Origin of the sequence: Shewanella sp. SM95 (assembly GCF_025653595.1) — a bacterium.
Classification (GTDB): domain Bacteria; phylum Pseudomonadota; class Gammaproteobacteria; order Enterobacterales; family Shewanellaceae; genus Shewanella; species Shewanella oncorhynchi.
Genome location: NZ_JAKKSE010000003.1, coordinates 115,343 through 173,013 on the forward strand (window position 1 = coordinate 115,343; position 57,671 = coordinate 173,013).

Genomic DNA, 57,671 nt, shown 5'->3' on the forward strand with positions numbered 1-57,671 from the left:
TAGTGCACTGCAAACTTAGGTGTGAGCTGATGGAAACCAGCAACTTGGAAAATATCCGCAAGGGGTACGTCTAAGCTGTCAAAGCTTGTCGCTAGTGCTGTTTTTGAACCTAAACCAACGGCAGATAGATCTTTAGTGCTGATCGTGTTGATATCACCTTTAACATTCACTGTTGGGCTGAAACGGTAGCTGATACCGAAACGATTGTCTTTATCTAACTCAATTGTGGCACCCACAATACCACCAAACGCCCAACCGTCAGCGTCGACGTCAACCAGAGGTGTCGCGCCCATGTTACGGGTTAAACGACCTTCACCGTAAATGGCATCAATACCAGCACCGATACTGAACATGTCATTAATACGGTATGAAAGGCTGGTGTTAAAGTTAACCGTTGTTACTTCTGTTTCGCCAAGCAGATCATAAGGTGCTTGTGAGCCTGCTGGTAAACTCTTTGAAAGTGAGCTGGCATCGGTACCGGTACCAAAGTTAGAGAAAGCGGCAAAACCTACGGCGAACTTATCGTCGATTGGGTGAATGTAGAAAATATTAGGGATAATTTTAGAGCTACCCGCGTCATCGATGCTGCCTAAGTCTACGCCACCGGCCTTAAAGTTAACGTCTTTAACATCAACAGTAATATCGGCATAAGTTAAGCCGAAGGAGATCGCATCTTTATCGAATAATGCCATAGCAGCAGGGTTACGTGATAACACAGAAGCGTTATCGGCAATAACCGCATCACCCGCAAATGCACGGCCCATACCAGTTGCTGATTGGCTGTTTAGTTGAAAACCTGAAGCTAAGGTTTGTGTGCTTGCTAATGCAACAGAAACGGCAATGAGTGTCTTGTTGAATGTTTTCATTATTATTCTCTCTATTTTTTATAAGTATTGGATTTTTATTCGGTCCTAGTCCGCCGAAAGTATTTAAATCCATTTATTAGTCTCCGGCATCTTATGGATTCAATGTACCCTCAACAAGTCCGACCAGAAGTGAAATATGTTAACTTTCAGTTAATTAAAAGTCTTTAAAACAAGAGTGATACTTTAGTATGCTTGAATGGTCTGGCCAGATGCTTGATATGAAGGGCTTTGGGTGCCGCTATGGGTTTCAATTGAAGTTAATGGTTTGTAATGGTGTGTAGGGTATTTAAAAGGATACAAAATGTAAAAAGCGCACACTTGTGCGCTTTTAAACATATGGAAGCATATCTAGATTAGAGTGCAGACTTAAATTGTTCGAACTCTGTCGTTACTTTTTCACTTGGAGCAGAGAATTTACTGACTAAAATACCCGCAATAGTCGCGAATATAAACCCAGGAAGGATTTCGTATACTTCAAAAATGCCACCAGTGAGTTGCTTCCAAATCACCACGGTTAATGCACCGACAATAATAGTGGCGATAGCGCCATTACGGCTATATTGCTTCCAAAACAGGGATAACAAGACTACGGGACCAAAGGCCGCACCAAAGCCTGCCCAAGCATAACTCACTAGGCTGAGCACGCTACTTTCAGGATTGAGTGCTATCACACCTGCAATCACAGCGATAGCGAGTACACCTAAACGACCTACCATCATTAGCTCGCGATCATCGGCCTTTGGGCGCAACCATTTACGGTAGAAATCCTCGGTGATGACACTTGAGCAGACTAAGAGTTGCGAGTCGATAGTACTCATGATTGCCGATAAAATAGCGGCGATTAATAGCCCACCAATCCATGGGTTAAACGCTGCTTGAGCTAAATGGATAAACACTGTTTCAGAATTGGCTAATGGCTCTTTGGCGAAATAGAGCGAGCCTGCGATACCTGTGGCTAACGCGCCAATGAGAGATAACACCATCCAGCTCATGGCTATACGGCGTGACAAGGGCAGGGCATCGGCACTGCCTATCGCCATAAAACGCGACAAAATATGTGGCTGACCAAAATAACCTAGGCCCCATGCGAGCAAAGATAACATGCCGATGGCAGTGGTTTTGTCATTGACCAATGCCAACATCGCGGGATCGATCGTTTCAATACCTGCATGGCTTTCGGGGTGAGCGAAAACGGCGAAAGGGACAATCAATAGGGCGATGAGCATTAAACTGCCTTGGAAAAAGTCAGTCCAACACACGGCAAAGAAACCGCCAATAAAGGTGTAACCGACTATGATGGCCGAGCCAATCACGAGGGCTGCGGTGTAATCAAGCCCAAAGACTTTCTCAAACAAAATCGCGCCACCGACCATGCCAGAGGAGGCATAGAAAGTAAAAAATACCAGAATAGTGATTGCGGAAACAAGTTTGAGATAGCCTTGGGTATCGTGGAAACGTTTCTCGAAAAAATCCGGTAAAGTGAGGGCGTTATCGGCGAGTTGGGTATAAATGCGCAGTCGTTTGGCAACAAATAACCAGTTTAGCCAAGCACCAATAATTAATCCTACGCCAATCCAGGCTGCACCTAAGCCGCTTAAGTAAACTGCGCCGGGTAATCCCAGTAACAGCCAACCTGACATGTCAGATGCTCCCACGCTGAGTGCGGTCACTGCGGGGCCCATTTTGCGGCCACCTAAAATATAATCATCAACAGTATCGGTAGCACGGTAAGCCCAAAAACCTATGCCCATCATCAATACTAAGTAACCAACAAATGTGATTAAAATCGGGGTTTCAATCGTCATCTTGCCTTTTCCCATCTTTTTATTATTAAAAGTGGCAAGCATGCTACCAGATGTTTGAACGTGCGCCCATTAGCAGATGTAAGTGTGATTGAAATCTAACCTCCGATAACATGAAAATATCGGAGATTGATTTTTAAATGCAATTTATAACAATAGCTTAAATAAATATATTCTTGATTTCGTCTTTTATATAGCTAAGGTCAGCTTGATCCTCACCTATGAGCAAAATAAATGCATCGGGCGTTTCAAAGCCCATTCCTTGATATTTACCGTCGGCGAAGGTTTTATCCAACACCATACGTTTCTCGAGTGGCACGATAAAAAGCGTCACCTTACTTTGTTCGCCCTGAAGTACTAAGTGCAGGCTTTTTACCCCTTGAAAATCGCAATAAGAGGTGTAATACACTTTGCCCGGTTGTTGGGTAAATTTGGCATTGCCAAAGTCTTTTATCGACGCAAGCTGGGCATTGACTTGACTAAAATTGACATTTTGATCGACATGCAAGGCAATATCTTCATGGTAGACATGGGCCAGTGCATGTTCAGCTAAATCAATAGGCCCTAAGCGTAATAGGCTGAAGCTGATCCCTACCACAAACGCGACCGAGGCTGCCATGGCCACTAAAAAAAACGTTTGCCGGCGCTGTTTATGGTGCTGTTGTAACTGCTGACGCAAAATGAGTTTGTCGGCGAGATCCTCAGCCACATCCACTTTCAATGCGTTGCTCAGTTTGGCATCAAGGTTTTTAAGCTCATTGATTAGGGCTTGGTTTTCTGGCTTGGCATTGATCTGCGCCAGAAAGTCAGCATCTTGATTATGAGGATCTTCATAAGCTTGACGTCTAAATTTAAGCTCATCCATTGGATTGACCTCTCACATCATTCTTCTCAAGTAATTCTTTCAATTGGCTCCTCGCCCGAAATAAACGCGTCATTACGGTGTTGCGATTGAGCTCCATCAGCTCGGCGATTTCATCGCCGCTAAAGCCACCAATGAGCTGGAGTAAGAGTGGTTCACGGTATTCGATATCCAGCTTGCCAATTTGTCGACGGATCAGATATTGCTCGGTCTGCTCTTCACTGCTATTGGAGATATTGTCCTCTAAGGTATCTTGCTCAACGTCGGAATAATCGAACTGTTTACGCTCGAAACGCCGCGCATTTTCACGCCTAAGAATCGTGATCAGCCAAGCTTTCGCCGCTTTATCATCCTTGAGGGAATCCAAAGAGCGCCACGCCCGCAAGAAGGTTTCTTGGGTAATGTCTTCAGCCACGTGCTTATCGCCGCATAACCAATAGGCGTAGCGGAAAATGTCTGCATGTAGCGCCTTGACTAGGCTGTTGTATCGTCGTTGTTTGCTTAGCATGTCAGAAGAGACCGCAGGCTCGACGGATTTCTTGCGCCAGTTAGCAAACATTTTTTATCTTTAGGCTTTTTGGCGGAATATTTAGCATGGTAGCACTCGCTTCTTTGTCATTAACCCCATCATTTATTTAGGATTCAGTGGGCTTAATGGCGCTGATTTTGGGGTTGAATGTTTATGCTCACAGGCCTTAATCGCGTTAAGTAAGGCGGTACATTCGGCGCTTAAGTGGCTATTTGTATTGTTAGAATTCGCACTGCTCGTATTAGCACTGTCGGTATGGTGGCTCTTATCGGCCTTTGCACTGTAGGCTTTGATTTGCAGTTGCTGTATCGCTGCTGCCAGTTGTGGTGACTGCTCAGCAATCTTATCTAATGTCATAGGCGTTTGCTGTAACTCACTGAAATATCGCTGCAATTGCAACATAATTCGGCTTACATCGCCACTGGCGCAGGCTTGCTCTAATCCTTTCAAGCCGGAGGCAGTCACTGATTGTGCTGAACTGATTGAAGAGTTTACTGAAATTGGGGCGGCCGTTTGATTTTTTAAGGCGCGGCGCCAAGCGACTAAGGTGATAATCCAAGCGACTAGAGTGACCAGCCATAGCGCAGCAAAAACAGTGGTTAGCCAAGACCAGCCCTTATCGGCCGCGGAGTTGGTTTCCCATGTTGGTTGAGCTGGCGTATCACTGACAGCACCACCTTCAACGATTATGGTACGTGCGGGCAGCGTTGCAGTTTCTTGACGTTTAAGGCGCGGATTCCACCAAGGCACTTTGATTTCGGGCAAGGTAAAGGTGCCCGCTTTGCTGGGTACGATTGCCGAAGTAATACTGTACTGCGAAACAATTTGTGCATCGCGCACAAAGGTCTGCCGCTGGGGTTTTTCTGGGTATGACTTGAGTTCATCGGGCAGAGTTTGCACTATATCAGGCAGACTATTTTCATCGGCATTGGAAGCCAACAGCGTAATAGTGCGGGTGATAGGGCTACCGACGGTAAACTTTTTAATATCCTCAGGGAAGTTTTCTTTTAGCGCTACTAAATCGGCAACCAGCCATTGGCCTTGGAAGCTTGCTGGTGCGGGATTCACTTGAACTGTCAGTGAGGGTGCGCCTGCTTGCATTGGGCGGCTTTCATTAAAACCAAACATGCCGCCGCGGCGTTGGGCTTCTACCAGCACATCGCCAGCAAAGGTTGCACCTTTGATATTCACTTGGCCGGGCAAATCGGGAATGATGCCATAGGTGCGTTCAATCACGCGGTAACGGCGGCCATCGACTATCTCTGAACCATCCCTATCTTCACCGATTTGTTTGATCTGTGCGCCTTCGATCACAGGTGCACTCAATACGCCCCTTTGTAATTCTACCGCCAGATAGAGTTTCACCTTGTAGGTAATGAGCTGCCCAACATAGGCTTCGTCGGTCGAGACTTTGGCGTCAATGAACAGATTGTTCATTTGCGCGGGCTGGCTACCGGTTTCAACCACTTTGAGAGGAATAGGCGATGAGCTGACGCCGTCAATACTAAAGGCTGGAATGGTTAACTGACCTTGTTGTTTTGGCGCGAGCAGCACTTGCCAGCGGGTTTCTTTGACTGCATCGAAGTTCATGATTTGCGTGCTGCGACTCACGCTAGTACGGCCGACAATAAAATCTTTCAGTAGGGCGGATGTGTCTAGCTTACCGGTATCGACTTCGTCATCGACACTGATGTTGAGCACAAAGTATTCGCCCTCCATCACAGGGTTGCGATCGACCGAGGCCTCAATTTTGCTAAGTGCAAAGGCGGGATGAGCCACTCCGATGGCAAGGAGTAGCAGGATAAAAAATTGTCTCGTCACCACTGTTCGTTATCCTTTGATATTTGGCCATTTTGACGGCGTTTTTGATATTCCAACTGCATCTTGTTGCGCAGTAATACTTGCGGGTCTTCACTCACGCCCCTCAGTGCTCGCTGCATTTCTGCGGGCAGTGGCTCGCTATTGGTTGGCGGTGCCTCTACCGATTCACTCATAGCTGCCTCTTGTTTATCTTGCGCATTTTGCTCAGGAGCTTCTTTGGCGGCAACGCTTTGCTTTTCTTGCTCAGCTGACTTTTGCTCTTCAGCATCGGCTTTAGCCTGCGCTTGCATCTTAGCTTCATTTTCTACAGGTGAATTGTCTACCGGCTCATTTTCCTGCTGAGCTTCGTCCTGCTTGTCCTGAGCATTGCCATTTTGCTTATCTTGCTTAGACTGTTGCTCATCCGCTTTTTGCTGCTCAGGGCTTTGATCCGCGTTGGCATTGTCCTGTCGATCCTGAGACTCTTGTCCCGTTTGATCTTGCTTATCTTTTTGAGCGCTATCTTGGTCAGATTGCTGTTTATCCTGCGACTGTTGATTACCGGATTGTTGGTCGCCAGACTGTTGGTCACCTGAATTGGAATCACCGGACTGCTGATCGCCTTGTTGATCTTGGTTTTTATCCTGTTGATCGTTTTTACCTTGCTGCTTTTGCTGCTCTTTCAATTGCTTTTCAGCCAGTTCAAGGTTGGCCTTTGCCGCAGGAAAATCGGCTTGTTTTTCAAGTGCAGCTTGATAGCGCTCCTTTGCCTTATCGGGTTTACCGAGTTGCATTAGCGCATTGCCTTGATTGTAGAGGCCTTGGGCTGAGCTATCTTGCTCGAAGGTTTTCAGCGCTTGCTCATAATCACCGGCCTTATATTGGGCGCTGCCACGCCACTGGGGTGACTCAAACTGCTTAGCGGCGTTGGCATAATCTTGGGATTGATAGGCCTGCATCGCTTGCTGATCTGGCGTTTTCCACACATTGTCCCAGGCATTGTCCCACACACTGGCATGGGCAGACTGAGGCGCGGCCGCGAGCAGTAAGCCGCCAATGAGAGTGGCAAATCCAACGCTTGCCACGATTCCTTGCCTAAAGCTGAAAAGGGCGGGCAGCAGTAATAGCAGGGCGAGATAAGGGCCGAGATCCTGCCAGGTTTCACCGTCAAGATCTGTGGCTTTGGCATCGCCCGTATCACTTAACCAATCTTGTAATTGGGCCAGATCATTGCCGTCGGTGCGATTTTGGATTAACACGCCTTTGTTATCCGCTGCCAGTTTTTGCAGCAGGCCAAAGTCAGTGCTGGCCACAACGACCTCGTTGCTGCTGTCGCGCTGCAATTGTCCATCGGGTAGACGAATTGGCGCGCCTTGGCTGGTACCAAAAGTGACGACGGCAAGGCGATATTGCGTGCCACTTAATGCCGAGTTAGCGTCATCAAATTGGGCTGCGGTGATGCCATCTGTCATCAGGATAATATCACCGCGAATATGCCCACCCTGAGCCAGTAGCGTTTTAGCTTGGGTTAAACCTGCCGCTAAGTTTGAGCCACGAACGGGCATGATTTCAGGGCTTAAGGTCGGCAATAAATTGAGTAATGTGCCGGTATCACGGGTTAATGGGCTGATAGTAAAGGCATCGCCGGCAAAGGCGACTAAACCTGTTTCACCTTCTTTAAGATTACGCAGCAGATCCGTTGCCCTAAATTTAGCTTGGGTTAACCGATTCGGCGCAAGATCGGTGGCGAACATAGATACGGACATGTCCATCACAAGTACGCGGCCTTGCTCGGCGGCAAACACAGGTAAGGACTGTTTATTCACGGCAGGCCCGGCGAGCGCAAAAGTCGCCATCAGCCAAGTGAAAGCTAATAAATGCAACGGACGGCGAGATTTCTTATTGCCTTGGGTGACCAATATCTTGGCTAAGTGCGGCGCAATATAACGGTTCCACGCGCTGTGGCTCTCGTGTTGTCGCCATAAACTCAACAAGGCTAAGGCTAGCGGCACTAGGGCGAGTAGCCATTCGGGACGAATAAAGTGTAGGTTCATTATTTGATGTTCCCCTGTGAAGTGGTTGCGACAGAGGGTTTAACGCGGCGCGCTGCAAACAGTGGCAATTGACCTAAGGCAATCCACAGACTCGTCAGTAATGCCAGTGCCAGCGGCCAATAGAACAGATCTGCCTGCGGACGATAGCTTAATTGATCGCGACTCACGGGTTCGAGTTTATCGATTTCTTGGTAAATCTGGTCTAGCTCTTGGCTGTTACGGGCGCGAAAATAACGGCCGTGGGTGACGTCGGCGATATGCTTAAGTTGGTTTTCATCCAGATCCATCGAAGGATTAACCCGCTCACGGCCAAAGAGTGTGCGGCGCTCCATCACATCTGCGCCCACACCAACCGTATAAATGGTAACTTTACGATTAGCGGCAATTTGCGCCGCCTGCTCTGGCTCAATATTGCCCGCGTTGTTAGAACCGTCGGTCAATAAAATCAACACTCTGTTACTCTCGTCCATTTTATCGAAACGTTTTACCGCCAGCCCTATGGCTTCACCTATGGCGGTTTGCTTACCGACTAAGCCAATTTGTGCTTCTTTTAAAAATTGCGCCACTGAACGTCTATCTTGGGTGAGCGGCGCCTGTAAATAGGCGTGATCGGCAAAGAGGATCAAGCCGATACGATCACCCTTGCGGCGCTCGATAAAGTCACTGACGACGTGCTGAATTAAAGTGAAACGATCGACGGTTTTGCCATTCACCACCATGTCTTCAATCTGCATACTGCCGGATAAATCCACCGCCATCATCAAATCACGGCCTTGGCTTGGCAGTTCGATAGGTTCACCAAGCCATTGAGGACGAGCAATAGCGAGCACTAACAGGCACCACATCAGCCAGTAGCGTTTGCGGCTCTGACGCGTATTGGCCGCTAAGCTTTGTTTACCCGTTTGGCTTATTCCGGGTAATTGCAGCCGGCCACCATCCACTTGTACTGTGTGTTGGCGCCAAAAAATCAAAGGTAAAGGCAATAATATCAATAGCCAAGGCCATGCAATTGTTAACATTGTGCCTCCGCTTGTTGAGTGTCAGCGGGTTGGGTTAGCACTTTGCTCTTAGCTTGATCAAGAGTCGACTCAGGCGCACTCAGTTTTGCTTTCGATGCCAACCAAGCCTGTGCGAGTTGATGTAACTCATTGGCTTCAGCTAAGGTCAATGGCGTTGCCTGATGGCGTTTGGCTAATAAGGGGCCGATACGTTGGCGTTTATGCTCGGGTAAATAGCTGTCTAACCAAGCCGCCCAAGCTTCACCATCTAAGGAGGCTATCGCTTCTCTGCTGAGGTAACTCATGGCGGTGCGCTTTAATAGGCTGTTGACGTCAGAGGCATAGGAAGTCGCTTGTTTATCGAGCTGATTGAGTAACTGCTTCGCGGCTTTTTTCGGCGCTAAGTCACGGGCGCGTTTTCTTAGCCAGATAACTAAGAGTGTGATGAGGGCAATCACAAGTGCTAAAACCAGCCAATAACCGATTGCCCAAGGCCAAGCGCCGATCGGTTCGGGATGAATAATATCCTGCAGTTGTGCAAGGGCTGGATTTGGCGCCGTAGAAGGCATAGGTACTGTTGCCTGTGGATTTGCTATTTCTGAATTCACTGTTGCTGGATCCATAGTTAACGCAATAATTCCAATTGATGGGCTAGGGGAGCACCCGCATCGATAAGTTGGGTGCGAACGCGCAGTTGCTGCATCATGGCAATAAAGTCCTTTTGCTGACGCAACTGAATGTCGAGCCAAGCCTGATAACTGTGGCGGGTAAGCACTAAGTCCTCATCCCCATCCCGTACCGGCAAATTAAAGTGGTGTGGTAACGGCAGTGTACCTTGACGCAGAGGATCGGTAATAAGATAGGCACCCACATCGCAATGACGCTTAAGCTCGGTGAGAGGCGCGATACATTGGGGACTAAAATGGCTGCCATCTGTCACTATCCAAACTAAGGAGCCGGGTTTGGCGATACGTTGTAATCGCTGACAGGCACGCAGGATATGGTCAGGATCGCGCTGGCCAGTGCCAACATGATTGAGCTGATTTTCGTGCACACGGCGCAGGCCTGAGATCAATTGCAATATGCCCTGACGACGGCTGCAGGGTTTGAGCTCTAAATGCTCAGACTCGCAGGCGATCAAGGCGCCGAGCCGATCGCCATGGTTAATCGCATTCCAACCTAAGGTGGTCGCAAGGTGTCCTGCTTGCACCGATTGCAGCAATAAACTCGAACCAAAATAGAGGCTTTGGCTCAAGTCGATTAACAATAAAATAGGGCGCTCACGTTCTTCGACAAATAACTTAGTGTGAGTTGTGCCTGTACGAGCGGTAACGCGCCAATCAATGGTGCGCACATCGTCGCCCTGTTGGTAGTGGCGCACCTCGGCAAACTCCATACCGCGGCCTTTGATTAAGCTGCTGCGATGGCCCGCTAAATTAGCGCGGGCACGGCTATAACGCTCAGGCATAGCACGGGCGATATTTTGGCACGCCAGCAGCTCTTGCTCGGTTAAATGCAAGCCATCGGCAAAAAGCGGCAAGCCATCGACTGAGGCTGAGAGTCGCGCTGTGTCACTCATCTTATTTCACCTTTATCTTTACCGTTAAGGTACTGCAACTTGACTTAAGATGTGGTTGATCACGTGATCGCGGCTGACACCTTCGGCCTGTGCTTGATAGCTGAGTAGCAATCTGTGTCTTAACACGTTTGGTGCAACGGCTTGAATGTCTTCCGGTGAAACAAAGTCTCGCTCGTGCAGCCACGCACGGGCGCGGGCACAGCGTTCTAATGAAATAGTTGCGCGCGGGCTGACGCCGTACTCAAGCCACTTAGCTAAGTCTTCGCTGTAACGTAAAGGCTCACGGGTCGCCATCACGATTTCGACTATGTACTTTTCGAGCGGCTCGGCAAGATAGATTTCCATGGCTTCGTCACGGGCGGCAAACACATCTGCTTGTGCAATCGGCTCAGTGGTTGGCAATTCGTGGGTCAGCGCTTCTTTGCGGGATTGACGCAGAATTTCGATTTCAGTCTCACCGCTTGGGTAATCAAGGTTTAAGTGCATCAGAAAACGGTCAAGCTGTGCTTCGGGCAGCGGATACGTGCCTTCGTTCTCTAATGGATTTTGGGTGGCCATCACTAAAAACAGCGGCGGTAGCTTATAGCTGTGCTTACCAACTGTGACTTGGCCTTCGGCCATGGCTTCTAATAAGGCTGACTGAACTTTGGCTGGGGCACGGTTAATTTCGTCCGCCAAGATTAAATTGTGGAAAATCGGTCCGGCTTCAAATTCGAAGGTGCCAGTTTGCGAGCGATAGATATCTGTACCGGTTAAGTCGGCGGGCAGTAGATCTGGGGTAAATTGAATGCGGTGGAAATCGCCCTCAACCCCGTCACATAAGGCTTTCACTGCACGGGTCTTGGCCAGCCCCGGTGGTCCTTCAACTAATAAGTGGCCATTGGCAATTAAGGCAATGAGCAGATTTTCGGTCAATACTGGCTGCCCTAAAACAACCTTATTTAGGTAAGTGCGTAATGCGTGGAAGCGACTCAAAGGCATGATGCTACTCGTTTTATTATGTTGAAAATACGTGTGTGGGCTATAGACAACAGCTATGGTAAAGAATTCCCTTAGGGTTTGGCTAGTGTTAAAAAAACAAACAGGTGTTTAAAACTTGCTGACAAGAAGTTAGAATCAGATCACACTTTAATGGTCAGACCTGTTATTGGGCGTTTTTCGCCGTAAAACAATGGGTCAAACACGGAAATCGATAGCGCCGCCTGAAATCTCTCAGCGATTGCGCACATAAAGAGGGTGACAAATGAGTGATAGACAACAGGTTACGAACGCCAAGGGTGAACGTATCGCCATTGTAGCGGGTTTAAGAACGCCCTTTGCAAAACAAGCCACGGCATTTCACGGTGTATCGGCGCTCGATATGGGCAAAATGGTGGTCAATGAATTATTGGCGCGCTCAGAACTCGATCCTAAGCTGATTGAGCAATTAGTATATGGACAAGTGGTGCAAATGCCCGCTGCACCTAACATTGCCCGTGAAATCGTACTCGGTACTGGCATGAATGTGTCGACCGATGCCTATAGTGTCACTCGCGCCTGTGCAACTAGCTTCCAATCTGCCGTCAACGTGGCCGAATCTATCATGACAGGCAATATCGAAATCGGTATTGCGGGCGGCGCCGACTCTTCTTCTGTCTTGCCTATCGGCGTGTCGAAAAAATTAGCCCATGCGTTAGTCGATCTGAATAAAGCCCGTAGCTTTGGGCAAAAATTACAAATTTTCCGCCGTTTAGGTTTAAAGGATTTATTACCTGTGCCGCCTGCGGTGGCTGAGTACTCAACGGGCTTGTCTATGGGACAAACCGCCGAGCAGATGGCAAAAACCTACAATATTAGCCGTGCCGATCAAGATGCCTTAGCACATCGCTCACATACCTTAGCGAGTGAAACTTGGGCTTCGGGCCATTTGCGTGACGAAGTTATGGTCGCGCATATACCGCCGTATAAGCAGTTTATCGATCGTGATAACAATATCCGCGAAAACTCGGTACTGGAGTCATATGCTAAGTTGCGCCCTGCATTCGACAAACAACACGGTACTGTGACGGCGGCCAATAGTACGCCACTGACGGACGGTGCCTCAGCGATTATCCTGATGAGTGAAGGTCGAGCCAAAGCCTTAGGTTATCAACCGATTGGTTACATTAAGAGTTACGCCTTTAGTGCCATTGATGTGTGGCAAGATATGCTGATGGGGCCATCCTACGCGACGCCACTGGCGTTAAAACGTGCTGGAATGGAATTAGAAGATCTTACTCTGATTGAAATGCACGAAGCCTTTGCTGCGCAGACATTAGCGAACATGCAGATGTTTGCTTCGAAAAAATTTGCCGAAGAAAAACTCGGCCGCAACCGCGCGATTGGCGAAATCGACATGAGCAAGTTTAACGTGCTCGGTGGCTCGCTCGCTTATGGTCATCCTTTTGCGGCAACGGGAACCCGTTTAATCACCCAAGTGTGTCGTGAGCTTAAGCGCCGTGGTGGTGGAACTGGCTTAACGACGGCCTGTGCGGCCGGTGGTTTGGGTGTGGCTATGATAGTGGAAGTGGAGTAATCGGCATGGAAAAGACCTTTAATTTAACCCGCCGCGACGACGGCATTGCCATTTTGACTATGGATGTTCCTGGCGAAACCATGAACACCCTAAAAGCACAGTTTGGCCCTGAAATCAGTGAGATTCTGGCTGAGATTAAAAGCGATCCTCATATTCGTGGGCTCGTGCTGATCTCTGGCAAAAAAGATTCTTTCGTTGCGGGCGCAGATATTTCCATGCTCGATGCCTGTAAAACGGCGGCCGATGCCAAAGCCTTATCCCAGCAAGGGCATGTGGTTTTTAATGAGTTAGAAGCCTTAAAAATTCCTGTAGTGGCGGCAATCCATGGTGCCTGTTTAGGTGGTGGTTTAGAGTTAGCCTTAGCCTGTCATCAAAGGGTATGTAGCGACGATGGTAAAACCATGCTCGGCGTACCGGAAGTTCAACTTGGCTTATTACCTGGCGGCGGTGGGACTCAACGTTTGCCTCGTTTAGTCGGCATTACCACCGCCTTAGACATGATGTTGACCGGTAAACAAATCCGTCCTAAACAAGCCTTGAAAATGGGCTTAGTGAATGATGTTGTACCGCAGACCATTTTGCTGCAAACCGCAGTTGAGATGGCGCTTGCTGGTAAACGTGCACCGAAACCTGTTAAAAAGTCGCTCGTTAATCGAGTGCTTGAAGGCACGAGCTTTGGCCGTAACATTATTTTCGATCAAGCGACTAAACAAGTCGAAAAGAAAACCCAAGGTAATTATCCAGCACCGGCCAAGATTATTGACTGCGTGCGTCAAGGGATTGCGAAGGGGATGCAAAAAGGGCTAGAAGTCGAAGCGAGTCACTTTGCCGAATTAGTGGTATCAAAAGAATCTGAAGCGCTGCGCAGTATTTTCTTCGCTACCACAGAAATGAAGAAAGAAACCGGCGCTGAGGGGGCTACGCCGCGTAAAGTGAAGAAAGCGGTGATCTTAGGTGGTGGTTTAATGGGCGGAGGTATCGCCTCTGTGACTACCACTAAGGCTAAAATCCCCGTTCGCGTCAAAGACATCAGCGAAAAAGGTTTAAGCAATGCATTAGCCTACGCTTATAAGTTGTTGGATAAAGGGGTAAAGCGCCGCCATATGACGCCTGCTGCCCGTGATAACTTAATGGCACTGATGACGACAACCACAGAGTATAAAGGCGTTAAAGATGCCGACATCGTTGTGGAAGCGGTATTTGAAGACTTAGCGCTTAAGCATCAAATGGTGAAAGACATCGAGCGTGAGTGTGGTGATCACACTATTTTTGCGTCAAATACCTCATCTTTGCCTATTAGCCAAATCGCCGAAGCGGCAACGCGTCCCGAGAACGTGATTGGTCTGCATTATTTCTCGCCAGTAGAGAAAATGCCGCTGGTGGAAGTGATTGCCCATGCTAAAACGTCACCAGAAACCATTGCGACCACGGTCGCATTTGCCCGTAAGCAAGGTAAAACACCGATAGTGGTGCAGGATGGTGCGGGTTTCTACGTGAACCGTATTCTGGCGCTGTATATGAACGAGGCTGCGCAATTATTACTTGAAGGCCAAAGTGTTGAACATCTGGATAAAGCCTTAGTGAAGTTTGGTTTCCCTGTGGGACCTATTACTTTACTCGACGAAGTGGGTATCGACGTGGGCGCAAAAATTTCACCGATCCTTGAGAAAGAATTGGGTGAACGTTTTAAAGCGCCAGCGGCATTTGACAAGCTTTTAGGTGACGATCGTAAAGGCCGTAAAAATGGCAAAGGTTTCTATCAATACGGCGCATCGAGCAAGAAAGCTAAAGCTGTCGATGAAAGTGTTTATGGCGTGTTAGGCATTAAGCCTTGCACCAATAAAGACGCAAAAGCGGTTGCCGAGCGTTGTGTCGTACAAATGCTCAATGAAGCGGTGCGTTGTTTAGATGATGGTATTATTGCATCGCCAAGAGACGGTGATATTGGCGCCATTTTTGGTATTGGCTTCCCGCCATTCCTCGGTGGCCCATTCCATTATATTGACACTTTAGGCGCCGCGAACTTAGTGAAGATCCTTGAAGGTTATCAAAGTCAATTCGGTAACAGATTCGAACCTTGTGAGCGCTTAAAAACCATGGCGCAAGAAAACGCGCACTTTTTCTAAGTTTCAGTGAATCTAAGTCATAGTTAATCTAGGTCTTAGTCAATCAAAATTGAACAAAAAAGCGGCAGTTTGTTGCCGCTTTTTTTATTGCCACAAGGCATGTTTTTGCCTAAAAAGTGTTCACATTGGGGATGTGGATTTTGTATAATCCGAGCCCTTTATCGAGAGTTCAGTGTTACGTGTTCTGTACTGAGAGCGCAGCGAGGAATGAGTATTGCTCGTTTATGCATAATGCGGAGAACCTTTTATTCTGGCGTTAAAATGGCGTATTTAACATGTGCATCAATCACCAAGATTACGCGAGTAGCATCCGCATTTTAATGAGGAATTAATTTCTCTACATTTATGATTTATTTAGTTGTTTTTAAAGAGGTGGTTTGTGGCTTTGCTGGTTATCTTTATCGCATTAATCTCGGCTTGGTACTTCGGCTTGGCTGCATTTACCGCAGACCTTTCTGTTACGTATTGGGCATTACTGGGTTTTGTGCTCGGGCCTCTGGCTTATCCACTCTTTACGACACACCGCCATTTAGCTTTGAGGAAAATCCGTTGTAGTGAGGAATGGATATTAAATAGCTGATTTATCAATCTGTTATGTATTTATCCATGACTACATGACTATTAGTTAGTACTTTTATATTCACTTAAAACTAAAGGGAGCCAATGCTCCCTTTATTGTTTCTAAGCTGCGCTAGCTTAATTAACTATCACTGTACATGAGTTAGAATCATGGCTACAGAACTTAAATTAGTTCCACCAACCTTTTGCAGAAATCACTTCAAGGTGATTCAAGCCTTCAGGCAACTTAACTTTTTTACGCGCTGGCTTGGATAAACCGAGTGCTTTTTTGATTGAATTTAGCATAGTCACTCTCCTTAACCTGATTAATGTTATGCAACTTGTTTTAGTTGTTTGAATTTCACATATGGAGAACCCGCAACTTCAAGGTATTTAAATTTCACATATGGAGAGCCTGCAACTTCAAGGAGTTTGAATTTCACATATGGAGAGCCTGCAACTTCAAGGGGTTTGAATTTCACATATGGAGAGCCCGCAACTTCAAGGGGTTTGAATTTCACATATGGAGAACCTTGAAGAGCAAGACTATTTGCTACAAAGCCAATTGAAGATAATAGAGTAACTGTTACTAGGATTCCTTTAATCATTCTAATTCTCTCAGGGTAGTTAATATTGATTTATTATTGACACTAATAGCGCTGATGCACTTGTTGTGCCAATGTTGTAAGTCGATATCAAATTGAGGGTTAAATGATTAGGTAATGTTGCTCTTAGTGTTTGGCTTTACTATGTCTTCTTGAAGTAGCAGAGTAAATTCGGTCTCTTTTATGGCCTTACTAAAAATATAGCCTTGAATTTCTTCACAGTTAAGTGCCCGTAAAATGTTCAATTGTGCTGCTTGTTCTACGCCTTCACCCACAACAGAAAGCCCCATGTTATGGGCGATGGTGATAATAGAATCGACCATTTTGAGATCGCGATCAGATTTATCTATATCGTCAACAAAGGCTTTGTCAATTTTTAAAGTATGAATAGGAAAGCGTTTTAAGTATGAAAGGGACGAGTACCCAGTGCCGAAATCATCGAGTGCTAAACTGACGCCCATTTTAGCCAATTGCTGCATGACAATAATTGCCGTTTCAGGCTGTTTAATGACGGTTCCCTCAGTTATTTCTAATTCAAGATGACATGCGGGGAGTTTAGTGAGTCTTAATATTGACTCTATTCGCTGTTGAATATCAGGCAGTGCAAATTGACGTGACGATAAATTGACGGCGACTCTGCCGCTGAATATGCCTTGTTCACGCCATTTTTGCGCTGCGAAACAGGCCTTGCGTAAGACAATTTCACCAATTTCAACAATCAAACCGTTTTCTTCAGCAAGTGGAATAAAGTCATTGGGGGGAATTAAACCATGTACTGGATGATTTAATCTGACTAAAGCCTCCATACCTGCAATTTTACCGCTTTTAAGATCAACCTTAGGTTGATAATAAACTTCAAATAGATCATCTTTTAAGCCTTCACGTATAAGATTTTCTATTTCTAATTGCCTAATTGCATGTTGGTTCAAGGACTCAGAATAAAACTGGTAGCAATTACCTCCCGCAGACTTAGCATGGTACATAGCAATGTCAGCCTTTCTCAGTAATGCTTGCTCGCTTTGCTCATCTTCTGGGAACAGCACTATACCAATACTTAATCCTAGGACTAGCTGTTCATTGCTAACGTTAAATGCAGGTTTTAGCCCTTCAATAATACGGTTAGCTATTGCTGCACTGGCGCTTATATCTGAACCCTTGTCTAATACAATGGCGAATTCATCTCCGCCTAGACGATAAATACTGGTATTTTTAGGAAGTAAGGACTTAATGCGGGTAGCAACGAGCTTTAATAATGTATCCCCAATTTGATGGCCTAGGGAATCATTAATACGTTTAAAATTATCAAGATCAAGCACCATAAGCGCATGAGCTATTTCTCGATTTACTAGGTTATTTAAGGTCACTTGTAAGTTGGAGCGATTTGGCAGTCCAGTTAAGAGATCGTTATTGGTTAGTTTTCTAAGCTCTTCTTCTTGCTGCTTACGTCTTGATATATCAGAAAAAACACCAACATAATGTGACAATTCGCCTAACTCATCATAGATAGCATCGATAGTGAGCTCCATATGGAAGTGACTGTTATCTCCTCTGGCGGCTTCGACTTCATTTGCCCAGCGACCTTGCTGTTTTAACATGGTTCTGATTTGGGTGGAGAAGGTTTCAGGGTATAAATCAAATGTGAGTAAGTTGTCAATAAAGTCATTTCGGTTACGTAATGAAATTTTACAGCAAGCTTCGTTGACTTCGACAAAACGGTATTCGTTGTCGAGGATAAACATGCCTTCCGAAATGTTTTCAATCGCTTTTTCAAAGAGTTTTAGCTGTTCTTCCTTTTGTTTAAATTGACTAATATTTTTAATCGTTCCAGTCATTCGCAGGGCATTATCTTTGTCATCACGCTCTACAATCTTGGCACGGTCTAAGATCCATACCCAATTGTTGTCTTTGCCTTTTACCCTATATGCAGCTTCAAAATGATCTGTTTCACCATAAAAATGCTTATTGAGTGCTTCACGAACACGTTCTTGATCCATAGGATGTATATTACTCTCTTCATCCGATTTACCTGAACGATGTCCATCACGGGGAAATTCAAGAGCTCCCCAGATATTGGAGCGAAAAATGTTGCCAGTTTCAATGTCCCAGTCCCACATTTCATCACCACTTCCCCAAAGGGAAAGTTTTAATCTTTCTTCGCTGAGCGCTATTTGGCGTTGAACCTCTCGTTTTCTTAAAATTGATTTTGTAATCCCTAGAAATATTATTACTATAATAATAAAATAGATTGACTTTGCTAATGTTGATAGCCACCAAGGTGGTGTAATTATAACTTTTAATTCTTTTATTGGACCATTCTTCTGCGTTAATGAATCAACTGCATAAACTTTGAATATGTACTCACCAGGTGATAAGTTCGTATAGGTTGCTGAGTTTATTTTATTTGATGCTATCCATTCATTTGATAGACCATCCATTTTATAGTAATAAGATGTAGTATAGGGTTCTGATGTTGGTGAGTTAAATGTTATGGTGAATGGATAATCAGAGTATTTTAGTTGTATACTTTTTGATTTACTTATTGAACCTGTGAAATACTCACCATCTCCAGCTATTATGGAATTGAAAACACGTAATCCAGAGATGAAGGTCTCTGGTGGCTGTGAGTTTCTAATATGATCTAAAATTATATCTTTAGATATCAAGCTTAAACCATCAATGCCCCCAAAAAAAATATTTTCATTATCAATGATAACGCTACTTCGAGTATTATACTCGTATTGACTTCCATTATTTGTTGAGAAAATATAATTACTATCACCATCAATTAAAATCATTTGCCCCAGGGATGATGCAAAAATGTAATTGTCCAAAGTTAAGATGGAGTAAATTTCTTTGTTGTCGGAGAAAATTTTATTTGATTTTTTGCTGATTGGGTTATACTTCATAATTGCAGTTGAAGTGCCGAATATAATTTCATTTCTAAATTTTGTAATGCTATATGTTAGTTCGTCTGCTATTTTATTAGTTTCACTATCAGTGTAATGATATAGTCCATTTTGGCTTGCTAAATAAATATCAGCATCTGAAATGTAAAGGATTTCAAAAACTGGATCTTTTTTGTTAGTTGTAATTTTTTTTGAAATTAGATTATCTTTTATGATTAAAGCTTTCCCTGAAGCGGTTCCAACTATAATATTTTCATTGTCATTGATTAAGTCAATAGTTGTTATCTGTTCACCTTCTATTATGTTACTTATATCGCCATTGTTATGTAAGAAAATTACACCTTTCTCATTTCCAATGTAAATTCCGTTTTTTGTCATTACGGAGTTTTTATAGCCGGTAATGTCGGTTTGATAAGTTTTTATTAAATTCAAATCTGTGTTGTAACATCGAAGAATACTATCATCAGATGATACTAATATTTTGCTATCAAATGTTTTACTAATGTGCCAAACATTATCCTTTATTAGATCTGTACTTAAAACAAGATTGTTTGACTTTCTTATTATTTCAAAACCTTGGTTGTTCATTCCTATAATGAGATAATCAGCCGTTGAAAATAGATATGTTTCCTTACTTTTTTCTTTCTCCTCTACCGTTTTTCCAATCAGATAGGACTCGTTATTCACCGAGTATATTTTGTTTTTATCTATTCCATAAATGTCACTGTTGGATCGACTTAATAAAGTATATTTGCTGTTTGATAATTTTAATACCCTTTTATCGCTATAGGTGTAAAGTCCATTTTCTGTTGATATATATAGGGTTTTATTTTCCTTTTCTATATCAAGTACGTTATCAATAATTTTTACTTTATTACTGCCATTTATTCTGTAAAGTATTCCATCATAACTTTTTATAAATATTTCATCACCAATGTTTAAACTTTTCTTTACTTCGAAATATTCTTTTTCTATGTACTCTGAGCTTAGAACTTTATTTTTTAAGTTGAGGCTAAGTATGCCCTTATTGGTTCCAACTAAAATCTCTTTAGTAAAGTCATTGTTGGATAAACTCCATATCTCACCATTCAAATATTCATTTTTCACATCGATAAATTTAAGTGATTCATCATTTCTATCATATATAGCAAGTCCTTTGTCAGTACCAACTAGTAGATCACCTTCTTCAGTGATTAGCAGGCTACGAATAAAAGAGCTGGGTAAACCAGAAGCGCTATTATCAGCATAAAAGTGTTTAAACTCTTTTCCGTCGAACCGATTTAGTCCGTTAAGCGTGCCAATCCAAATGTAGCCATCATTATCCGTAACGATAGACGTAACAGTGCTTTGGGAAAGTCCTTCTGGGACACCAAAAGATTGTGATTGGAGAATAATAGGAGATTTATCAGAAAAGGGAGATGCGTTTACGTCTTCGAATGCATGCAAGCTAAAAAAAGCGAGCAAGACGATTTTAAAGAGTGCTTTAGGCATAGTGTTTGTTCTTATTATCCGAGGATGCCATGAAACAATTGTGTTACATCACTTTTCCAGAAAGTGAGCGGTTTGTCAAAGTGGAGTCTGCAGAAAATCCTTTTAACAGCATGTAGATGCAGTAAAATTGTTCGGTGCTGAAGTGGTAGAACATGGGCTAGCCATGTTTTACATCAGGATTACGTCCAACACTGAAAGATACGACTATAGTTGGACTGATTTGTAGAGGTTCTGTTTGTTTACCTAACTTTGCTCACAAATGTGTGAGCAAAAGTGTTTTTTGTTTAGAAATTAAACTTTTCTGCCGTTTGCTTAAAAACTTTAAGATCCGTGATCATTTTGTCTGACATCAGCGCGGCTTGGGTTCTGTGTTGTTCACCTGTGCTAAATAACACTAAGCGATCGCTGTGCTTAGTACGCATTTTACGCATCATGAATTTGAGTAAATCAGTGCGGGTGAGCTTAGTGATTTCGTCTACGACGAGTTCTCTTTGGTTAAATTGATAATCTCTATTGCCGACACTGACCCAATAACGTTGACTGCGAGTTTTGAGGTTCGCGTCGTGCTCCATGATTTGATTAATCAGACCTACCTTTGTGCTTTCCCATTCTTCGTTGGTGATTTGCATCACTGCATAATTAAAGTCGGCAATAAACTCGTCGATGGCTTCTAATAAATGCAGTGGCCCAGTTGTGGGTGACTGAATATAGAAAATAAGTCCAGGATGACGATTGAGCGGCAGATAACCTGTGCCTACCATATAGCCCAACTGTTTTTCAGTACGCAGCTCATGGAAGAAGGTGGACGACATAGTGTGATTCAGTAAGCTAAATAGCGCCATTTTTTCGGGTGTTGCCACGGCAGATTGGTAATACACAATAATTGCGCTATCTTGATGATCTATTGCGAGTTCTCTCAGTAACGTGCCTTGGCCTGTTAAATTCACTAATTCTCTGGTGGACTCGGCGCTCGGCGTCGAAACTAAAGATAAAATGTGCTCTAAACGTTTGCCAAGAGCTTGTGCTTCAGAGACTAGCCAATCCCCGTAGACTAACCCTTCAAGATAGATCTTTTCGTAGAAGGCGCGTACATGGTTATGTAAATCTTCTAGGCTAATATCTTCCAACATTTGAGCCATGCGTGCTGGTTCATAACTGCTTTTTTGCAGCGTAACAGTCAGGCTCGTAAATAATTGTGAAATCGGTTTAGCCTGTGTTTGATTCTGCCAACTGCGCAGAAGCTGAGATTTTATGAGGGCAAAGCGCTCTTCGGTAAAATTACGCTCTCTGGCTTTATGGATTAATAGCGCTAATAACGTTTCTTGATTGCCGGTAAAGCCCGATAAATGCAGTGTAATTCCGCCTTGATGCGGATAAATGTTATAGCTTAAGCCTGCAACTTCAGCCTGATAGGTTGGCTCGGTGAGATAATCGAGTAGCATTTCAACATATAAGCGGGTGAGGGCGGCATGCCTTGGTGTTTTACTTGCCTGCTCTGAATCCAGCGATAAATACATGTGACCTTTTGGCACATTAAACTCATCATCTTTCTTATGCCAAATGCGGTATCCAGTTGATTCAGCAACTATCACTGGCACGTCAACATCGCTCTTATCCGGACGGGCAATCGAGTCGGCGACAATAAAAGGATTTGCAGCCGGTAGTTGTAATTCAGGGCGAATATTGTTCACTTGCCAACGAGCGAGGGACTGTGGCGCAATTGGGCGGACTTTGTACGGCGTGTGATACCAGTTAGCTTTACGATCGGTTTTAACCGATTGGGCTATAAGTTGCAGGCGCATATTCTGTGGCACCATGAGCTCAAGTAGCTCAATGGTTTCAGGGATATCCAGCCCATCCATCCGATAATCGCCAAAGACCAAGTCTTCGACCTCATAGTGATGCATATTAATGCTGAGATGGCTGGCTAAATCGAGTGATTTAACTTGCTCTTGATAACGAAACGCCATTTTGAGCAGGTTTGCACGCTCCAAATAACGCCATTCATCTAAGCCTTGGGTTTTGATAAGTTCAATATACTCAAAACAGCAGCTGATAATTTCATCGAGATTGTCTAGCCCTTTATCGGTTAACTGTAAACCGATACTGTAATCCTTGAAGTTATAGCCATTTACACCGCCGCCCGCAGACAAGTTGTTCACTAATCCTTGTTCTTTTAGATACGACAACAGACTGCCATGACTCTCATTGCCTAAAATATGGCTGATATAAGTCAAAGGCTTACGTTTGTAGTAGTGATCAATTCCTGGGAAATTAAAACTGATGCTTAAGCGTTTTTGCTCCTTAAGCGGCACAATATCGATTTGCCTCAACAGTTCTTTTTCTGAAAATAGTGGTACTTGAGGATAGTTTTTCACTAAGTTCAAGTTTCGGATCCCACTAAAATAGTGACAGGCTAAATCTTGTAATTCATCAAGGGAAAGCGGAGCGACTAAGCACAAGGTCATTAAGTTGGCGCTGTAATGGCTTTGATAGAAATCGAGTAATTCACTACGTACTTGTGCCTGTTCTCCGCCTAAGGTGACTAAGTTACCCACGGAAAATTTCGAAAATGGATGCAGTGGGTTGACTGTCTCTTTGAGTACTTGATAGGTTCGACGGATATCATCTTTTAGTTTTAAACTAAATTCAGATTCAATAGCTTGGCGTTCTCTATCGACTAAATCTAAATCAAATTTTGGGGCGATAAAAAATTGGCTGAATCTGTCTAAGGAGTCGGCAAACACTTCTTCATTGATGGTGAAAAAGAAGTTAGTGTGCTCTGTGCCTGTCCAAGCGTTATTGCTGCCGCCATGTTGGTTGATAAAGGCGTGATACTCGCCTGAGTCTGGGAATTTCTCAGTACCTAGAAAGAGCATATGCTCTAAAAAGTGCGCCATGCCGGGTCTATCTGCGGGATCATCAAAATGACCCACGCCTACAGCCATAGATGCGGCAGCTTGGCTAGCATCTTGATCTTCAACCAATAACACCCTGAGCGCATTATCTAATACAAGATAACGATACTGGCGGTGATCATTTGGACTTTTATATATGGACTGAGAGGCTTGCAAAGAGACACTCCGGTAACGATAGCTTGTTATATATTGATAGTCTTAATGGTTTTTAGCAAATATCTCTTGTGTTTATCGACTAAAGATTAAGTCTTGTGAGGTTTGTTGAAACGGATTTTAGGGCTACAATTGGGATAAAACAAAAACAAGTTTGAGTCGCGAGAGAAGTATGCAGCTATTTTTGATGAGACATGGTGACGCCGGATTTAATGCTCAGTCTGATAGAGACAGAACACTGACCGATGTTGGAAGGCACCATACTGTGTTGATGAGCAACTGGCTAGCTCGCAGTGTGGCTGATTTCGATCTTGTTTTAGTTAGTCCTTACTTACGAGCACAGCAAACGTGGCAGGAACTGAGTCAGCATTTTCCTGAGCCGCGTAAGTGGTTAGTCGCCGATGATCTTGTGCCTTCTGGCGATCCCGCCAATGTAGCCGCCTTGGTTGTTGCTTATGCTGAGTTATACAAAGCGGATAAAGTACTCGTGATTGCTCACATGCCGTTACTGGGCTACTTAGTCAGTGAGTTAGTGGCTGGCGTTGAGCCGCCATTATTCGCGACGTCAGGCATTACGCTCATTGATAAACATGCCGAGCAAGCCTCAATCGTGTGGCAGCACGCCCCCCATAGTATTAGCTAATCTAGGTTAATATCTCTATTTACAAAACAAACGGCCCACATTAAATGGGCCGTTTGTTTTCAGCTAAATAGTAAATGTTAAAGCCTAAGCCGATAGCGAGCTAACGTCTATGCGGTTGCTCACCAATATCAATCAGCACTAATAACGCCGCATCGCCACCCCATTCTTTAGGGGCCTGATGGAAAGCCTTCACCATAGGATGCTGCACTAACCACATGGGAACTTGTTGTTTCAATATGCCACTGCCGTAACCATGCATAATGCAGCAGCACAGGCTTTGCTGTTTAACGCAGGCTTGGATCAGTGCCGCTAACTCAAGTTTGGCTTCCGATTGGCGATAGCCGTGCAAATCCAGCAGCAAATCTGGCTGGTAATCCCCACGTCTGAGGCGCTTGAGCTCTAAACTGTCAACACCTTCTTCTAACCAACGCATCGGCCCTTGTACAGGCAGTAGTGGTTGATAAGTATCTGAGAAATAACTGTTAGCATGCAGTTGCTGCTCTTTCAGTTCTATTTCCTGTTTGGTTTTTAAGGGCATGCGAAAGTGTCGCTTATTTTGCGTGATGGGTTTAATACCATCAATAAGCTTTGAGAACATCGCCAAGCCTTCTTTGTCGTCGTCTTTATTCATGGCGGGTATTCTATTGAATCCTATGGTTTCTGAATAGAGTTCAGTTACAATGTTTGCGAACAAACTAGCGGGAGCACGTTTTGGATAAGATCTTTGTAGATGAAGCTGTGACAGAATTACGTACTATTGGCGATATGTTACGTTGGGCCGTGAGCCGTTTTAACGATGCCAATGTGTATTATGGTCATGGTACTGATAATGCGTGGGATGAAGCCATCGCCTTAGTTTTCCATGCCTTACACTTACCCGAAGAAATCGGTCAGCAAGTGATTTTAAGTAACTTGACCAGCAGTGAAAAGCATAAAATTGTCGAGTTGATCATTCGTCGGGTGAGAGAACGCTTACCTGTGCCTTACTTGACCAACAAAGCGCGTTTTGCTGGGCTTGAATTTTACGTCGATGAGCGCGTGTTAGTGCCACGTTCACCGATTGCCGAAATGATCGCTAACCGTTTTAGCCCCTGGTTATATAACAAGCCAGTCACACGTATTTTAGATTTATGTACTGGCAGCGCTTGTATCGCGATTGCCTGTGCCTATGAATTTGAAGACGCCGAAGTCGATGCGCTGGATATCAGCGATGATGCCTTAGATGTGGCGCAAATCAATATCGAAACCTTAGGTGTGATGGACAGAGTTTTCCCGATGCAATCGGATCTGTTTTCGGCCATCCCAGAAGGGCCTCAGTATGATTTGATTGTTTCAAACCCACCTTATGTGGATGCTGAAGACATTGGCGACATGCCTGATGAATATCACCATGAGCCTGCCATTGGTTTAGCCTCAGGTCGCGACGGGTTAGATTTAACCAAACGTATACTCGCCAATGCCGCGCAATACCTCACGCCAACGGGTTTGCTCGTTGTCGAAGTCGGTAATTCTATGGTGCATTTGATTGAGCAGTTCCCAGAAGTGCCATTCACTTGGATTAACTTTGAAAATGGTGGCGATGGCGTATTCGTATTGACCCGCGATCAACTGGTCGAAAATCAGTCAGTGTTCGGCATTTATCGCGACGCACAATAGCCTAAGATAGCAAATTAGGTTGAGACTTTTCCCGCTGCCAGTTAGGCTTGCAGCGGGAAAATAAATTGTCCAGTGGTCGCTGGACACGGAGCGATGAACAAATAACCTAAGGTGTACAAAGCGGATGTCTGGAAACAGTATTGGTCAAAATTTTGTAGTGACGACGTTTGGTGAGAGTCACGGTGTTGCACTGGGTTGCATTATTGATGGTTGCCCTCCTGGGCTTGAATTAACCGAAGCCGATATGCAGCATGATCTTGACCGCCGTCGTCCTGGGACATCCCGATATACCACGGCACGCCGTGAGCCCGATGAAGTGCGGATTTTATCCGGCGTCTTCGAGGGTAAAACCACGGGTACCTCGATTGGACTCTTGATTGAAAATACCGATCAACGCAGTCAAGATTACTCTAATATCAAAGATTTATTTCGCCCTGGGCACGCCGATTATACCTACCAGCAAAAGTACGGTATGCGTGACTACCGCGGTGGTGGCCGCTCTTCAGCCCGTGAAACTGCGATGCGGGTTGCGGCGGGTGCTGTGGCTAAAAAGTATTTAAAGCAAGTTCACGGTATCGAGATCTACGGCTATATGTCGCAGCTGGGTCCTATTTGTGCGCAGACCATTGATCTTGACCAAATCGAGCAAAATGCCTTTTTCTTCCCCGATGCTAGCAAGCTGGAAGCGCTCGATGAATACATGCGTGAGCTGAAAAAATCCGGTGACTCGATTGGCGCGAAAATCTCCGTTATCGCGACAGGTGTGCCAGTGGGTTTAGGTGAGCCAGTATTTGATAGACTCGATGCCGATATCGCCCACGCGCTGATGGGTATTAATGCCGTCAAAGGTGTTGAGATTGGTGATGGTTTTGGTGTCGTGACGCAAAAGGGCTCCGAAGGGCGTGACTTAATGTCGCCGCAAGGCTTTGAATCTAACCATGCGGGCGGTGTGCTCGGTGGGATTTCGTCGGGTCAGCCGATTATTGCCCATATTGCGTTAAAACCCACATCAAGCATCAGTGTGCCGGGTCAAAGTATGACGGCGCAGGGTGAAATGGCCGAAGTTGTCACTAAAGGTCGTCACGATCCCTGTGTTGGGATCCGCGCAGTACCGATTGCCGAAGCTATGCTTGCCATTGTGTTGATGGATCACTTATTAAGACACAGAGCGCAAAATCAGGATGTGCGTAGTCATACGCCCGTGCTTGGTATGCGATAGGCGAATGAGATAGGGGTATGAGATAGGCGCATGAGATAGATGGTATGCGATAACGATACAATGAGTAGCATGAGATAAATGGAATGCGTTAATGTCAACTTCTTCTAGCACAAGCCGGCAATTGCGCTGGCTTTGTGCCTGCTATTTTTTCTTCTTTTCTATTCTCGGCACTATGGTCCCTTATCTTGGGGTCTTCTTCGAAAATCGCGGTTTTAATCCTCAAGAAATTGGCTTTTTACTCGCCATCCTGATGGCGACGCGCATTGTTGCGCCGAATGTGTGGGCTAAAGTGGCTGACCGTACTGGGATGCGCGCCGAGCTGATCAAAATGGGCGCGGGAGCCGCCGCGCTGGCGTATTTGAGTTTCTTCTACCATGGTGGTTTTGTGTATATGGCGCTGAGTTTGGCTCTCTATACTTTCTTTTGGAATGCGATCCTCGCCCAGCTTGAGGTGATCACCTTAGAAACCTTAGGCGAGAATGCCAGCCGCTACGGTCAAATTCGCAGTTGGGGCAGTGTCGGTTATATTTGTCTTGTTGTCGGTGCGGGCTTTGCTATTGGTCAGTGGGGCACAGAAGTGCTGCCTTATATTGGTTTGTCATTATTTATTGGCATGTTAGCCAGTGCGTTGCCATTACCTGCAAATCGTTTAGTGCGTGACACCAGTCAAGTGCGGCCGCCATTGCAATGGAATCGGGCGATTATTTGGTTCTTAGTCTCGGCCATGTTGCTGCAAATGAGCGCGGGACCTTTCTACGGCTTCTTCGTCTTATATTTAAAGCAAGCAGGTTACTCCGAATCCTCGGCGGGCATATTTGTCGCCCTTGGCGCTATGGCCGAGATCGTGATGTTTATGTTCGCGCCGCGTTTACTCGGCCGCTATGGCGTGAATACCTTATTGATTGTCAGCATCGGCATGACTTGCTTGCGTTGGTTATTGGTTGCCTTTGGGGTAGATAGCGTGTTGTGGCTTGGCTTTAGCCAATTATTACATGCCTTTACCTTTGGCTTAACCCATGCTGCATCGATTCAATTTGTGCATAAACATTTCGATGCGAGTCACAGAAGCCAAGGTCAAGCCCTATACGCCAGTTTAAGTTTTGGGGTTGGCGGCGCGCTCGGTACTTGGATTTGCGGCTATATTTGGGGCGATGGTAGTGGGGCGGTTTGGTCTTGGGTATTTGCCGCAGTATGCGCCTTTGCCGCTATGCTGGCGGTATTCTTTATCCCTAAGGATAAACCGAGTGTTGCAGCCCATACGGCCTAGTCATATCCATTAAGATAAAAGTATAAAAAATCAAAAGATTGCGTTAAGTGAGGTAAAGGGTGATTCGGTTTCGTTTAGGGTTAGTTATCAATCCATTAGCTGGCTTAGGTGGCAGTGTTGGCCTTAAGGGCAGCGATGGCGTTGCCGAAGAAGCGATCGCCTTAGGCGCTGAACCCAAAGCCGCCTTGCGTATGATGCAGGCCCTCGAGGTTATCCGTGATTATGCTGATGACATTGAAGTCATTACCGCTTCAGGCATCATGGGTGAAGACGCCGCTAAAATACTCGGTTTTACCACGCGAGTGGTGTATCAAACTCCGGATAAAACTCAGGCACTGGATACGCAGGCCGTTGTGCGTGCGCTGCTGGATGAACCGCTGGATTTACTCCTTTTTGCCGGTGGCGATGGCACGGCCCGCGATGTTTACTCCGTATTTGAACAAGCCACTATCGATGACAAACTCCCTGTGCTCGGCGTGCCTGCTGGGGTGAAAATTCATTCCGGCGTTTACGGTATTACGCCCCATGCGTCTGGCATGGTGGTCAAGATGTTACTCGATGGCGAACTTGTCAGTTTGATGTCCGCCGATGTAATGGATATTGACGAAGTGGCTTTTCGCCAAGGCACAGTGCGCGCTAAACGATTTGGCGAGCTCTTAGTGCCCGCCGAGCCGCGTTATGTGCAAGCGGTGAAGATGGGCGGCAAGGAAGTCGATGAACTCGTGCTGGCCGATATCGCCGCCGATGTGATCAATCAAATGGAAGATGAGCTGTATATCATGGGCTCTGGCAGTACGGTTGCCTTTGTGATGGAAGAGTTAGGCCTCGATAATACCCTGCTCGGTGTTGATCTTATTCAAAATAAAAACCTTGTTGGCAGTGACTTAACCGCGAATAAATTACTCGAACTGACCCAAGATAAGCCGACTAAGTTGGTGATTACCTTAATTGGTGGCCAAGGCCATATCTTAGGGCGCGGTAATCAACAGTTGTCGCCCGAGCTCATTCGGCGCATCGGAAAAGACAATATTATTATCCTTGCCACAAAAACTAAGCTAAAAGCACTTGATGGACGACCACTAATTGTGGATAGTGGCGACCCTAAATTAGATAGCGAGCTTGGCGGCTATTATAAAGTGACGACGGGCTACCATGATTACGTCATGTATCAGGTGGCCAATCCAGATTTATTGGTCGCAGCAGATGTGTCGGCCAATCCAGTATTAATGGAGAGTTAGACCCATGTTAGAGCATTACGAAGACGCATTAGAACAGTGGATCGCCAGCGTTGTTAGCCATGGTGATGACGATGCTTTGTTTGCCTGTGGCTATTTACAGGGCCATGTGGCCGTAGTGTTGTCCCAATTGGAAGCGCAGGGTGAAACGGATCTTGATGCGTTAATGCTAAAAATGACCGACTGTCTAGCACTCGCGCGCCAAGAATTAAACGATGCCGATTATGCCTTGGTTGAACAGGCATGGGCACAGCTGCAGGCAAAGATTATAGGCGAATTGGATGTTGCCTAGCGTTATGCCTATGACTGACAACGAGCACGTGACTAATACCGAAGTAACGAGTGTAGAAATGCCGAGTGCTGAATTAGCCTGTGAGCAAACGCTCGATGCTAGCGCGGTATTTATCGGTTTAGTGAATCCTAAAACGCCCGTTAACGTCGGTGGCATTATGCGCGCATCGGGTTGTTATGGCGTCGATGGCGTATTTTACACTGGCAGGCGCTACGAGTTAGCCGCGCGTTCGGGCGCAGTGCAATACCATGTCGATACTAAAGATGCTGGCGAGCGCATTCCGCTCACTGGCGTCACTTCATTGTTAGCCGCGGTTCCGGCGGACACTCAGCTTATCTGTGTCGATTTGGTGGTGGGCGCAACGCCACTGCCGGATTTTGTTCATCCCGCGAAAGCCTTTTATGTGTTTGGTCCTGAAGATGGCACCATAGGCCAAGAGATTATCGATAAAGCCGATGCCGTAGTGTATGTGCCTACGGTCGGGTGTATGAATCTTGCGGCTTCGGTCAATGTGTTGCTATACGACAGATTGGCTAAATCCCACCGTGAGGCTGCAAGCCTGACATCGAGCCTAGCATCTGGTCTACCTTCGAACTTAAGCGGCGATGCGCTCATCCGTCAGAGTCGTGATAACAACAATCGTACTCGGGTGAAAGGGCCCAGAGCGCCGCGAAAACCTCGACATGTTGAATCCAGTAGTGTCGGGTCTAGCAGCCTTGAACCTAGCAGCATTGATAACGCGATAGCCATCACAGCAGCTTAATTGGTTTAAAAATAATATTTTTAAAAAGGGATTAAGCCATGGCTTAATCCCTTTTTTATAGTGCTCAAAAACGTTATTTTTCTAGCGATTGATTGCCTAGAGCGCTTTACCCTTGAGCAATTTTCGCAGCCACATGCGATTGGGGTTGAGTTTACACAGGGTGGCTTTATCGAGCGGTATTGGTTCGACGCAAAGCTGCGCCGCGAGACATTCGGCGGCCAGAGGCCCTGAACTTAACCCCCGTGAGCCCAACCCGCCAAGAATATACAGTCCTTGATGCACCGGCGCTGGCGTGGTTTGCCAGTAGTGACGACTCTCTTTAGTGAGTTGATGTTGCTCATAATCCTCAAGGATTTTCGCCACATCGGGCGCGCAGCCCATCATAGGGAAATGATCCCGCGTCACCATACGCACGCCAACACGGGCATTGTTGCCACTCATGTCGATATCTTTAAGCCAGCTTTGCATCGGATAACTCTCGTGCATTTTGGCGAGGTTTTCCTGTTGCTCCTGCGGGCAAAAATTTAAATGCCTAGGTTCTTTAACGTAACTCGCGCCAAGACAGTGGAGCCCTTGGTGACTCGGGGTTAAATAACCGTTGGCGCACAGCACAGTTGCGAGCTGACTCAATTGAAATTGTGCGGGCACATGGCTGACTTGGCCGCGAAAGGGGCTAATTTGTAATTTGTTGCTGACATCAAATTGTGTCAATTCTGCGCCATTGGCGAGTACAAGTTGCGTAAAGGGGCCAAAGCGATGCTTAGCGGTGATTAAATACCAACCTTCACTTTGATACTCAATTTCAAGGATTTCAGTCTCCATATGGAGTTTAACCTCAGTAAGCTGCTGCGCTTTTTGTATCGCAGCTTCGGCATATTCAAATGGACAAACCCAGCCACCTAAGGGATAGACAAAACCTGATTTGTCGATATTAATGTTCGCAAGAGAATTGGCTTGCTGCGCATCGACTCGATAGGCAATTTCACTTGGCCAAGATTGGCCTTGAATGATTTTATCGAGTCGTAATTGGCTGCGTTCATCGTGAGCAGTTTGCAATACGCCGCAAAAATCATGGGAAATCGGCGTTTGATTTGGTGCGGGCGCAGACGTCAGCGCCTGCACTCGACGTCGACTAAATAAAAATGCCTGTTGGAAGAAGCGGCTAAGCTCGTCATTTTCCGGTGTCAGCAGTGGATAAATCGCCCCTTGACGATTGCCCGAGGCGCCTTGGCCAAGCTTGGCATCTTTACAAAAGAGCTGCGTACTTTGGCCGCGTTCCGCCAAAGACAGCGCCAAATGCGCCGAGGCTAACCCGCCGCCTATGATGGCAATCGAGCTGGGCGCGTCCGAGGGTAAGATTGCAGCCATAGGATTAAAGGCATAGGCTTTGGCATCTTGCTGGCGTAAGACGTGGCGCTCGTGTAACAAAATGGCATCAGGCTGATGGTTTGTCTGTATTTCAGTGCAGGTAAAATCCCTCACCTCAAAGCCACAGGCTTGGAAACGATTGATTGTTGTTTCGTTTAATCCGCTTGATTCGCTTGATTCAATAGTGGCAATAGTGGCAATAGTGGCAATAGTGGCAATAGTGGCAATAGTGGCAATAGTGGCAATGGTCGCGCTATCGTCACTGAGTTTTGCCATCTGCCAATGGATCTGCTGATTTAACCCATTTTGTAGATGGGGCAATACCAGCCAGTGCTGAACGGGGTGAAGCGGAGAATGGATGAGCGAACTGAGCTGGGATTGAATATCACCAAAGTGCAGGTCGATTGTGGTACGACCGTCATCAAAAATTAATCTCTGGCAACCTATAATAGCCGCGGGCTCTGCATTAAGTAAGCGTTGGGCAAGTGGCTCAAATTCAGGCTCTTTGGTTAAACAGGCGGATTGATCCCAAAGTAATTTAAGTTCGTAAGCATTAATCGGATTGGGTTCGAACACTTTTAAAAGTAAACGTTGGCTAAGGTGCGAATGAGCGCGCCACCAAGCTAAGAGTTCAAGCCCGTTGCTTAGACCAATTTGGCCTAATACTAAGAGTTTTTGCTGTGAATGAGCCTCAAATATCCGCTGCTGATAAATGCTCAACTTGCTGAGATAGTGTGCATCAGTGTGAGCTGTTGCGGGATAAAGGTTGATTAATTGCGGGTAATCGCGCTTAATTTGGCAAGGTTTATTGGGCTCTGCAGTCAAAGAAATTTACTCTCGGTCTCATAATTGGCATTATTTTACTCGCCTTTATGGAAAGCTGACCACTTAATTGAGTCAAAACAGATACTATTGGCTCAGCGAAAAGTAGGTACTGACATGTACACAATGGATAGCAATAAAATGAAAAGAGTCGTGATCACCGGAATGGGTGTTGTTTCAAGTATCGGTAATAACAAGCAAGAAGTGACCGAGTCACTGAAAGCGGGCCGCAGTGGTATTACGCATTCAGCTCAGTTTGAAGAGATGCAATTACGTAGCCATGTATGGGGTGACATCAAGTTAAACCCTGCTGAGCATATCGATCGTAAGGCATTGCGTTTTATGGGTGATGCGGCAGCTTATGCCTACATTGCTATGCAAGAAGCGGTTGCCGATGCCAATTTAACTGAAGAACAGTATTCAGATCCGCGCGTAGGTTTGATTGTGGGTACAGGCGGCGCATCATCGTCTAACCAAGTACAATCTGCCGATACATTGCGTGAAAAAGGCGTTAAACGCGTAGGTCCGTATATTGTGCCTCGCATCATGTCGAGCACGGCCAGCGCTTGTTTAGCCACGCCATTTAAAATTAAAGGCATGAATTATTCTATCAGTTCAGCCTGTGCAACTAGCGCCCACTGTATTGGTCATGCCGTTGAACTTATCCAAATGGGTAAGCAAGACATGGTGTTTGCCGGCGGTGCTGAAGAAGTGGATTGGACACTGACCATGGGCTTCGACGCTATGGGCGCACTGTCAACCAAGTACAATGCCACACCCGAAAAAGCCTCTCGTACCTATGATGCAGACCGTGATGGTTTTGTGATTTCTGGCGGCGGCGGTATTTTAGTGGTTGAAGAGTTAGAGCATGCTCTGGCTCGCGGCGCAAAAATTTACGCTGAAGTGATTGGTTATGGCGCGTCTTCAGACGGTTATGACATGGTGGCGCCATCGGGTGAAGGTGCTGTGCGTTGTATGCAAATGGCTATGATGGATGTCGATACCCCAATCGATTACATCAATACTCACGGCACTTCAACGCCAGTGGGCGACGTGCGTGAATTAGAAGCGCTACGTGAAGTTTTCAAAGACAAGTGCCCACCGATTGCTTCGACTAAGTCTATGACAGGTCATGCATTAGGCGCCGCAGGCGTACATGAAGCGATTTACAGCTTAATCATGATGGAAAACAGCTTTATTGCCCCAAGCATCAATATCGAAAATCTGGACGAAGCGGCGAAAGATATGCCTATCGTGCGTGAATATCGCGATGCTGAGCTGAATACTGTTATGAGTAACAGCTTTGGTTTTGGCGGTACAAACGCCACGCTAGTGATGCGTAAATTCAAATAAGTTTGTTTATCAAACGCGATAGAAGGGAAGCTTAGGCTTCCCTTTTTTATGGGCGTTTTTTGTAAACCTGTTGCATCGACAAGGATTTATCCTATTAGTCTTGTTAGAATACCGAGCATCTTGATGCCTTCCATTCCCATTTTTCAGATCAGGTGCCCATGAAGATTTTAGTCGATGAAAATATGCCCTTTGTTGAACCGTTATTTGGCGATCTCGGGGAAATTATTCCTGTTAATGGCCGCACGTTAACCGCAGCGCAAGTGCGCGATGCCGATGTGTTATTAGTGCGCTCAATCACCAAAGTGAATGCCGAGTTGCTCTCAGATAATCATCAACTGAAGTTTGTCGGCAGTGCCACTATAGGCACAGATCATGTGGATTTAGCCTACCTTGCCGAGCGTAATATCCCCTTCTCTAATGCGCCAGGTTGCAATGCGACTGCGGTTGGGGAATTTGCTTTTATCGCTATGCTGGAGCTAGCACAGCGGTATGATTCGCCGCTTAAGGGCAAGGTCGTCGGCATAGTGGGCGCGGGTAACACTGGCACTGCAACGGCAAAATGTTTGCAAGCCTATGGTATTAAAGTACTGCTTAACGATCCCATTAAAGCTGCAGAGGGCGATCCGCGTAGTTTTGTGAGTTTAGAGACCATCATGGCGCAGGCCGATATCATCAGTTTACATGTGCCCATCACGCGAACGGGCGAGCATAAAACCAAATATTTATTCGATGAGGCGCGCTTAAAGGCGCTCAAACCCAATACTTGGTTAGTGAATTGCTGTCGTGGCGATGTGATAGATAACAAAGCACTTGTCAGAGTTAAACGCCAGCGTGATGATCTCAAACTTGTACTCGATGTGTGGGAAGGCGAGCCAACACCGATGCCTGAACTCGTACCACTGGCTGAATTTGCCACGCCGCATATTGCAGGTTACAGCTTAGAAGGTAAGGCGCGTGGCACTTTTATGCTCTATCAAAAGCTGTGTCAGTTACTTAATATTACTGCCGATAAAAGTCTGCTGGATCTCTTGCCAAGCTTTAACATTAAGGCGGTCGAACTTGCGACCGCGCCGAATGAAAAAGCGTTATTACAGCTCGCGCGTTTTGTCTATGATTTGCGCGATGATGACAAGATGTTCAGAAATACATTCTTAAATGAGAATGGCTTCGACACTATGAGAAAAAATCACCAACATAGACGCGAATTTAGTGCATTGGCGCTGGCTTATGACGGTCAATCTGAGGTAGATTGGTTGTCCAATTTAGGTTTTTCAGGAGTCGGTCAGTAGCTATGTCACAGGAATTTAATGTTGTCGTTTTAGGTGCATCGGGCGCAGTGGGTCAAACTATGATAGAGATCCTCGAAGAGCGTAATTTCCCGGTTGCCAATTTGTACCCTTTAGCCAGTAGCCGCAGCGCCGGTGAAACGGTCAGCTTTCATGGCAAACAAATTACCATTCTCGACGTAGAAACCTTCGATTGGACCCAAGCTCAAATTGGTTTCTTCTCTGCAGGTGGTGATGTTTCCGCCAAATGGGCACCGATTGCCGCTGAAGCAGGCTGTGTTGTGATTGATAACACCTCTCACTTTAGATACGACATCGATATTCCTTTGGTTGTACCTGAAGTGAATCCGCATGCTATCGCTGATTTCCGCAATCGCAATATCATTGCTAACCCAAATTGCTCAACCATTCAAATGCTGGTGGCACTTAAGCCTATTTATGATGCCTATGGTATCAGCCGCATTAATGTGGCAACGTACCAGTCAGTATCGGGCACAGGTAAAAAAGCCATTGAAGAATTAGCGCATCAGTGCACTAAATTACTGCAAGGTTTACCTGCTGACGCTGAAGTCTATCCAAAACAAATTGCTTTTAACGTATTGCCACAAATCGATAAATTTATGGATAACGGCTATACCAAAGAAGAAATGAAAATGGTCTGGGAAACCCAGAAGATTTTCGGTGACGATGAGATTTTAGTGAATGCGACTGCCGTACGTGTGCCTGTGTTTTATGGTCACTCAGAAGCCATTAATATCGAAACTCGTCAGCCTGTTGATGCCGAAGACGTTAAAGCTTTACTGCGTAATGCCGAAGGAGTGGTATTGTTTGAATCCGATAATGATTATCCAACAGCAGTGACAGATGCCGCAGGAACCGATCCGGTTTATGTGGGTCGCATTCGTAAGGATATTTCTCATTCTCACGGGATTAACTTGTGGGTCGTGTCAGACAATATTCGTAAAGGCGCAGCCTTGAACAGTGTGCAAATTGCCGAGATCTTAGTGAGAGATTATTACTAAGCATTAGATTGCATTTGATGCCCATTGAAAAGCCTGCTGTCAGCAGGCTTTTTTTGTTTTACAATTGTGAACAGTAGCAGGGCGGGGATTTCTGGTTTATAGTAATCTCAATAAATACAATTGCCTAAAGCCTGTTATCAGTGAGATAACTTTATAGCGCTTCAAAGGGAAGGATTGATGAAATTTCGCACTTCGTATCTTGTGGGTCTAATGGCCACTGTTTTAGCTGTTTCTTCTACCGCTTATTTTATTGATCCCGCCGTTGCTGCAGATACACCAAGATTAAAACCCTTAAAAATCATGGGGCCAGACGGACAGATCCGTCAAGTTAACCATCAATATGGTCCAACAACATCGAAAGACACTTTTTGGAGCATAGCGCAAAAAGTCCGTCCTGATGCCAGTGTTAGCGTCTATCAGGTGATGGCCGCCTTATACGATGCTAACCCTCATGCGTTTAACTCTGCCAGTTATAACAGTTTAGAACGCGGTATGATCCTGCTCATTCCGTCTAAAGAAGTCATGCTGTCGATCCCCAATCGTATGGCGATAGCCAGAGCAGAGCAAAGTGATAGACAATCTCGGGCTCCGGCGAAAGCAACGTCTAAACCGCCAGCTAAGGTGACGACAGCTAAAGCGCCAGTCACGGCTCCTGCGGTGATTGTTGAAACGAAAGTGACACCACCTAAAGCGGTTGCTGAAACACCTGTTCCAGAAAAGCCCAAGATGCTGAGTTCAGATGTGACGGCGCGGTTAGAAGCGGCAGAAAGCAAAAATCTGTCATTAACCGATGAATTAGCCCGCACGCAAGATCAACTGTCAGTTCGCACTTCAGATGTTGAAGCGCTAAAAGTTAAAGTTGAAGAATTAAATCAACGGATTGCTGTGCTGGAAGAAACACTTCAAGCCAGTAAACTACAAAACCAAGCCTTGAAAGCCGAAGTTGAAGCTGCGCAAGTGCCAGAGACGACAGCTGTTGAAGCTGAAGTAGAGGCAGAGGCACCGATTGAGCCCGATGACTTGTGGCGCAATATCCTTAATAGTCCTGTGTTATTGATTGCCGCGGCTGTGATCCCTGCCTTGTTCTTACTGCTTGCTGTGTTCTGGTTCCTGCGCCGTAAACGCAATAAAGAACGTCGTGAAATGCAGACACAAGAAGCGGTTATGGCCGCCGGTGCCGCTGGGATTGCGGGTACCGCCATCATGGACATGGATGATGACGATTTAGACGATATGGCGGTACATTTAGATTCTGACCATGCGGACTCCATCGATAGTCTTCTTGATATGGGCAGTGTCGATTTACAACCTGAGCAAGATTTGACTGACTCCCACGATCAGATGGATATCGCGTCAGAGATGTTTGTCGATCCCGGTACGACTGCCGAACCTGAGGTTGAAGACGAAGGGCAATCTCTTGATGACCTGTGGGCCGAAGCCATGGGCGATCAGGAGGATGAAATTCCTGAGGAGAAACCTAAATCTGGCAATATTCTTGAGGAAGCCGATCTTGATGCACTATTAGCGGGCCTAGGTTCTGACGACAGCACTTCTGAAGATAGCACCGAAGCCGAAGAGGATTTAAGTGAATTAGAGCGTAACTTTGCGAGCGATTTAGCTCAAGAAGATGACAGTAATGATGTTACTTCTGAGCTGAATGATGTTGAAGTCGCAGACACTACACCTGCCGATGAAGCCATCGCGGATGACGATGATCTTGATGCATTACTTGCCGAGTTTAGTGTTCCTGCAGAAGATACTGAGATTGCACAAGCGCCTGCACCAGACGTTGTTGCGTCTGATGATGAAGATCTCAGTGCTGCCATCGCGGCAGAACTCGGTGATGAGCTAGATGATGAACTTAGCGGAGAAGACGTTGATGATATCGATGCCTTATTAGCTGATTTCGATAAACCAACGCCAGCCGCTGAACCTGAAGTCGAGCCTGATCTTGGCGCTGAAATTGCTGCTGAACTAGATGCGGAGCTTAATGAACTGGGTGTAGAAGACACCGATGACATCGATGCCCTGTTAGCCGATTTCGATAAACCAGCAGAACCTGAAGTTGAACCTGATCTCGGCGCTGAAATTGCCGCTGAATTAGACACTGAGCTTAATGAACTGGGCGTAGAAGATACCGAGGACATTGATGCCCTGTTAGCCGATTTCGATAAACCAGCAGAACCTGAAGTTGAACCCGACCTCGGCGCTGAAATTGCCGCAGAGCTAGACGCTGAGCTTAATGAACTGGGCGTAGAAGATACTGACGACATTGATGCCCTGTTAGCGGATTTTGATAAACCGACGTCAGCGGTTGAACCTGAAATCGAGCCCGATATTCGTGCTGAAATTGCCGCTGAGTTAGACGATGAGCTTAATGAATTAGGCGTAGAAGAATCCGATGATATTGATTTACTACTGGCGAGTTTTGATGCTGAGCCTGAACTCAAAGTCGATACAGAAGATGATGATATCAGTGCAGAAATTGCCGCAGAATTAGAAGCTTCGTTACCGGAAGACATAAAAGGTGAAGCGTCAGGTGATGATTTAGATGCACTCTTAGCTGAGTTTGATGTGCCGGAGCAATTGGATGCCGATGAAGATGAATTCGACTTCGATATGGAAACGGCGCAGCTCGATTCAGAAGACAATTCAGTTGACGAAGATAATTTACTTAAAGGCATTGGTGCGGCTCACTCTATCGACGGCACCGATGATACTTTTACATTAGTCGAGGAACTGAGTGACGATAACGACGCTGATGTATTAGCGACGGCCGCAGTCACTTTGGCCGCTGCTGCAGCCGCGGCCAGTGTTAAAGAAAAAGAATCTTCTTTCTTTAATGATTTAAAAGCCAATAAGAGCAAAGATCCCCATGTGCTCGATTGGGACTCAGAGCTAGATTTTGCGCCTAAGGCTAAGCCTGCGGCAACGCAAGCAGATGTAACGGCTAATGATGTTGAGCCTAACAAAGATGCCACAGCGCTGGATTATGCTTCTCAAGAGAAGCCCATTAAGGCTACGCGTAACGATATTGATTTTAGTGAAGATTTTAAACTTGATATCAAAGAAGACGCGGATGATTTGGACCTTGAGCAAGGGCTAGACTTAAGTGACGATAACGTGCTCGCCGCTTTTACAGCCAATACAGATTATGACGATGAAGATGTGTTGACGTCGGAAGACAGTTTCTCTCTGGTCGATGATCATAATCTTACCGTCGATGAAGCTTTGGCTGCACTCGATGCTCAAGAGTCGCGAAAAGCGCAGAAAAAGTTTGTTCCCGACCATGATTTAACCAGTTTTCAAAATGAAAACGGTTTTATCGACATCGACAAGTTGCTGAATGATGCCGATGAAGAGGGCGCAGATACCGATTTGTATTCGGAAGTTGACGTTGAGATGAGTGATGTCGGTGCCTTAATCGGTGATGCCGCGATGATCGACGTTGATGATGAAGAAAACTCAGTCAACGCTAAGCTGGATTTAGCGCGTGCTTATATCGAAATTGACGACAGCGACAGTGCCAAAGCTCTGCTCAAAGAAGTGCAAATTGACGGTAACGAGCGCCAGCAAGATGAAGCTGGACGTTTGCTCAAAGAGATTAGTTAATCCCGGTTGAGAGTGTTTCAATCTAACGGCGCCTTCAGCGCCGTTTTTTTTATGGGCTGCTGTGATAAAATGCGCCGCTAAATCAATTGTGAGGATAAGTGGATGCGGATTGCATTAGGTATTGAATATGACGGTAATGGTTATTTTGGCTGGCAACGTCAGGCCGAAGTCGATTCAGTACAAGGGCAATTAGAACGGGCGTTATCGATAGTGGCCAATGAGCCTATCGGCGTCTTCTGCGCTGGCCGTACCGATGCGGGCGTGCATGCCACAGGCCAAGTGGTCCATTTTGAAACCAATGCTATTCGTAATGAAGGCGCATGGACCTTAGGGGTGAATGCTAATTTGCCCGACAATATTGCCGTTCGTTGGGTCAAAGAAGTCGACGACAGTTTCCATGCGCGCTTTTCGGCCACCGCCAGACGCTACCGCTATGTGATTTATAATCACACTTTTCGCCCTGGGATTTTACGCCATGGTGTAAGCCATTATCACGGCAATATCGATGCTGACAAAATGCACCAAGCGGCACAGGCACTCTTGGGTGAGCAGGATTTTACCAGCTTTCGCGCTGTCCAGTGTCAGTCGAAAACACCGTTTCGTAATGTGCATTGCGTTAATGTCACGCGCCAAGGTATGTATGTGATTGTTGATATCGCCGCGAATGCTTTCTTGCATCACATGGTGCGCAATATTGTCGGTTCATTGTTAGAAATCGGTCTAGGCAATCAGCCACTGACTTGGATGGGCGATTTGCTTGCGTTAAAAGACCGAAACCAAGCCGCAGCAACGGCTAAACCCCATGGACTCTATTTAGTTGATGTGACTTATCCAGAACAATATCAATTACCTAAGCTCACCCTTGGGCCATTATTCATGTTGGATTGAAAAGATCTTATTTGAGAGATAATCGAATACGAGGATATACGGACATGCTTACAGTACCAGCGTCAAATACAGAATTGGAACCGTGGTTGGATTATTTGCTATCTATACATCCAACCGAAATCGATATGGGGTTAACCCGTGTCTCTAAGGTCGCGCAAACCCTTGGTCTTTTGGATTTAGGTACAACCAAGATAGTGACAGTGGCGGGGACGAACGGCAAAGGTACCACCTGCGCCATGCTCGAAAATATTCTGCGCTTATCGGGTTTGACGGTTGGCGTATACAGTTCGCCACACATGCTGAAGTACAACGAGCGAGTGCGTATCAATGGTAGCGATGTCAGTGATAGCGGTTTTGTTACGGCATTTGAGCAAATTGAAGCCGCGCGCGGCGATATTTCTCTGACCTTTTTTGAGTACGCTACGCTCGCAGGCTTGATACTCTTTAAAACCGCTCAGCTTGATGTGGTTATCTTAGAAGTCGGTTTAGGTGGACGGTTAGATGCTACCAATATTATCGATGCCGACATTAGCGTACTGACGTCGGTCGATTTAGACCATGAAAGTTATCTCGGTAATACCCGTGAGCTTGTGGGCCGTGAAAAGGCGGGCATTTTCCGCCGTGGTAAACCTGCCATTGTAGGTGAACCCAACTTGCCACACACTGTCAATGATGTCGCCAATGAGGTTGGCGCCATCTTGTATCGCGTCGGTAACGAATTCAGTTATCAAGTCCATGGCAATCAGTGGGATTTTCAAGGTCAAGTGCTCAAACTGCACGATTTAGCGTTACCAACTTTGCCATTACCTAATGCGGTGACTGTATTGGCAGTGATTGAACAGGGCTGGCCGGATATCACGACTTCAATTATTGCTGAGGGTATTAGCACTGCTCGGTTAACGGGTCGATTAGAGCGGGTGAGTGAGCAGCCGTTAGTGCTACTCGATGTGGCGCATAATCCCCATGCGGCGCGGTTTTTGGTACAACAATTAGCACCAATCGTTGTGGGTAAGCGCGTGTTCGCCCTTTGCGGTATGTTGAAGGATAAAGATATCGCAGGTGTGTTGCCTGTGATCAATCCACTGATCGACACTTGGTATTTGGTCAGTCTGCACGGTGAGCGTGGCGCGAGTTCGGCCATGCTACGCAAAACATTAGCCACTGAGGCTGCTGCATTTGAGTTTGAGGACATATCTGAGGCTTGGTCTGCATTAAAAGCGCAAATTAACCCAGATGATGTGGTAATTGTGTTTGGCTCCTTTTACACTGTGGCAGGTTTTAAGTCTCAATTTATGCAGGAAGTCAGTTTTGTCTAGCCAGTTTCATAATCGTTTAGTCGGCACTGTGGTGCTGGTTGCGCTTGGGGTAATTTTTTTGCCGGATATTTTGGATGGCAAAAAAGATCGCCAAGAAGAGCAGTTTTCCGAAATTCCTTTGCGCCCGACCGTGATTGAGCAGCAAAAAGCCGACGATGATATGTTTGAAGTCTTGTCGGCCGAGGATGCTGCCGCGCTGAATGGGACTGAGGTCGCCTTAGCCGAAATGCCAGTTAATGCTGACAATGAAAAGTCTGCCGTTGCGCCAGTAATCGAAGTCGCAAAGCAAGATGTTAAGAAAGACGTTAAGCCTGATGTTAAAAAAGCAGAACCTAAGCCTGAAACGAAACCTGAAGCTAAAAAAGAGCCGCCTAAAGCCACTGTAAAAACTGAGCCGGCTAAAAAAGCGGACGCTAAAGCGACCACTGTGGCTAAGGCTGAAAAGCCGAAAGCAGAAACGCCTAAAGCCAGTGCTGCCAAAGAGGATGCCGTTAAAGTGGTCAGCCGTGACAGCTTGAAAAGTGGCTTTACCTTGCAGCTTGGCAGTTTTAACAACGCAACGAATGTTAAAGCTTTGGTTGCACAGCTGCGTAAGAGTGGTTTTAAAGCGTACACTATTCCTGAAAACCCTAAAGATGGCGTATTAACTAAAGTGTTTGTCGGACCAGATGTGTCAGAGGCAAAGCTTAAGAAAATACAAGTTGAGGTGGAAAACCTTACGCGTCTTAAGGGCTGGATTGTTCCTTTTAATCCCTTAGAATCTTAATGGTGATATAAGATCAGCGACTGAAAATGATTTATTTACCTCTCTAGGGGTGAGAATCGTTTCAGTCTCTGGTAGAATCGCGCCGTCTTAAAGCCCATGTCGGAAAGCCATCTCAATGGTTTGGATTGATTACGCTATCATATTCGTCATCGGATTATCGACTCTCATCAGTCTGATCCGTGGATTTGCCAAAGAAGCCATGTCCTTAGTGGTATGGTTTGCGGCTTTCTTTGTTGCCAGCCAATTTTACCAAGATCTTGCCGTTCACTTAACACAAATGAACGATGAGATGCTGCGTAATGGCGTTTCTATTGCCATCCTCTTTATTACCACTTTGGTACTCGGTGCCTTAGTTAACTATATTCTCGGACAACTTGTTGTCAAAACCGGATTATCTGGCACTGACAGGCTTTTGGGCTTGTGCTTCGGTGCTATTCGAGGCGCGCTTATTGTGAGCGCCTTGTTGTTTTTCATGGATGCTTTTACAGGCTCTCCCAACTCCCAATGGTGGAAAGATTCTGTGCTAGTGCCCGAATTTGGCGTTGTTATCCAATGGTTTTTTGACTATTTGGAAAACACCTCCAGCTTTGTACCCAAACTATAAGAAAGAAAATAAAATAATCCTAAGTGATAGAACATCTTACAATGAGGAAGCTTACCCATGTGTGGTATCGTCGGAATAGTTGGCCAATCATCGGTTAATCAGACCATTTATGATGCACTGACAGTGTTGCAGCACAGAGGTCAGGATGCGGCAGGTATTGTGACCATTGATCGTGGTGCTTTCAGACTACGTAAAGCCAATGGTTTGGTTAAAGACGTTTTTGAAGTCAAACATATGCAACGCCTACAAGGTAATGCGGGTATTGGCCATGTGCGTTATCCAACTGCGGGCAGTTCAAGCGCATCTGAAGCGCAGCCTTTCTATGTTAACTCGCCATTTGGGATCTCATTAGCCCATAACGGTAACTTAACCAACACAGTCGAATTAGCCGAAGGGCTGATCAAAAAACGTCGTCATGTGAACACCACTTCGGATTCTGAAGTCTTGTTAAACCTATTGGCCGACGAACTGCAAAAAACCACGAGTTTGACCCTGACGTCGGAAGAAGTGTTCGATGCGGTCGCTAACGTACACCAACAAGCTCGTGGCGCCTACGCGGTTGTTGCCATGATTATTGGTCAAGGCTTAGTTGCATTCCGTGACCCATTTGGTATTCGTCCTTTAGTATTAGGTAAGCACGAAACCGCCACTGGCACTGAATACATGGTGGCTTCTGAAAGCGTGGCACTCGATGCCGTTGGCTTTGAAGTGATGCGTGATGTGGCACCGGGTGAAGCGATTTATGTTTCAATTGACGGCCAGCTGTATACCCGTCAATGTGCAGCCGAGCCTAGCTATGCACCTTGTATCTTCGAATTCGTCTATTTTGCCCGTCCAGATTCGACGATCGACAAAGTGTCTGTATATGCAAGTCGCGTCAACATGGGCGCTAAGCTTGGCGAGAAGATTAAGAAGGAATGGTACGATCACGATATCGACGTGGTTATTCCTATTCCTGAAACCTCTTGCGATATCGCGCTGGAAATTGCCCGTTGCATGGATTTACCGTACCGCCAAGGTTTTGTGAAAAACCGTTATATTGGCCGTACCTTTATCATGCCTGGTCAACAGGAGCGTAAGAAGTCAGTGCGTCGTAAGTTGAATGCGATTAACACTGAGTTCAAAGGCAAAAATGTCCTGTTGGTGGACGACTCTATCGTTCGCGGTACGACCTCTGAGCAAATCATCGAAATGGCCCGTGAAGCCGGTGCCAAGAAAGTGTACTTTGCCTCTGCCGCACCGGAAATTCGTTTCCCGAACGTGTACGGTATTGACATGCCAACGTCGAATGAGCTTATTGCCCACGGTCGTGATGCCGATGAAATCGCCAAGTTAATTGGTGCTGATGGCATTATTTTCCAAGACTTACCCGATTTAATTGAAGCGGTAAGAATGGAAAATCCTGCGATTAAACGTTTCGAAACGTCTGTATTTGATGGTCACTACATCACGAACGACGTTGACCAAGCGTATTTAGATCACTTGACGCAACTGCGAAATGACGATGCCAAAGCCGATCGAAATAAAGATATTGGCACTAACTTAGAGCTGCATAACGTCTGTCACCCATAAGGATTGTGGGTAATTCAGTATCGTAAAGTTTGTGTCCTTTTTGTTCTAAACGATACAAAAAAAGCCAGTGAGAAATCACTGGCTTTTTAATGGTTTATATTTGCTTAACGGATCATAGTGGTAACGTCTACGTATTTATGCGTTGCGCTGTTTCAGTCATTACATTTTCTTCAGCGTGCTTACGTTCAACCCAGTAATCCGCATTTTTAATACCCAGTTTTACCGGATCAAAAAGTGGCTCAATGCCAAGTGCCTGCTGTGATTCATAATCTTTAAGGCAAGTGAATGCGGTTTTCCTTAATAGAATAATGGCAATAATATTGAGCCATGCCATCAGTCCGACACCAATGTCACCCATTCCCCAAGCCATATCAGCCGTTTTAACTGTGCCGTATACGGTTGAGCCAATGATCACGACTTTGAGAACGACCATGAACCAAGGATGATTTACTTTACGGTTAATATAGGCAATGTTGGTCTCGGCAATGTAGTAATAAGCTACTATGGTCGTAAAGGCGAAGAAGAACAGTGCGATAGCCACAAAGATATTGCCAAATCCTGGCATCATACTTTCCATTGCCGTTTGTACGTAGCCAGGTCCTGCAGCGACTCCGGCAATGCCAGTATAGAGCGCCGCACCGTCTGGGCCCTGAACATTATACAGTCCTGTAATGAGCAGCATGAAACCTGTTGCAGAGCAAACGAATAAGGTGTCGATATACACAGAAAAAGCTTGAACTAACCCTTGTTTGGCAGGATGGCTTACCGCCGCTGCAGATGAGGCATGTGGCGCTGTACCTTGACCCGCTTCGTTGGAGTAAATACCCCGCTTTACCCCCCACATGATGGCTAAGCCTAAAATGGCACCAAAACCCGCATCAAAGCCAAAGGCACTTTTGATAATTAACCATAAAATACCCGGTAGCTGGCCAATATTTAGCGCTATGATGACACAAGCCACTATGATGTAACCCAGTGCCATAAAGGGGACGACGGCACTGGCAAAGTGAGCGATACGTTTTACACCGCCAAAAATGATAAAACCAAGAAGCATAGCCAGTATGGCTGCAGTCACATTAGGATCTATGTTGAAAGCGGTTTTTAAACTTGAACCAATCGAGTTAGCTTGTACGCCTGGCAGCAGGATCCCGCAGGCAAATATGGTCGCAATTGCAAATACCCATGCATACCATTTCATGCCTAAGCCTTTTTCAATATAAAAAGCAGGCCCACCACGATACTCGCCATTGATTTTTTCTTTATAGACTTGACCTAAGGTCGATTCAACGAAGGCGGAGCTGGCACCGAGAAAGGCAACCATCCACATCCAAAATAAAGCGCCAGGACCACCAAAGGTGATTGCTGTGGCAACCCCTGCAATGTTACCTGTACCGACTCGGCCCGCTAATGTCATTGCGAGTGCTTGAAAAGACGACACCCCCGCATCAGTACTCTTACCATCAAACATCAGGCGGATCATTTCTGGCAGATGGCGCAGCTGTAAAAATCGAGTGCGAAGGGAGAAATAGAGCCCGACACCTAGGCAAAGAAAAATAAGTGCAGGGCTCCAAATTACACTATTGATCGCGTTGACAATCTCATTCATAGACTCCGATTCCTTTATTGTGTTGTTTTAGCAGAGTTTTTAGGTTTACGGTTATTCAACTGATGTTGAGTTAGGACATTCACTTTTGATTAAGACATTTTTTGTAAATATCCAAGATACTCAACATAACTATTTTTTAGGGAGCTTCATAGTTAAAGTGTTAAATATTTGAAACCAATGTGTTTTGAAATTGAGTTTTAGCACGGATAAATAGAGCGGAGGGGCGAGTTAACTCGAAATACGGTAGTGATTTATTATGAATGTCAGTTATCCCATTACCCAAAGTAGCATCCACACGCCGAATAAGCTGCTTAAGCTATGGCGCGTGATTTGGTGGCTGAGTAATAGAGATACACTCACAGCAATAGGAATGACGAGAATGAATCCCCATGCTAACGGCATATCGATGATTTTCATTTGTCCCAGCCAGGTACTGGTGAGCATGCTTATTGCGAGTAACATTAAGCTATGGAATATCAATAACTGATTGAATCTTAATATTAATGCTGGAGTTATTGTCATAGCCTGTCGCGCATTTATTGCAAACTGTTTCATAGTCACTCCTTAGTCATTTAGTGTATCTTATGCCTTGTTGAGAATCATTCGCAATTGAATTTACACTTAAGCTTTTACATTTAAGCTCGGTTTACTACAGAAATTTGCACTCAACTGGCGTTTGGGCTAAATTATACTGTAATTATATCCAGTGCTTGGTGTTTGTATGATTCTCTATATCGCAGAAAAACCTAGCCTAGGGCGGGCCATTGCCGATGTATTGCCTAAACCCCATAAAAAAGGCGATGGATTTATCGAAGCCGCCAATGGCGATTGTGTGTCTTGGTGCGTTGGCCACTTGCTCGAGCAAGCAGAACCTGATGCCTATAATCCCGAATTTAAGTCTTGGAAATTCGAGCATTTGCCAATAGTGCCAGACAAGTGGCAACTAAAACCTAAGGCTGCGACCCGCAGCCAACTCACAGTGCTAAAACGATTAGTCAAACAAGCTAACACGCTGGTTAACGCGGGCGATCCCGACCGCGAAGGGCAGTTACTCGTGGATGAAGTGATTGCCTATCTTGGCGTGACGGGGGACAAGCTACATCAAACCCAGCGTTTACTGATCAGTGACTTAAACCCACAAGCTGTAAAACGGGCTCTAACGCAGCTACGCAGCAATCGCGAGTTTATTCCTTTATCCACATCGGCCTTAGCCCGCAGTCGTGCCGATTGGCTCTATGGCATGAATATGACGCGTGCGTACACCATCCAAGGTAAAAAGGTCGGTTATCAAGGCGTGTTATCCGTCGGCCGAGTACAAACGCCATTGCTTGGGCTAGTGGTGCGCCGTGATGAAGAGATTGCTCACTTTCAATCTAAACCTTTTTATGAAGTACTGGCGCATTTGGCGACCGAGAAGCAAGAAACCTTCAGCGCCAAGTGGCAACCTAGCGAAGCTTGTCAGCCTTATATGGATGAAGAAGGACGAGTGTTAGTGAGAGGGTTAGCGCAAAATGTGGTGAGTCGCATCAGTGATAAACCCGCTTTAGTCACTCAATTAGTGGCTAAGGACAAGAAACAGAATCCACCATTGCCCTACAGCTTATCCGCGTTGCAAATTGATGCGGCGAAACGGTTTGGTATGAGTGCTAAGGATGTGCTCGATACCTGCCAAAGTTTGTATGAACGTCATAAACTCATTACTTACCCACGCTCCGACAGTCGTTATTTACCCGTTGAGCAACATAATCTTGCGCCTTCGGTACTTAAGGCGATAAGTGACGGTGCTACTGAGTTATTGCAAGGTGCTGATGTACCCGATCCCCGTCTTAAATCTAAAGCATGGGATGATAAAAAAGTGGACGCCCATCACGCAATCGTCCCCACTGAGAAGACGGCTAACTTATCTAGCTTGAGTCAGCGTGAGAGGCAGTTATATCTTCATGTTGCTCGCCAGTACTTAGCACAGTTTTATCCGGCTTATTGTTACAGTGAAACCACAGTGCAAGTGACAATCGAGGGTGGCTTATTTAATACCAAGGCGCGTCAGGATAAATCCCTCGGCTGGAAGCAACTCTTTGCCCGCCAAGAGCCAAATGGCAGTAAGGCGAGTGGCAACAAGTCGACGGAAGAAAGCACAGGTAAGGACGATGAGGAGAATGACGAGTTTATCGGCCAATTACCGCCTTTGAAATTGGGACAGGCTTTGCATTGTACTCGAGGCGAATTGTTGGAGAAAAATACTCAACCACCAAAGGCCTTTACCGATGCCACTTTACTCGGTGCTATGACGGGTATTAGCCGTTATGTGACCGATCCTGAGATCCGTAAAATTCTTAAAGAAACCGACGGATTAGGTACAGAGGCTACCCGTGCAGGTATTATCGAATTGCTGTTCAAACGCGGTTTTTTACAACGCTTAGGTAAATCTATTGTCTCGACAGACGTGGGGAAAGGATTGATTAACAGCTTGCCCGCGAGTGCGACTACGCCGGATATGACAGCGCTTTGGGAAGCGAGCTTGAACGGCATTTGCCATAAAGAAACCTCTTATCAAGCCTTTATGCAACCACTGCTCGGCACCTTATCCACGCTTATCCAGAATGCAGGCGCACAACTGCCAACCGCGCTTAATGGTTTACAAGGCCAAGGTTATCGTAAAACGGCAAGTAATAAATCTGGTTATCGTAAGTCGCCTTACCGCAAAGCCTCGAGTTCGGCAAAACGGGCAGGCACTACAAGTACAGCTAAAAGCAGTGTTAAGAAGTCAGTGGCTAGTACTGGCGCAAGGAGTCAAACACGCAAAGTGGCTACAGAGGTTTAATCGTCACGAGTGCGTTGTGATTCTGTTGTAGGGGGATATTCGACCTTAAGCTATAACACTTTCATAGCACTGAATTTGGGCAAAAAAAAAAGAGTAAACCAAAACGGTTTACTCATACGGAAATGGGTCGTTAAAGCTTGCCAAAATCACTAAATTGATGAGGAGCAGGCATATAATCTCAGCATTAACTTAATTAGCCCTTAAAGCTCATATTTATCTTAGGGTGTCGCCTCGGTTTAAGCTGATGAGTTTATCCAGTATGCGTTCTCCATCCATGCGGATGCCGTTATGTTCATATTCTGATGTTAACCAATACTTTAGCCTGCCAACTTGTTTTGTGGTTTCTAAACTGTATTGCATCTCTACAAACATATCTTCACTGTAAATGGCCGCTGCAACGGGGACTCGGTTTTGTGCCAGTTGCTCTAGATTGTAAAGTGTTGGCCAATCTGATTTATGGGCAAGGATTTCTGCCACGGCTTTAAGCGGCACTAAGTGACTAAATTGGTCAAACATCCATGGGTATATCATCTCACCTGTGAATAAAAACGGTTTACCTTGTTGATAGTTAAAGGCGGGGAATTGCTGTCTAACCCTGTGTGCCGACCATTGTGAAGCCGAGTGTTGACAGTAGATGGCTTCATGCAACAGGGCAAAAATCGGGTTAGTGTTGTAATCGAGCATTTGACCGAAATGATTTAAAAATAACGGGTTAACGACTGTCCCTGAAGCCGTGTTGATCAAGGCTTGCTCAAGCAAATAATAAACCGATTCAGGCCCTTGCTCCATTCCGATATTAATACCCAGCAACTGCAGCATTTCAACCGTGAGGCGTTCACCCGTTGCCAAATACACTTCATTTTCAAGCAAATGTTTTGCTAAGCGAGTGACGAGATGTTGAGCATCGTGGAAGCGTTGGAAAAATTGTTTATTCTTCGCCAGTACGCGTTGATAAGTCGCAAGATAGACGTCGTCGCTGCTACGGGTTAATGATGGTATGCCACCCGTGATATAGGCTTCGCTGACGCCTTGAGGGGCGGTGCTTAAATAATGTAACACGCAAAATCCCCCGAAACTTTGGCCGAGAATTGCCCACTTATCGGCGGGACAAAGCTGGGCACGAATCGTTTCGGCATCACGAATGATATTGTCAGCCCTGAAATGGCTTAGGTAATCCGCTTGAGCTGCGGGATCTAAGTGTTGCAGGCTTTGGTAATTAATCGGTGTTGATAAGCCTGTACCACGTTGATCGAGTAATAACACTCGATATTCTTTTAATGCGCGGCGGATCCAGCCGCTGTTGCTGGCGGGACGCATGGCCGCAAATCCAGGGCCGCCTTGAAAAAATACGATATAAGGTAGTTTTTTATCTTTGTTTTCTGGGCTACAGAGTTCTCTGGCAAACACTTGGATTTGCTCTGCAATTGGATTTTGATAGTTGAGGGGCAAGGTAAAAGTGTGTTTTTTCGCCAGCACTCCGGCGAGAATAATATCGGGTTTCATCAAACAACCTTAATGCAGAGGAACATGTTATTGTGATTGGCAGATTGTATACCCAAATAAGCTGAAGATGCAGCAACCTAGGCTATCTGAAACGCGTATCTTCAGCTAACTTGGGTATAGACAAAATAGTTTATGTCGTAAGCTAGGATTATTTGATTAGCTTTTGGTGAAGATCAATTTTTTGGATATAAATTTGAGCCATGATGAGTTTCTTAGCGTAATCTATCGCTTATGGATAACACGAGATTGAAGCTATGAAGTATCAGATTATTCCAGTGACACCTTTTCAGCAAAATTGCAGCTTGATCTGGTGTGAAAAAACCAAGCGTGCGGCAGTCGTGGATCCCGGTGGGAATATTGATAGGATCCAAAACGAAGTGACGAAACTTGGACTCGTCCTCGAAAAAATCCTCCTTACCCATGGGCATATCGATCATGTCGGTGGTGCAAAAGCCTTAGCGAAAGCCGCCAATGTGCCGATTATTGGCCCGCATATTGCCGATAAATTCTGGATTGATAACTTACCTAAGCAAAGCCAAAATTTTGGTTTTCCCCATTGCGATGCCTTTGAGCCGGATCAATATCTGCAGGATGGCGATATTGTTAAAGTGGGCGAGCAAAGTTTATCTGTGCTGCATTGCCCTGGGCATACGCCGGGACACATTGCACTTTTCTCTGCCCAATCTAAGTTGGCGTGGGTGGGGGATATTTTGTTTCGAAGTTCTATCGGCCGCACCGATTTCCCCCAATCAAATCATCAGGATTTAATTCACTCGATCACCGAAAAACTGTGGCCCTTAGGCGCCGAGGTTGAATTCATTCCTGGGCATGGTCCTATGTCGACTTTTGGTGAAGAGCGCGAGCATAACCCCTTTGTCGCGGACCAACTTTTACTGTAATTGAGACGCCATTCAGCATTGCTTGATTTGTGAGCGATAATCACTCGCAAATCAAATGATTATTTCAGCTAATAAACCAACCTTTTTTATGTTTTCTGTTTTTCCTTCTAGACTTAAAGCAGTTCTTCCGTCTACTGGGGTAAGTATGAAAACAAAAACAATGATGAGCGTGGTCTTTTCGACCATAGTCGCGAGTGCTGTGATTTCTGCGGTATTGAGCTTCAATGTTAAGTCTAAAATCGATCTCTTTAATGATGCGGCTAGCGTGCGATATCAGTCCTATCAAGTTGCCGATGAGTTAAGACAAAGTTCCGATGACCTAACGCGTCTCGCTCGAACTTACGCTGTTACGGGTGATGAAAAATACGAAAAAATGTATATGGATATTTTGGCTATCCGTAATGGTGAGAAGTCTAGACCTGAAAAATATCACCAGATTTACTGGGATTTGGTGCTGAGCTATGGCGATAAGCCAAAACCCGACGGTGCTAGCATTGCGATAAACACGCAAATGAAGTCCCTCGGTTTTTCTGATGAAGAATTCCGTTACCTTGAACAAGCTCAGCAAAACTCAGATGCGTTAGTCGCCCTCGAAGTGAAAGCCATGAATGCCGTTAAAGGTATTTTTATGGACCCCAACACCCAAACCTACACGATCAAAGGTGAGCCTAACTTAACCATGGCGAGGGAGTTATTACATAGCGACCAATACCACAGAGAAAAAGCTAAGATCATGCAGCCGATTGATGAGTTTTTTACAGCATTGGATAAACGTACCGATGGTGATGTGAATAACCGACTCGACTCCCTGCATGCGGCATTAAACTGGTCCCAACTGGTGTTATTTATCGTGATTTTAGCCGCCGTTGGCGGATTTATTATCGTTAAGAGCAGGATTGTGACTCCCTTAGTGCAGACTTGTGTTGAATTGCTCGATATTCAGCGTTCTAAAAATCTTGCGCGACGGATCTCTGTTACGACTCAGGGGGAAATTGGCGAAATCGTTAATCAAATCAACTTGTTTATCTCTTCCCTTGCCAGTTCATTATCGACGACGGATGGCATTGCAAAAGAGGTGGCTGATTTAGCTAAGCAAACTAAAGCATCAATTCAAATTTCGCGTGAAAGCTCAAATCGGGTGGCGAGAGAACTGGATGCCAGCGCCAGTGCGATGGAAGAAATGACCACGACCTTAGTGCATGTGAGTGAGAGCACTTCGAATGCTGAAAGCCGCGCCGCCGAAAATGAAACGCATGTCACTGTAGGTAAACAGACAGTATCGGAAGCGTTGAAAGCCATGTCGGTATTAGAAACTGAGTTTAGGAATACTCAGGACTCTATGTCACACCTAGTGAACGAAAGTACCCAAGTCAGCAATGTGTTGAGTGTGATTAAGGCGATTGCTGAGCAGACGAATTTGCTGGCACTGAATGCCGCGATTGAAGCCGCACGGGCCGGTGAGCAAGGACGAGGCTTCGCTGTGGTAGCTGATGAGGTTCGATCATTAGCCCAGCGCACTCAAGATTCCACCAAGGAAATCGATGATATTGTCGCAAGCCTTCAAAGCCGTACGAATCAAGTGGGTACATCTGTGACTCAAGCGGCGACGCTAATGCAAAAGGCAGGGGTAGAACTGCAACGTATCGTGGCAGTATTTGAGGATATTCGTCACAGTACGGAAGCGATTCATGGGATCAATACTCAGGTTGCCGCTTCAACCGAAGAACAATCCTTGGTTTCTAAAGAAATCGCTTCGAGCATGATGGTGATCCGCGATAATTCCCGTGAAGTATCACAGATTATCGAACAGATTGAATCGACATCCATTAGTCTAGACAACCAATCCCAGATACTGCGCACTAAGGCGGGCGAATACCAGTTTTAGATAAATGTGATTGATTTGCGAACAAACGCCACTCAAGACATGGACGTCTATTCTTCCTCTTTAGCTTCCCCTGAACATATTTTATGCTTCAACACTTTTTGAAATCTATTACTCCTTTCAATACGCACACGCCTTTGCTAACTTGGTTGTCCATATGTTTAATGCGAGCGTTTGACGAAGCGGTTTTATTTGCTGATAAAACTTGCGTCAAGCTTTGATGACAAATAGACGTCGATAGCTGCGTTATTAACGGCTGATAGTTTCAATAGCTATAAGCGCATTAAATTTTTTAAATCTCCCTAACCCAATGGAGTCCTTGCGGATGGATCACCAAATCGAAGATTTACTAGAGCATTGGCTACCACTGGCGGATGACGCTTGGGTACTTGCGGTGATCACCCAAATTCAAGGTTCGGCTTATCGTAAACCCGGTGCCATGATGTTGTTCCATGAGTTTGGTCAAGGTGTGGGTATGTTAAGTGGCGGCTGTTTAGAAGCCGATTTACGTCGCCATGCTCAAAATGCCATGCAGACTAAGCAAGTCATGTGCGTCACCTATGATGCAAGCGATGAGTCCGATGCCAGCTATCGACTCGGTTGTGGTGGCATAGTAGATATCATGTTGATCCCTCTGCTAAAAGAGAATCATGATCTTGGCTTAGTTGAGCTAGTGCAGGCATTTCGTCACGGTCGGTCGGGGTTTTACCAATTGCCTTTAGTCAAAGCGGGGACTGATGCGCGCCAGTATCACGCTGCGTTTTATTCTGAGGAGTTGACGCCGTTCCCCGCCAGCGATTTTGTACGCACGGGCGTCTTCACTCAAGACGCGGGAGAATCACTGATTATTCCCTTGAGACCAAGATTCCATCTTGGGATCTTTGGTGGTGGTATCGATGCTAAGCCTGTTGCCGCCATGGCCCACACTTTAGGTTGGCAAGTGACTGTTTTCGATGGTCGTACCGCCTATGCCAGAGCGGCGGATTTCCCCCATGCCCATATAGTGAAACTGACCGCGGGGGAATTAACCGCGAATCATATCGCTCAATTGGATTGCGCCGTGGTGATGAACCATAACTTGGGCTTAGATGCTGCGGCATTAAAGGTCATTCAAGCGCATCCGCTAGCCTATATCGCCTTGCTTGGTCCTGCCCATCGACGGGATAAAGTGCTTGGAATGGCAGGGCTCAGTGCTGAATCTTTTACTGGGGTATTTTCTGCTCCCGCGGGGCTTGCCCTTGGCGGCGAGTTACCGAGTGCCGTGGCCTTAAGTATTTTGGCCCAGTGTCACGGCGTGCTCCATGGCGCAACCTTAAAACATCTCGATGAGATAATGCGTTGATGACGTTGCCGCCAGTGCAAAAGTCCACTGCGCTAACGTCGACACTGCCCGGTTCGAGACAGCCCAGTTCAGCAGTGCTAAAGTCGGCAGCGCAGGCGCCATGCTCATCCAAACGGTTGTTGATTGTGGTACTCGCGGCAGGTGGGAGTAAGCGCTTTGATGGGGTTAAGTTAGCGCAACTTCTACCATCACATAGTGCTACGGAAATTCGCGAACAAACCATCATTAACACTCATGTTGAGCGTTTACAGCAGCTTAGTTGCCAAGATTTAGGTGTGGATCGCCAAGACATTCATTCGCTCCAGCATACGCCTTTGTTAATCATACTCGGTGCTCATCAGCACATATTGCAGCCATTATTAGTCGAGCTTCATTCCCGCCAACCCTTTGATATTTTAGTTAATCCACAGTGGCAAACAGGCTTGGCATCCTCAGTGAGTTTGGCGGCAAGCTATGCCAAGGAGCAGGGCTTTGATGCCATGCTGCTGACATTGGCAGACCAAGTGGCCTTGAGTGCAGACGATTATCGACAACTGATTTTGACATGGCATGAAACCGGTAAAGACGTTGCCGCCCATTATTTGGATGATTTAGGTGTACCTGCTATTTTTAATGCCTCTACATTACCGCAGTTCACTCACTTGAGTGGTGATCGCGGGGCGAAATCTATTTTAAAACAACAAGCACAGCAGGGAGCGTTAGTCGCTATAACACTACCCCGCGCCGCAATTGATATTGATACCCAAGCCGATCTTGCGTCGTGGTTGGCACTTAAGGAGTGAGTTATGGCAGAAGTATTATCAACCACTGCAGTTATCAAGGAAGCCAGTACCGCCGCTTCCACCCAAACACTTTTCATCAACGGTAAATCATTTACCTTAGATGCCGATCCTAAGATGCCAATCCTGTGGGCGTTACGGGATATTTTAGGGCTCACGGGCACTAAATATGGTTGTGGTGCAGGGTTATGCGGTGCTTGCACTGTGCATTTAGACGGCCATCCCGTACGCGCCTGTTTAACCAGTTTGGGGCAGGCACAGGGAAAACGTCTGACAACAATTGAAGGGCTGGATAATCAAAAGCTTAAAAATGCATGGGCCGAACATAACGTGCCCCAGTGCGGCTATTGCCAAGCGGGACAATTGATGTCGGCTGCGGCGTTAGTGGCGCAGCATCCGAAACCTTCTGAAGCACAAATCAACTCGGCCATGTCGGGGAATATCTGCCGCTGCGGCACATATCCGCGGATTAAAGCGGCACTGCAAAACTATGCCAAACAGGAGGGCTAATATGAGTACTTTTACTGCCGTAGAAAATATCAGCCGCCGCGACGTGCTAAAACTGTTTGGCGCAGTAGGGGGCGGATTAGCATTAGGGGCGAGCGGACTAACATGGAGCCCCATGGCGCTGGCGCAGGATAAAGAAGCGCGGCTGAATCTGTTTATTGCCATTGGTGAAGACGACAAAGTGTATCTCACTTGCCATCGCTCCGAGATGGGACAGGGGATCAGAACCGGCATTCTGCAAGTCTTAGCCGAAGAGTTAGAAGCGGATTGGGATAAAATCGTCCCTATTCAAGGTTTAGCTGATAAACGTTATGCCAGCCAAAACACCGACGGTAGCCGCAGTATTCGTGAAAATTACGACCGCATGCGCCAGATGGGGGCGATGGCAAGAACCATGCTAGAGCAGGCTGCCGCCGCACGTTGGAAAGTTCCCGTGAGCGAGGTGCATACCGCCGACCATAAAGTGTTGCATGCTAAATCGGGCCGCTCGGCCAAGTTCGGCGAGTTAGCGTTAGCCGCATCTGAGCAACCCGTACCTGCCGTTGAGTCGTTAACCTTTAAAGAGGTTAAAGATTTCAAGCAGATTGGCGCATCACGCCAAATCGTTGATATGGATGCCATGTTAAGCGGCAGCGCGATTTATGGTTACGATATCAAACTCGAGGGCATGCTCTACGCCAGCATCATGCGCCCGCCCGTGCTTGGGAGCGATGTGGCAAGCTTGGATGATACCGCAGCGCGCAAAGTGGCCGGTGTCGTGGATGTGTATCGTTTGCCCGCCGCTAAGGGCGCTCCCGCGTTTCAGGCTTTGGGCGGCGTTGCTGTTATCGCCACAAACACGTGGAGT

General features: G+C 46.0%; 44 protein-coding genes (2 of these 44 running past the window's edge). 26 read left to right on the top strand and 18 right to left on the bottom strand.

The window, feature by feature from the left end:
- The 10 genes from L5M29_RS05835 to L5M29_RS05880 form a co-directional block, all read right to left on the bottom strand.
- Positions 1 to 866, bottom strand: the 5' portion of a protein-coding gene (locus tag L5M29_RS05835) for an OmpP1/FadL family transporter (RefSeq protein WP_263139139.1). It extends 451 nt beyond the left edge of the window; 866 of the gene's 1,317 nt are visible here — the first part of the coding sequence; the start codon lies at positions 864 to 866; its stop codon lies off the left edge, out of view.
- A 353-nt stretch (positions 867 to 1,219) separates the two neighbouring features.
- Complete coding sequence (gene putP, locus L5M29_RS05840; RefSeq protein WP_105253092.1) at positions 1,220 to 2,671, bottom strand: sodium/proline symporter PutP; 1,452 nt, start codon at positions 2,669 to 2,671, stop codon at positions 1,220 to 1,222.
- A 157-nt stretch (positions 2,672 to 2,828) separates the two neighbouring features.
- Entirely contained in the window at positions 2,829 to 3,533 is a 705-nt protein-coding gene (locus L5M29_RS05845) for a DUF3379 domain-containing protein (protein ID WP_131525286.1), read from the bottom strand.
- The gene (locus L5M29_RS05850; protein ID WP_006085483.1) at positions 3,526 to 4,089 is read right to left on the bottom strand and encodes a sigma-70 family RNA polymerase sigma factor; all 564 of its coding nucleotides are present in this window, start codon (positions 4,087 to 4,089) and stop codon (positions 3,526 to 3,528) included. Before L5M29_RS05850 ends, L5M29_RS05845 begins: the two co-directional genes overlap by 8 nt.
- Before the next feature lie 72 nt (positions 4,090 to 4,161).
- Positions 4,162 to 5,883: a BatD family protein gene (locus tag L5M29_RS05855; protein WP_263166693.1), complete on the bottom strand. Its 1,722-nt coding sequence runs from the start codon at positions 5,881 to 5,883 to the stop codon at positions 4,162 to 4,164.
- Positions 5,877 to 7,913 carry a VWA domain-containing protein gene (locus L5M29_RS05860; protein WP_263166694.1) on the bottom strand — a complete coding sequence of 679 codons (2,037 nt, stop codon included), beginning with the start codon at positions 7,911 to 7,913 and terminating at the stop codon, positions 5,877 to 5,879. Before L5M29_RS05860 ends, L5M29_RS05855 begins: the two co-directional genes overlap by 7 nt.
- Complete coding sequence (locus tag L5M29_RS05865) at positions 7,913 to 8,932, bottom strand: vWA domain-containing protein (RefSeq protein ID WP_263166697.1); 1,020 nt, start codon at positions 8,930 to 8,932, stop codon at positions 7,913 to 7,915. The genes L5M29_RS05860 and L5M29_RS05865 overlap by 1 nt, the downstream gene beginning before the upstream one ends.
- Entirely contained in the window at positions 8,926 to 9,534 is a 609-nt protein-coding gene (locus L5M29_RS05870; protein WP_263166699.1) for a DUF4381 domain-containing protein, read from the bottom strand. The genes L5M29_RS05865 and L5M29_RS05870 overlap by 7 nt, the downstream gene beginning before the upstream one ends.
- A 2-nt stretch (positions 9,535 to 9,536) precedes the next feature.
- Complete coding sequence (locus L5M29_RS05875; RefSeq protein ID WP_263166701.1) at positions 9,537 to 10,490, bottom strand: DUF58 domain-containing protein; 954 nt, start codon at positions 10,488 to 10,490, stop codon at positions 9,537 to 9,539.
- 24 nt (positions 10,491 to 10,514) lie between these two features.
- Positions 10,515 to 11,471 carry an AAA family ATPase gene (locus L5M29_RS05880; RefSeq protein ID WP_028761051.1) on the bottom strand — a complete coding sequence of 319 codons (957 nt, stop codon included), beginning with the start codon at positions 11,469 to 11,471 and terminating at the stop codon, positions 10,515 to 10,517.
- A gap of 262 nt (positions 11,472 to 11,733) precedes the next feature.
- Between L5M29_RS05880 and fadI the strand changes: the two genes are divergently transcribed.
- From fadI to L5M29_RS05895, 3 genes are all read left to right on the top strand, one after another.
- Positions 11,734 to 13,044, top strand: coding sequence for an acetyl-CoA C-acyltransferase FadI (gene fadI, locus L5M29_RS05885; protein WP_014610833.1), 1,311 nt, complete (start codon positions 11,734 to 11,736; stop codon positions 13,042 to 13,044).
- Between the two features lie 5 nt (positions 13,045 to 13,049).
- Complete coding sequence (gene fadJ, locus L5M29_RS05890) at positions 13,050 to 15,170, top strand: fatty acid oxidation complex subunit alpha FadJ (RefSeq protein ID WP_263166703.1); 2,121 nt, start codon at positions 13,050 to 13,052, stop codon at positions 15,168 to 15,170.
- Positions 15,171 to 15,549: 379 nt separating this feature from the next.
- Complete coding sequence (locus tag L5M29_RS05895; RefSeq protein ID WP_263166705.1) at positions 15,550 to 15,750, top strand: hypothetical protein; 201 nt, start codon at positions 15,550 to 15,552, stop codon at positions 15,748 to 15,750.
- Between the two features lie 310 nt (positions 15,751 to 16,060).
- Here L5M29_RS05895 and L5M29_RS05900 read toward each other — a convergent pair whose 3' ends face one another.
- The 3 genes from L5M29_RS05900 to L5M29_RS05910 all read right to left on the bottom strand — a co-directional run bounded on the left by L5M29_RS05900 (position 16,061) and on the right by L5M29_RS05910 (position 23,804).
- On the bottom strand, positions 16,061 to 16,336 hold the full coding sequence (locus tag L5M29_RS05900) for a hypothetical protein (RefSeq protein WP_258547651.1): 276 nt from the start codon (positions 16,334 to 16,336) through the stop codon (positions 16,061 to 16,063).
- Positions 16,337 to 16,443: 107 nt separating this feature from the next.
- Positions 16,444 to 20,730 (bottom strand): EAL domain-containing protein, encoded by a 4,287-nt coding sequence (locus tag L5M29_RS05905; protein ID WP_263166709.1) that lies wholly within the window; start codon positions 20,728 to 20,730, stop codon positions 16,444 to 16,446.
- Between the two features lie 284 nt (positions 20,731 to 21,014).
- Positions 21,015 to 23,804, bottom strand: coding sequence for an insulinase family protein (locus L5M29_RS05910; RefSeq protein ID WP_263166711.1), 2,790 nt, complete (start codon positions 23,802 to 23,804; stop codon positions 21,015 to 21,017).
- Between the two features lie 169 nt (positions 23,805 to 23,973).
- Here L5M29_RS05910 and sixA point away from each other — a divergent pair, with 169 nt between their 5' ends.
- Positions 23,974 to 24,444 (top strand): phosphohistidine phosphatase SixA, encoded by a 471-nt coding sequence (gene sixA, locus L5M29_RS05915; protein WP_028761045.1) that lies wholly within the window; start codon positions 23,974 to 23,976, stop codon positions 24,442 to 24,444.
- A 100-nt stretch (positions 24,445 to 24,544) separates the two neighbouring features.
- On the opposite strand, the gene smrB is transcribed toward sixA, so the two are convergent.
- On the bottom strand, positions 24,545 to 25,075 hold the full coding sequence (gene smrB / locus L5M29_RS05920; RefSeq protein ID WP_028761044.1) for an endonuclease SmrB: 531 nt from the start codon (positions 25,073 to 25,075) through the stop codon (positions 24,545 to 24,547).
- A gap of 80 nt (positions 25,076 to 25,155) precedes the next feature.
- Between smrB and prmB the strand changes: the two genes are divergently transcribed.
- From prmB to L5M29_RS05950, 6 genes are all read left to right on the top strand, one after another.
- Positions 25,156 to 26,100 (top strand): 50S ribosomal protein L3 N(5)-glutamine methyltransferase, encoded by a 945-nt coding sequence (gene prmB, locus L5M29_RS05925; RefSeq protein WP_168824248.1) that lies wholly within the window; start codon positions 25,156 to 25,158, stop codon positions 26,098 to 26,100.
- Positions 26,101 to 26,224: 124 nt separating this feature from the next.
- The gene (aroC, locus tag L5M29_RS05930; RefSeq protein ID WP_028761043.1) at positions 26,225 to 27,319 is read left to right on the top strand and encodes a chorismate synthase; all 1,095 of its coding nucleotides are present in this window, start codon (positions 26,225 to 26,227) and stop codon (positions 27,317 to 27,319) included.
- Positions 27,320 to 27,410: 91 nt separating this feature from the next.
- Positions 27,411 to 28,586: an MFS transporter gene (locus L5M29_RS05935; RefSeq protein ID WP_198572774.1), complete on the top strand. Its 1,176-nt coding sequence runs from the start codon at positions 27,411 to 27,413 to the stop codon at positions 28,584 to 28,586.
- 59 nt (positions 28,587 to 28,645) lie between these two features.
- The gene (locus L5M29_RS05940) at positions 28,646 to 29,824 is read left to right on the top strand and encodes an ATP-NAD kinase family protein (RefSeq protein ID WP_263166715.1); all 1,179 of its coding nucleotides are present in this window, start codon (positions 28,646 to 28,648) and stop codon (positions 29,822 to 29,824) included.
- A 4-nt stretch (positions 29,825 to 29,828) separates the two neighbouring features.
- A complete protein-coding gene (locus L5M29_RS05945; RefSeq protein WP_011788898.1) occupies positions 29,829 to 30,113 on the top strand; it encodes a YfcL family protein in 285 nt (94 codons plus the stop codon).
- Positions 30,103 to 30,876: an RNA methyltransferase gene (locus tag L5M29_RS05950; protein WP_263166717.1), complete on the top strand. Its 774-nt coding sequence runs from the start codon at positions 30,103 to 30,105 to the stop codon at positions 30,874 to 30,876. Before L5M29_RS05945 ends, L5M29_RS05950 begins: the two co-directional genes overlap by 11 nt.
- Positions 30,877 to 30,972: 96 nt before the next feature.
- On the opposite strand, the gene mnmC is transcribed toward L5M29_RS05950, so the two are convergent.
- Positions 30,973 to 33,069, bottom strand: coding sequence for an FAD-dependent 5-carboxymethylaminomethyl-2-thiouridine(34) oxidoreductase MnmC (gene mnmC, locus L5M29_RS05955; protein WP_263166720.1), 2,097 nt, complete (start codon positions 33,067 to 33,069; stop codon positions 30,973 to 30,975).
- Between the two features lie 138 nt (positions 33,070 to 33,207).
- Here mnmC and fabB point away from each other — a divergent pair, with 138 nt between their 5' ends.
- The 9 genes from fabB to purF all read left to right on the top strand — a co-directional run bounded on the left by fabB (position 33,208) and on the right by purF (position 45,485).
- Positions 33,208 to 34,419: a beta-ketoacyl-ACP synthase I gene (gene fabB, locus L5M29_RS05960; protein ID WP_041408164.1), complete on the top strand. Its 1,212-nt coding sequence runs from the start codon at positions 33,208 to 33,210 to the stop codon at positions 34,417 to 34,419.
- Positions 34,420 to 34,577: 158 nt separating this feature from the next.
- On the top strand, positions 34,578 to 35,708 hold the full coding sequence (locus L5M29_RS05965; RefSeq protein WP_263166721.1) for a 4-phosphoerythronate dehydrogenase: 1,131 nt from the start codon (positions 34,578 to 34,580) through the stop codon (positions 35,706 to 35,708).
- Positions 35,709 to 35,710: 2 nt separating this feature from the next.
- On the top strand, positions 35,711 to 36,727 hold the full coding sequence (locus tag L5M29_RS05970) for an aspartate-semialdehyde dehydrogenase (RefSeq protein ID WP_263166723.1): 1,017 nt from the start codon (positions 35,711 to 35,713) through the stop codon (positions 36,725 to 36,727).
- 177 nt (positions 36,728 to 36,904) lie between these two features.
- Positions 36,905 to 40,339 carry a FimV/HubP family polar landmark protein gene (locus L5M29_RS05975; RefSeq protein WP_263166726.1) on the top strand — a complete coding sequence of 1,145 codons (3,435 nt, stop codon included), beginning with the start codon at positions 36,905 to 36,907 and terminating at the stop codon, positions 40,337 to 40,339.
- A 102-nt stretch (positions 40,340 to 40,441) separates the two neighbouring features.
- On the top strand, positions 40,442 to 41,227 hold the full coding sequence (truA, locus tag L5M29_RS05980) for a tRNA pseudouridine(38-40) synthase TruA (protein WP_263166728.1): 786 nt from the start codon (positions 40,442 to 40,444) through the stop codon (positions 41,225 to 41,227).
- A gap of 44 nt (positions 41,228 to 41,271) precedes the next feature.
- Positions 41,272 to 42,543, top strand: coding sequence for a bifunctional tetrahydrofolate synthase/dihydrofolate synthase (gene folC / locus L5M29_RS05985; RefSeq protein ID WP_263166731.1), 1,272 nt, complete (start codon positions 41,272 to 41,274; stop codon positions 42,541 to 42,543).
- Entirely contained in the window at positions 42,536 to 43,309 is a 774-nt protein-coding gene (locus L5M29_RS05990; protein WP_263166733.1) for an SPOR domain-containing protein, read from the top strand. The genes folC and L5M29_RS05990 overlap by 8 nt, the downstream gene beginning before the upstream one ends.
- 115 nt (positions 43,310 to 43,424) lie before the next feature.
- Positions 43,425 to 43,913, top strand: coding sequence for a CvpA family protein (locus L5M29_RS05995; RefSeq protein ID WP_028761030.1), 489 nt, complete (start codon positions 43,425 to 43,427; stop codon positions 43,911 to 43,913).
- A 57-nt stretch (positions 43,914 to 43,970) separates the two neighbouring features.
- Complete coding sequence (gene purF / locus L5M29_RS06000) at positions 43,971 to 45,485, top strand: amidophosphoribosyltransferase (protein WP_028761029.1); 1,515 nt, start codon at positions 43,971 to 43,973, stop codon at positions 45,483 to 45,485.
- A gap of 127 nt (positions 45,486 to 45,612) precedes the next feature.
- On the opposite strand, the gene L5M29_RS06005 is transcribed toward purF, so the two are convergent.
- Positions 45,613 to 47,091: an alanine/glycine:cation symporter family protein gene (locus L5M29_RS06005; RefSeq protein ID WP_105252099.1), complete on the bottom strand. Its 1,479-nt coding sequence runs from the start codon at positions 47,089 to 47,091 to the stop codon at positions 45,613 to 45,615.
- Between the two features lie 267 nt (positions 47,092 to 47,358).
- Entirely contained in the window at positions 47,359 to 47,646 is a 288-nt protein-coding gene (locus L5M29_RS06010) for a hypothetical protein (protein ID WP_263166736.1), read from the bottom strand.
- 166 nt (positions 47,647 to 47,812) lie between these two features.
- On the opposite strand from L5M29_RS06010, the gene L5M29_RS06015 reads away from it, so the two are divergent.
- Positions 47,813 to 49,912, top strand: coding sequence for a DNA topoisomerase III (locus tag L5M29_RS06015; RefSeq protein WP_263166737.1), 2,100 nt, complete (start codon positions 47,813 to 47,815; stop codon positions 49,910 to 49,912).
- 213 nt (positions 49,913 to 50,125) lie between these two features.
- On the opposite strand, the gene L5M29_RS06020 is transcribed toward L5M29_RS06015, so the two are convergent.
- The gene (locus L5M29_RS06020) at positions 50,126 to 51,415 is read right to left on the bottom strand and encodes an alpha/beta hydrolase (protein WP_263166740.1); all 1,290 of its coding nucleotides are present in this window, start codon (positions 51,413 to 51,415) and stop codon (positions 50,126 to 50,128) included.
- A 254-nt stretch (positions 51,416 to 51,669) separates the two neighbouring features.
- Here L5M29_RS06020 and L5M29_RS06025 point away from each other — a divergent pair, with 254 nt between their 5' ends.
- The 6 genes from L5M29_RS06025 to L5M29_RS06050 form a co-directional block, all read left to right on the top strand.
- The gene (locus tag L5M29_RS06025; RefSeq protein WP_263166743.1) at positions 51,670 to 52,314 is read left to right on the top strand and encodes an MBL fold metallo-hydrolase; all 645 of its coding nucleotides are present in this window, start codon (positions 51,670 to 51,672) and stop codon (positions 52,312 to 52,314) included.
- 145 nt (positions 52,315 to 52,459) lie between these two features.
- On the top strand, positions 52,460 to 54,199 hold the full coding sequence (locus L5M29_RS06030) for a methyl-accepting chemotaxis protein (protein ID WP_028761018.1): 1,740 nt from the start codon (positions 52,460 to 52,462) through the stop codon (positions 54,197 to 54,199).
- Between the two features lie 322 nt (positions 54,200 to 54,521).
- The gene (locus L5M29_RS06035; RefSeq protein WP_168824222.1) at positions 54,522 to 55,538 is read left to right on the top strand and encodes an XdhC family protein; all 1,017 of its coding nucleotides are present in this window, start codon (positions 54,522 to 54,524) and stop codon (positions 55,536 to 55,538) included.
- Positions 55,538 to 56,320: a nucleotidyltransferase family protein gene (locus L5M29_RS06040; protein WP_263166745.1), complete on the top strand. Its 783-nt coding sequence runs from the start codon at positions 55,538 to 55,540 to the stop codon at positions 56,318 to 56,320. The genes L5M29_RS06035 and L5M29_RS06040 overlap by 1 nt, the downstream gene beginning before the upstream one ends.
- 3 nt (positions 56,321 to 56,323) lie before the next feature.
- On the top strand, positions 56,324 to 56,827 hold the full coding sequence (locus tag L5M29_RS06045) for a (2Fe-2S)-binding protein (protein ID WP_113940726.1): 504 nt from the start codon (positions 56,324 to 56,326) through the stop codon (positions 56,825 to 56,827).
- A 1-nt stretch (position 56,828) separates the two neighbouring features.
- Positions 56,829 to 57,671, top strand: the beginning of a protein-coding gene (locus L5M29_RS06050) for a xanthine dehydrogenase family protein molybdopterin-binding subunit (RefSeq protein WP_263166748.1). It continues 1,404 nt past the right edge of the window; the window shows 843 of its 2,247 coding nt (coding positions 1–843); the start codon lies at positions 56,829 to 56,831; its stop codon lies off the right edge, out of view.

Coding starts and splice junctions, on each gene's coding strand:
- L5M29_RS05975 (WP_263166726.1), top strand. CDS start 36,905: ATGAAATTTCGCACTTCGTATCTTGTGGGTCTAATGGCCACTGTTTTA.
- L5M29_RS06020 (WP_263166740.1), bottom strand. CDS start 51,415: ATGAAACCCGATATTATTCTCGCCGGAGTGCTGGCGAAAAAACACACT.
- L5M29_RS06030 (WP_028761018.1), top strand. CDS start 52,460: ATGAAAACAAAAACAATGATGAGCGTGGTCTTTTCGACCATAGTCGCG.
- smrB (WP_028761044.1), bottom strand. CDS start 25,075: ATGAATAAAGACGACGACAAAGAAGGCTTGGCGATGTTCTCAAAGCTT.
- L5M29_RS05880 (WP_028761051.1), bottom strand. CDS start 11,471: ATGCCTTTGAGTCGCTTCCACGCATTACGCACTTACCTAAATAAGGTT.
- putP (WP_105253092.1), bottom strand. CDS start 2,671: ATGACGATTGAAACCCCGATTTTAATCACATTTGTTGGTTACTTAGTA.
- L5M29_RS05850 (WP_006085483.1), bottom strand. CDS start 4,089: ATGTTTGCTAACTGGCGCAAGAAATCCGTCGAGCCTGCGGTCTCTTCT.
- truA (WP_263166728.1), top strand. CDS start 40,442: ATGCGGATTGCATTAGGTATTGAATATGACGGTAATGGTTATTTTGGC.
- L5M29_RS05905 (WP_263166709.1), bottom strand. CDS start 20,730: ATGCCTAAAGCACTCTTTAAAATCGTCTTGCTCGCTTTTTTTAGCTTG.
- L5M29_RS05900 (WP_258547651.1), bottom strand. CDS start 16,336: ATGATTAAAGGAATCCTAGTAACAGTTACTCTATTATCTTCAATTGGC.
- L5M29_RS05845 (WP_131525286.1), bottom strand. CDS start 3,533: ATGGATGAGCTTAAATTTAGACGTCAAGCTTATGAAGATCCTCATAAT.
- aroC (WP_028761043.1), top strand. CDS start 26,225: ATGTCTGGAAACAGTATTGGTCAAAATTTTGTAGTGACGACGTTTGGT.
- L5M29_RS05870 (WP_263166699.1), bottom strand. CDS start 9,534: ATGGATCCAGCAACAGTGAATTCAGAAATAGCAAATCCACAGGCAACA.
- fabB (WP_041408164.1), top strand. CDS start 33,208: ATGAAAAGAGTCGTGATCACCGGAATGGGTGTTGTTTCAAGTATCGGT.
- L5M29_RS06025 (WP_263166743.1), top strand. CDS start 51,670: ATGAAGTATCAGATTATTCCAGTGACACCTTTTCAGCAAAATTGCAGC.
- L5M29_RS05875 (WP_263166701.1), bottom strand. CDS start 10,490: ATGAGTGACACAGCGCGACTCTCAGCCTCAGTCGATGGCTTGCCGCTT.
- L5M29_RS05935 (WP_198572774.1), top strand. CDS start 27,411: ATGTCAACTTCTTCTAGCACAAGCCGGCAATTGCGCTGGCTTTGTGCC.
- L5M29_RS05945 (WP_011788898.1), top strand. CDS start 29,829: ATGTTAGAGCATTACGAAGACGCATTAGAACAGTGGATCGCCAGCGTT.
- fadI (WP_014610833.1), top strand. CDS start 11,734: ATGAGTGATAGACAACAGGTTACGAACGCCAAGGGTGAACGTATCGCC.
- L5M29_RS05865 (WP_263166697.1), bottom strand. CDS start 8,932: ATGTTAACAATTGCATGGCCTTGGCTATTGATATTATTGCCTTTACCT.
- L5M29_RS06005 (WP_105252099.1), bottom strand. CDS start 47,091: ATGAATGAGATTGTCAACGCGATCAATAGTGTAATTTGGAGCCCTGCA.
- L5M29_RS05965 (WP_263166721.1), top strand. CDS start 34,578: ATGAAGATTTTAGTCGATGAAAATATGCCCTTTGTTGAACCGTTATTT.
- sixA (WP_028761045.1), top strand. CDS start 23,974: ATGCAGCTATTTTTGATGAGACATGGTGACGCCGGATTTAATGCTCAG.
- folC (WP_263166731.1), top strand. CDS start 41,272: ATGCTTACAGTACCAGCGTCAAATACAGAATTGGAACCGTGGTTGGAT.
- L5M29_RS06010 (WP_263166736.1), bottom strand. CDS start 47,646: ATGAAACAGTTTGCAATAAATGCGCGACAGGCTATGACAATAACTCCA.
- L5M29_RS06015 (WP_263166737.1), top strand. CDS start 47,813: ATGATTCTCTATATCGCAGAAAAACCTAGCCTAGGGCGGGCCATTGCC.
- L5M29_RS06040 (WP_263166745.1), top strand. CDS start 55,538: ATGACGTTGCCGCCAGTGCAAAAGTCCACTGCGCTAACGTCGACACTG.
- purF (WP_028761029.1), top strand. CDS start 43,971: ATGTGTGGTATCGTCGGAATAGTTGGCCAATCATCGGTTAATCAGACC.
- L5M29_RS06045 (WP_113940726.1), top strand. CDS start 56,324: ATGGCAGAAGTATTATCAACCACTGCAGTTATCAAGGAAGCCAGTACC.
- fadJ (WP_263166703.1), top strand. CDS start 13,050: ATGGAAAAGACCTTTAATTTAACCCGCCGCGACGACGGCATTGCCATT.
- L5M29_RS05860 (WP_263166694.1), bottom strand. CDS start 7,913: ATGAACCTACACTTTATTCGTCCCGAATGGCTACTCGCCCTAGTGCCG.
- L5M29_RS06035 (WP_168824222.1), top strand. CDS start 54,522: ATGGATCACCAAATCGAAGATTTACTAGAGCATTGGCTACCACTGGCG.
- L5M29_RS05970 (WP_263166723.1), top strand. CDS start 35,711: ATGTCACAGGAATTTAATGTTGTCGTTTTAGGTGCATCGGGCGCAGTG.
- L5M29_RS05950 (WP_263166717.1), top strand. CDS start 30,103: ATGTTGCCTAGCGTTATGCCTATGACTGACAACGAGCACGTGACTAAT.
- L5M29_RS05995 (WP_028761030.1), top strand. CDS start 43,425: ATGGTTTGGATTGATTACGCTATCATATTCGTCATCGGATTATCGACT.